The organism is Acrocarpospora catenulata (assembly GCF_018476525.1).
GTDB classification, from domain to species: Bacteria; Actinomycetota; Actinomycetes; order Streptosporangiales; family Streptosporangiaceae; genus Acrocarpospora; species Acrocarpospora catenulata.
In genome coordinates this window covers 1-57,671 of sequence record NZ_JAHCST010000028.1, presented here as the reverse complement: position 1 = coordinate 57,671, position 57,671 = coordinate 1, and the positions used below count along the sequence as shown (strand labels likewise).

49 protein-coding genes (1 of these 49 running past the window's edge) are annotated in these 57,671 nt (G+C 70.0%); 18 read left to right on the top strand and 31 right to left on the bottom strand.

The window, feature by feature from the left end:
- The 4 genes from fusA to KIP79_RS26030 all read right to left on the bottom strand — a co-directional run.
- On the bottom strand, positions 1-681 hold the start of the coding sequence (fusA, locus tag KIP79_RS26045; RefSeq protein ID WP_214107552.1) for an elongation factor G. 1,353 nt of this gene lie to the left of the window's left edge; only the first 681 of its 2,034 coding nucleotides appear in the window; it begins with the start codon at positions 679-681; the stop codon falls past the left edge of the window.
- 353 nt (positions 682-1,034) lie between these two features.
- Positions 1,035-3,815: an ATP-binding protein gene (locus KIP79_RS26040; protein ID WP_250213843.1), complete on the bottom strand. Its 2,781-nt coding sequence runs from the start codon at positions 3,813-3,815 to the stop codon at positions 1,035-1,037.
- Between the two features lie 52 nt (positions 3,816-3,867).
- Positions 3,868-4,638 carry a sugar phosphate isomerase/epimerase family protein gene (locus KIP79_RS26035; protein ID WP_214107551.1) on the bottom strand — a complete coding sequence of 257 codons (771 nt, stop codon included), beginning with the start codon at positions 4,636-4,638 and terminating at the stop codon, positions 3,868-3,870.
- A 21-nt stretch (positions 4,639-4,659) separates the two neighbouring features.
- Entirely contained in the window at positions 4,660-5,694 is a 1,035-nt protein-coding gene (locus KIP79_RS26030; RefSeq protein WP_214107550.1) for a LacI family DNA-binding transcriptional regulator, read from the bottom strand.
- 293 nt (positions 5,695-5,987) lie between these two features.
- Between KIP79_RS26030 and KIP79_RS26025 the strand changes: the two genes are divergently transcribed.
- The 3 genes from KIP79_RS26025 (at position 5,988) to KIP79_RS26015 (ending at position 8,073) form a co-directional block, all read left to right on the top strand.
- Positions 5,988-6,587, top strand: coding sequence for a LysE family transporter (locus KIP79_RS26025; protein ID WP_214107549.1), 600 nt, complete (start codon positions 5,988-5,990; stop codon positions 6,585-6,587).
- A gap of 182 nt (positions 6,588-6,769) precedes the next feature.
- Complete coding sequence (locus tag KIP79_RS26020; protein ID WP_214107548.1) at positions 6,770-7,429, top strand: DUF4240 domain-containing protein; 660 nt, start codon at positions 6,770-6,772, stop codon at positions 7,427-7,429.
- Positions 7,430-7,854: 425 nt separating this feature from the next.
- The gene (locus KIP79_RS26015; RefSeq protein ID WP_214107547.1) at positions 7,855-8,073 is read left to right on the top strand and encodes a hypothetical protein; all 219 of its coding nucleotides are present in this window, start codon (positions 7,855-7,857) and stop codon (positions 8,071-8,073) included.
- A gap of 90 nt (positions 8,074-8,163) precedes the next feature.
- On the opposite strand, the gene KIP79_RS26010 is transcribed toward KIP79_RS26015, so the two are convergent.
- The gene (locus KIP79_RS26010; RefSeq protein WP_214107546.1) at positions 8,164-8,886 is read right to left on the bottom strand and encodes an RloB family protein; all 723 of its coding nucleotides are present in this window, start codon (positions 8,884-8,886) and stop codon (positions 8,164-8,166) included.
- Between the two features lie 110 nt (positions 8,887-8,996).
- Positions 8,997-10,271, bottom strand: a complete 1,275-nt coding sequence (locus tag KIP79_RS26005; RefSeq protein WP_214107545.1) for an AAA family ATPase — start codon at positions 10,269-10,271, stop codon at positions 8,997-8,999.
- A gap of 418 nt (positions 10,272-10,689) precedes the next feature.
- Here KIP79_RS26005 and KIP79_RS26000 point away from each other — a divergent pair, with 418 nt between their 5' ends.
- Both KIP79_RS26000 and KIP79_RS25995 read left to right on the top strand, forming a co-directional pair.
- Positions 10,690-11,268 carry a hypothetical protein gene (locus KIP79_RS26000; protein ID WP_214107544.1) on the top strand — a complete coding sequence of 193 codons (579 nt, stop codon included), beginning with the start codon at positions 10,690-10,692 and terminating at the stop codon, positions 11,266-11,268.
- 155 nt (positions 11,269-11,423) lie between these two features.
- The gene (locus KIP79_RS25995) at positions 11,424-12,827 is read left to right on the top strand and encodes a PepSY-associated TM helix domain-containing protein (protein ID WP_214107543.1); all 1,404 of its coding nucleotides are present in this window, start codon (positions 11,424-11,426) and stop codon (positions 12,825-12,827) included.
- A 190-nt stretch (positions 12,828-13,017) separates the two neighbouring features.
- On the opposite strand, the gene KIP79_RS25990 is transcribed toward KIP79_RS25995, so the two are convergent.
- Together KIP79_RS25990 and KIP79_RS25985 are read right to left on the bottom strand one after the other, a co-directional pair.
- The gene (locus KIP79_RS25990; RefSeq protein WP_214107542.1) at positions 13,018-13,539 is read right to left on the bottom strand and encodes a DUF6036 family nucleotidyltransferase; all 522 of its coding nucleotides are present in this window, start codon (positions 13,537-13,539) and stop codon (positions 13,018-13,020) included.
- Complete coding sequence (locus KIP79_RS25985; protein ID WP_214107541.1) at positions 13,536-13,901, bottom strand: hypothetical protein; 366 nt, start codon at positions 13,899-13,901, stop codon at positions 13,536-13,538. Before KIP79_RS25985 ends, KIP79_RS25990 begins: the two co-directional genes overlap by 4 nt.
- 389 nt (positions 13,902-14,290) lie before the next feature.
- Between KIP79_RS25985 and KIP79_RS25980 the strand changes: the two genes are divergently transcribed.
- Positions 14,291-14,812, top strand: a complete 522-nt coding sequence (locus KIP79_RS25980; RefSeq protein ID WP_214107540.1) for a hypothetical protein — start codon at positions 14,291-14,293, stop codon at positions 14,810-14,812.
- A 63-nt stretch (positions 14,813-14,875) separates the two neighbouring features.
- On the opposite strand, the gene KIP79_RS25975 is transcribed toward KIP79_RS25980, so the two are convergent.
- Together KIP79_RS25975 and dxs are read right to left on the bottom strand one after the other, a co-directional pair.
- Positions 14,876-16,342 (bottom strand): amino acid permease, encoded by a 1,467-nt coding sequence (locus KIP79_RS25975; RefSeq protein ID WP_214107539.1) that lies wholly within the window; start codon positions 16,340-16,342, stop codon positions 14,876-14,878.
- A gap of 79 nt (positions 16,343-16,421) precedes the next feature.
- Entirely contained in the window at positions 16,422-18,314 is a 1,893-nt protein-coding gene (gene dxs / locus KIP79_RS25970) for a 1-deoxy-D-xylulose-5-phosphate synthase (protein ID WP_214107538.1), read from the bottom strand.
- A 132-nt stretch (positions 18,315-18,446) separates the two neighbouring features.
- On the opposite strand from dxs, the gene KIP79_RS25965 reads away from it, so the two are divergent.
- Entirely contained in the window at positions 18,447-19,199 is a 753-nt protein-coding gene (locus KIP79_RS25965; protein WP_214107537.1) for a neutral zinc metallopeptidase, read from the top strand.
- Here KIP79_RS25965 and KIP79_RS25960 read toward each other — a convergent pair.
- The 4 genes from KIP79_RS25960 to KIP79_RS25945 are packed head-to-tail and all read right to left on the bottom strand — an operon-like array spanning position 19,171 to position 25,917.
- A complete protein-coding gene (locus KIP79_RS25960) occupies positions 19,171-21,321 on the bottom strand; it encodes a hypothetical protein (protein ID WP_214107536.1) in 2,151 nt (716 codons plus the stop codon). The two genes, KIP79_RS25965 and KIP79_RS25960, sit on opposite strands and share 29 nt — an antisense overlap.
- Positions 21,322-21,336: 15 nt before the next feature.
- Positions 21,337-23,457 carry a hypothetical protein gene (locus KIP79_RS25955; RefSeq protein ID WP_214107535.1) on the bottom strand — a complete coding sequence of 707 codons (2,121 nt, stop codon included), beginning with the start codon at positions 23,455-23,457 and terminating at the stop codon, positions 21,337-21,339.
- On the bottom strand, positions 23,454-24,458 hold the full coding sequence (locus tag KIP79_RS25950; RefSeq protein WP_214107534.1) for a hypothetical protein: 1,005 nt from the start codon (positions 24,456-24,458) through the stop codon (positions 23,454-23,456). Before KIP79_RS25950 ends, KIP79_RS25955 begins: the two co-directional genes overlap by 4 nt.
- Positions 24,459-24,492: 34 nt before the next feature.
- Positions 24,493-25,917, bottom strand: coding sequence for a hypothetical protein (locus tag KIP79_RS25945; RefSeq protein ID WP_214107533.1), 1,425 nt, complete (start codon positions 25,915-25,917; stop codon positions 24,493-24,495).
- A 229-nt stretch (positions 25,918-26,146) separates the two neighbouring features.
- On the opposite strand from KIP79_RS25945, the gene KIP79_RS25940 reads away from it, so the two are divergent.
- From KIP79_RS25940 to KIP79_RS25930, 3 genes are all read left to right on the top strand, one after another.
- A complete protein-coding gene (locus KIP79_RS25940; protein WP_308169892.1) occupies positions 26,147-27,640 on the top strand; it encodes a DUF4407 domain-containing protein in 1,494 nt (497 codons plus the stop codon).
- A 27-nt stretch (positions 27,641-27,667) separates the two neighbouring features.
- A complete protein-coding gene (locus tag KIP79_RS25935) occupies positions 27,668-29,203 on the top strand; it encodes a serine/threonine-protein kinase (RefSeq protein ID WP_214107531.1) in 1,536 nt (511 codons plus the stop codon).
- Between the two features lie 75 nt (positions 29,204-29,278).
- Positions 29,279-30,115, top strand: coding sequence for a neutral zinc metallopeptidase (locus KIP79_RS25930; protein WP_214107530.1), 837 nt, complete (start codon positions 29,279-29,281; stop codon positions 30,113-30,115).
- A 109-nt stretch (positions 30,116-30,224) separates the two neighbouring features.
- Here KIP79_RS25930 and KIP79_RS25925 read toward each other — a convergent pair whose 3' ends face one another.
- The 6 genes from KIP79_RS25925 to KIP79_RS25900 all read right to left on the bottom strand — a co-directional run bounded on the left by KIP79_RS25925 (position 30,225) and on the right by KIP79_RS25900 (position 38,608).
- Positions 30,225-31,433 (bottom strand): ROK family transcriptional regulator, encoded by a 1,209-nt coding sequence (locus KIP79_RS25925; RefSeq protein WP_214107529.1) that lies wholly within the window; start codon positions 31,431-31,433, stop codon positions 30,225-30,227.
- 84 nt (positions 31,434-31,517) lie between these two features.
- A complete protein-coding gene (locus KIP79_RS25920) occupies positions 31,518-32,765 on the bottom strand; it encodes a sugar ABC transporter permease (protein ID WP_214107528.1) in 1,248 nt (415 codons plus the stop codon).
- On the bottom strand, positions 32,762-33,538 hold the full coding sequence (locus KIP79_RS25915; protein WP_214107527.1) for an ATP-binding cassette domain-containing protein: 777 nt from the start codon (positions 33,536-33,538) through the stop codon (positions 32,762-32,764). Before KIP79_RS25915 ends, KIP79_RS25920 begins: the two co-directional genes overlap by 4 nt.
- Positions 33,539-33,618: 80 nt before the next feature.
- Positions 33,619-34,737, bottom strand: coding sequence for a sugar ABC transporter substrate-binding protein (locus KIP79_RS25910; protein ID WP_214107526.1), 1,119 nt, complete (start codon positions 34,735-34,737; stop codon positions 33,619-33,621).
- 248 nt (positions 34,738-34,985) lie between these two features.
- Entirely contained in the window at positions 34,986-37,775 is a 2,790-nt protein-coding gene (locus KIP79_RS25905) for an aconitate hydratase (protein ID WP_214107525.1), read from the bottom strand.
- Positions 37,776-37,888: 113 nt separating this feature from the next.
- Positions 37,889-38,608 carry a metal-dependent hydrolase gene (locus KIP79_RS25900; protein ID WP_214107524.1) on the bottom strand — a complete coding sequence of 240 codons (720 nt, stop codon included), beginning with the start codon at positions 38,606-38,608 and terminating at the stop codon, positions 37,889-37,891.
- Positions 38,609-38,892: 284 nt separating this feature from the next.
- Between KIP79_RS25900 and KIP79_RS25895 the strand changes: the two genes are divergently transcribed.
- From KIP79_RS25895 to KIP79_RS25875, 5 genes are all read left to right on the top strand, one after another.
- Positions 38,893-39,555: a DUF6796 family protein gene (locus tag KIP79_RS25895; protein ID WP_214107523.1), complete on the top strand. Its 663-nt coding sequence runs from the start codon at positions 38,893-38,895 to the stop codon at positions 39,553-39,555.
- Between the two features lie 7 nt (positions 39,556-39,562).
- On the top strand, positions 39,563-41,644 hold the full coding sequence (locus KIP79_RS25890) for a sensor histidine kinase (RefSeq protein ID WP_214107522.1): 2,082 nt from the start codon (positions 39,563-39,565) through the stop codon (positions 41,642-41,644).
- Positions 41,641-42,282, top strand: coding sequence for a response regulator (locus KIP79_RS25885; RefSeq protein ID WP_214107521.1), 642 nt, complete (start codon positions 41,641-41,643; stop codon positions 42,280-42,282). Before KIP79_RS25890 ends, KIP79_RS25885 begins: the two co-directional genes overlap by 4 nt.
- A gap of 209 nt (positions 42,283-42,491) precedes the next feature.
- The gene (locus KIP79_RS25880) at positions 42,492-43,208 is read left to right on the top strand and encodes a PadR family transcriptional regulator (protein WP_214107520.1); all 717 of its coding nucleotides are present in this window, start codon (positions 42,492-42,494) and stop codon (positions 43,206-43,208) included.
- A gap of 4 nt (positions 43,209-43,212) precedes the next feature.
- A complete protein-coding gene (locus KIP79_RS25875) occupies positions 43,213-43,743 on the top strand; it encodes a DUF1707 SHOCT-like domain-containing protein (RefSeq protein ID WP_214107519.1) in 531 nt (176 codons plus the stop codon).
- 18 nt (positions 43,744-43,761) lie between these two features.
- Here the strand turns inward: KIP79_RS25875 and KIP79_RS25870 are convergent, their stop codons facing one another.
- From KIP79_RS25870 to KIP79_RS25855, 4 genes are all read right to left on the bottom strand, one after another.
- Positions 43,762-43,926: a hypothetical protein gene (locus KIP79_RS25870; RefSeq protein WP_214107518.1), complete on the bottom strand. Its 165-nt coding sequence runs from the start codon at positions 43,924-43,926 to the stop codon at positions 43,762-43,764.
- A 113-nt stretch (positions 43,927-44,039) separates the two neighbouring features.
- The gene (locus KIP79_RS25865) at positions 44,040-46,526 is read right to left on the bottom strand and encodes a polynucleotide kinase-phosphatase (protein ID WP_214107517.1); all 2,487 of its coding nucleotides are present in this window, start codon (positions 46,524-46,526) and stop codon (positions 44,040-44,042) included.
- Complete coding sequence (locus tag KIP79_RS25860) at positions 46,519-47,919, bottom strand: 3' terminal RNA ribose 2'-O-methyltransferase Hen1 (RefSeq protein WP_214107516.1); 1,401 nt, start codon at positions 47,917-47,919, stop codon at positions 46,519-46,521. Before KIP79_RS25860 ends, KIP79_RS25865 begins: the two co-directional genes overlap by 8 nt.
- A gap of 39 nt (positions 47,920-47,958) precedes the next feature.
- Positions 47,959-48,870, bottom strand: coding sequence for an LLM class F420-dependent oxidoreductase (locus KIP79_RS25855; RefSeq protein WP_214107515.1), 912 nt, complete (start codon positions 48,868-48,870; stop codon positions 47,959-47,961).
- A gap of 152 nt (positions 48,871-49,022) precedes the next feature.
- Here KIP79_RS25855 and KIP79_RS25850 point away from each other — a divergent pair, with 152 nt between their 5' ends.
- Entirely contained in the window at positions 49,023-49,973 is a 951-nt protein-coding gene (locus KIP79_RS25850) for a glycoside hydrolase family 18 protein (protein WP_214107514.1), read from the top strand.
- Here KIP79_RS25850 and KIP79_RS25845 read toward each other — a convergent pair.
- The 3 genes from KIP79_RS25845 to KIP79_RS25835 all read right to left on the bottom strand — a co-directional run bounded on the left by KIP79_RS25845 (position 49,970) and on the right by KIP79_RS25835 (position 53,723).
- On the bottom strand, positions 49,970-50,335 hold the full coding sequence (locus KIP79_RS25845) for a hypothetical protein (protein ID WP_214107513.1): 366 nt from the start codon (positions 50,333-50,335) through the stop codon (positions 49,970-49,972). The genes KIP79_RS25850 and KIP79_RS25845 overlap by 4 nt on opposite strands.
- 87 nt (positions 50,336-50,422) lie before the next feature.
- Entirely contained in the window at positions 50,423-51,658 is a 1,236-nt protein-coding gene (locus KIP79_RS25840) for a class I SAM-dependent RNA methyltransferase (protein WP_214107512.1), read from the bottom strand.
- A gap of 7 nt (positions 51,659-51,665) precedes the next feature.
- Positions 51,666-53,723 carry an APC family permease gene (locus KIP79_RS25835; protein ID WP_214107511.1) on the bottom strand — a complete coding sequence of 686 codons (2,058 nt, stop codon included), beginning with the start codon at positions 53,721-53,723 and terminating at the stop codon, positions 51,666-51,668.
- A 99-nt stretch (positions 53,724-53,822) separates the two neighbouring features.
- Here KIP79_RS25835 and KIP79_RS25830 point away from each other — a divergent pair, with 99 nt between their 5' ends.
- Both KIP79_RS25830 and KIP79_RS25825 read left to right on the top strand, forming a co-directional pair.
- A complete protein-coding gene (locus KIP79_RS25830; RefSeq protein ID WP_214107510.1) occupies positions 53,823-54,491 on the top strand; it encodes a potassium channel family protein in 669 nt (222 codons plus the stop codon).
- The gene (locus tag KIP79_RS25825; protein ID WP_214107594.1) at positions 54,491-55,150 is read left to right on the top strand and encodes a potassium channel family protein; all 660 of its coding nucleotides are present in this window, start codon (positions 54,491-54,493) and stop codon (positions 55,148-55,150) included. The genes KIP79_RS25830 and KIP79_RS25825 overlap by 1 nt, the downstream gene beginning before the upstream one ends.
- A gap of 10 nt (positions 55,151-55,160) precedes the next feature.
- On the opposite strand, the gene KIP79_RS25820 is transcribed toward KIP79_RS25825, so the two are convergent.
- The 4 genes from KIP79_RS25820 to dut form a co-directional block, all read right to left on the bottom strand.
- Positions 55,161-55,859 carry a DUF3159 domain-containing protein gene (locus KIP79_RS25820; protein WP_308169891.1) on the bottom strand — a complete coding sequence of 233 codons (699 nt, stop codon included), beginning with the start codon at positions 55,857-55,859 and terminating at the stop codon, positions 55,161-55,163.
- Between the two features lie 35 nt (positions 55,860-55,894).
- On the bottom strand, positions 55,895-56,281 hold the full coding sequence (locus tag KIP79_RS25815; RefSeq protein ID WP_214107509.1) for an OB-fold nucleic acid binding domain-containing protein: 387 nt from the start codon (positions 56,279-56,281) through the stop codon (positions 55,895-55,897).
- 48 nt (positions 56,282-56,329) lie between these two features.
- Complete coding sequence (locus KIP79_RS25810) at positions 56,330-56,995, bottom strand: DUF3710 domain-containing protein (protein ID WP_214107508.1); 666 nt, start codon at positions 56,993-56,995, stop codon at positions 56,330-56,332.
- Between the two features lie 125 nt (positions 56,996-57,120).
- Positions 57,121-57,558 carry a dUTP diphosphatase gene (gene dut / locus KIP79_RS25805; RefSeq protein WP_214107507.1) on the bottom strand — a complete coding sequence of 146 codons (438 nt, stop codon included), beginning with the start codon at positions 57,556-57,558 and terminating at the stop codon, positions 57,121-57,123.
- Positions 57,559-57,671 lie beyond the last annotated feature (113 nt).

Below are 57,671 nucleotides of genomic sequence, written 5' to 3'. Positions count from 1 at the left end.
GCAGAACTCCTCCAACGCGTTCGCGTGCCGTTCGGCGACCGCCTCCTCCAGTAGGCGGCGACGCCGCTGGGCCTCGCTCCACAGGATGTGCGGCACCTGGCCCTCGCGGACCGTGTCGCGGCCGTCGGCCCAGATCAGCGACCGCATCCGCACCAGGTCAACCACGCCGGCGAACCCGCCCGCGTGCCCGATCGGCAGCTGGACCACCAACGGAGTCGGGTGCAGTCGCGCGCGGATCGCGTCGGCCACCGCGTCGAGGTCGGCGCCGACCCGATCCAGTTTGTTGACGAAGGCGATCCGGGGTGTTCCGTACCGGTCGGCCTGCCGCCAGACCGCCTCGCTCTGCGGTTCGACCCCGGCGACACCGTCGAACACCACGACCGCGCCGTCGAGGACCCGGAGCGAACGTGTCACCTCGGCGGCGAAGTCGACGTGACCCGGGGTGTCGATCAGGTTGATCCGGTGGCCGTCCCAGACACAGCTCACCGCCGCGGCGAAGATGGTGATCCCACGATCGCGCTCCTGGGAGTCGAAGTCGGTGACGGTGGTCCCGTCGTGCACCTCACCGCGCTTGTGCGTGGTGCCGGTGAGATAGAGGATCCGCTCGGTGACGGTGGTCTTGCCGGCATCGACGTGGGCAAGAATGCCGAGATTGCGGACAGGGAACGTGTGGTTGCGCATGGCCCATGGCCCTTCAGGACGATCCAGCTGGGGACAGCGCGATTCCCGGACAAGACAGGCACGTGAAAATCCGACGCGGCAGCACCGCGTCAGCAGAACATTGCCCCGCCGACCGTTTCGACGCGGAGCAGGAAGGTCAGATGTCCGCCGGGGTCTCCGGTGTCAGCCGCGCAGCCGGCACCGGGCGGGCGAAGACACCAGGATCACCTCATACCGTGACGGGGGAATGACCGCAGCGATGCTGTGCCGCACAGTCGGCTCCTCTCCCTCGTCAATGACACGCTCGTCGGCGCGCCGTTCGCGGCGAGTGTACTGAGATCAGTACGCCCGAGAGAACCGGTTTTTCGGAGCAGTCATGGTTGCGTGGAGGGCGGTATCGGATTGGCCGGCCTCACCCGCCAACTCGGGAAGGGCCGCCTCAGCCCGCTCGCATTCTCCCTTGACCAGGAGGTGGAGGGCATCGGGGAACGCGATGACGGCCAGCTGAGCCTCGCGTATTCGAGCGCCCGTCCGGCGTGACTCTGGGCCGTGGCCCAGTCGTTGCGCCCGAGCGCGACCATGCCCAGCGCGTAGTGGCCGAGGGTCTGGTAGCCGAGCAGGCCGTCGCGGACGGAGGTCTCCAGCAGTTCCTGCCCGATCGCCTCCAGTTCCTCGCGGCGATCGGCCACGAATGCCACCCAGTAGCGCGCGTTGAGCGCCAGGCACAGTAAGCGGGGGTCGCCGAGGCCGCGGGCGATCTCGACGGCCTCGGTGCTCGCGCTTTCCGTGAGCTCGTCGTCGTGGCCCACCAACTCCTGGGTGAGCGTGGCGAGCAGCCGGCACCGCAGCTCGCCGCTCGCGACGGGCAGGCACCCGCGGATGGCCGCCACGAGGTCGATGTCGACCTCGTTGTCGGTCTGCCCCATCCAGATCACGGGCGCGTCGTTGGCCACCGCGGCGCGGGCGAGCGCGACCGGGTCGCCGAGCCGCCGGGCGATCGCCAGCGCACCCTTGCGTGTCGCCGTCGCCCGCACCAGGTCACCCGCGCTCGCCTGCGCGGAGGTCAGGCGACACAGCAAATCCAACCGGAGGTCGTCGGCGGGTTCCGTCCCGAGGTCGAGGGCGTCTAGGGCGCCCTCCAGCAGCACCGCCGCCTCCCGGTGGGCGTACACGCCGGACGCCTGGGTCGCCGCTCTCCGCGCGTACTCGGCGGCGTCGCGGGCCGTGGCGGCGGTGGCGGCGGCCAGCGCGTGGTAGCCGAGCGCGCCGACGTCGCCCGGCCGCAGCCGCTCCAGCGCGGCGAGCACCTTCGCGTGCAGCCTGGTACGGCGCAGCCTGGTGATGTCCTCGTAGAGGGTCTCGCGGACCAGGACGTGCGTGAAGCGGACCTGCCCGGGTCTGGGTTCGGTGAGCAGCCCGGTGAGCACGCCCGCCTCCAGGCCGTCCAGCACCGTCTCCTCGTCAACATCCTGGATGGCGATCAGCACGTCCACGTCGGCGTCCCGTCCCATGACCGCGGCGTTGCGCAGGGTTGTCTGGGCCGTCGCGGGGAGGCGGGCGATACGCCTGCGGATGAGATCGCGGACGCCGGGCGGCAGCGAATGAGCCGCCGAGGCCCCCTCGGTCGCGAGCAACCTGGCTGTCTCGGCCACGAACAGCGGATTGCCCCCGGTGCGTTCGGTGACCGTACGGGCGATGGCCGCGTCCACCTCCATACCGGACCGTTCCGCCAGCAGGCGGCGGACATCGTCCTCACCGAGCCCCCGGAGGGTCACGTTCTCGGCCGCCTGGACGGCCAGGGCGGCCCCCGCCGCCACCAGGTGGTCGCCCGTCTCGGAGGGCCGGTGCGTCAAGACCACCAGGACGGGGATGTCGGCCAGCCTCGCCGCAAGGTGACGCAGCAACTGGAGAGTGGCGTCGTCGGCGCGGTGTACATCCTCAAGCACCAGCAGCAGCGGCCCCGGCACGCCCTCCAGGTAGTCCCCCACAGCCTGCGCCAGCCAGAACTCACCGACTGGCGCGGCGTCGTGGCCCAGCAGGGGCGCCAGCCGTACCTCGATCTCGGGGTCCGGGGGGTGCACGGCGAACAGGTCGCGGAGGATCTCACTCCACGCCCACGCGGGCGGCACACCGCCGAGCGTTTCCGGACACCGGCCGACCGTGACCTGCCAGCCCTCGTCACCGAGGTGGCGCAGCAGGGCGTCGGCCAGGGTGCTCTTGCCCGCGCCGGGATCCCCACCGAGCCAGACCACCCGGAACCCGCGCCTGGCCTGCTCGGCGGCGGAGACCAGGCGGGCCAACTCCGCCGCACGGCCGATCATCCCGGACGGCGGTGCGGGTTGAGACGCCGGCTCGGCAGGAATGGCGGAAACAGCGGCGACCACGGGCACGTCAAGGACGACGTTGTGAGCGAGGATGTCGACCTCGAGCTTTCTCAGCGCAGGTCCGGGATCCGTACCCAGCTCATCGGCGAGCATCGCCCGGGTCCTGCGCAGCGCCGCCAGCGCCTCCGACTGCCGCCCCCCTTGGTAGTAGGCCAGAGCCAGGAGCCGCACCGCGTTCTCCCGAAGCGGGTGGGCGGCGACATGCCGCTCCAGCTCGGGAACGACCTCCACATGACGACCGACGGCAAGCGCCGCTTCCGCGCGGTATTCGACCGCGTCGACCCGCAACCCCTCCAGTTTGGACGCCTCGAGAACCGCCCACTCCTCCTCGGCGAACTCGGCGAGGGCGGGACCTCCCCACAGCGACAAGGCATCGTCGATCGTGCGCAGCGCCTTGGCCGGCTGTCCCTCATGGAGAAGGTTCGCCGCGGCACCAACGAGCTTGGCGAACCGCCACCCGTCGACGGCGTCGTCGTCAAGCCGCAGCAGGTAGCCAGGCGGAGCGCTCGCCAGGACCGTGGCCGGGGTCCGTGGGGCCCTGCCTGGCTCCAGGACTCGGCGGAGGTTGGATACGTACACCTGCAGCGCGCCCAGCGCCTTCGGCGGCGGCTGACCCCGCCACAGATCGTCGATCAACCTGTCGGCGGAGACCACGTGCCCGCCGGCGCACACCAATCTGGAGATCACTGCCCGCTGGAGCGGCGGGCCCAGATCGACCGGCTGCCCCTCGACCTCGCCCCGGAGCTGCCCGAGAACCCACAAACGCGCCATTTCGAGAGAAGCATAGGCTTCGCCCCCCTCAATGGCACATATGTGATGGGAGCTAGGAGCCCCAGCCGTAGCGGGCCACCCAGGCGACCGCGCCGGGCAGTACCCGTTCGACCGGCTCGACCTGGGGATACCAGGTGCGCTCCCACTCCAGGGAGACCCAGCCGCCGAACCCGCGCAGTTGCTCGCCGCACTCCTCCAGCGGCACCGCGCCCGACCCGAGCCGGCGCGGGGTCGGGTTGGCCGCCGAGGCCGCGTCCTTGATCTGCACGTACGCCAGATGGTCGCCGAGCGCCTTGACCGTGTCGGTGGGGGGCTCGCCGTTGCGCCACGGGTGGAGCACGTCCCAGATGGCGGCGGCCTCCGGGCGGTCGGCGGCGTCCAGCAGGGTGGCCACGCCGGCGCCGGTGGGGAGCGCGTCATGGGTCTCCACCAGTACCCGCAGCCTGCGCTCCCGGCAGAAATCGGCTACCGCGCGGAGCCGCCGGGCGCCGGCGGCGATGTCGTCGCCGCCGGGGAAGACCCGGACCGCGGGTGCGCCCAGGTCGGCGGCGAGTTCCAGGTCGGCCTGGAGCGCCTCGATCACCGGGGTGTCCCGGCCCGTCTGGGCGATTCTGATGTATCCGGCGAGAGTCGCGATGCTCAGGTCGGCGTCGCTCACCGCGCGGCGCACCGCCGTACGCTCCAGGAGCGAGAGACCGGCGTGCACGCCGGTGTCCGGGTGCAATCGGAGTTCCAACCCGTCGCAGCCGTGGCCGGACGCGACGACGATCGCGGCCGGGAGCTTCTCCCCCGGCATGCCCAGCGTGCTGACCGCCAGCCTCACGGCGCCCCCCTTACTCTCCGCTTACGATCCACCACCAGCGCTCGTCCCAAACGGAATTTCGGTCCGCAGGTCTCGCACACTATCCCGTACCACGATTTGTCCGGCCACGACTACTACCCGGGATTCACCGATCGATGACAGCGCCAACTCCACCGCGTGCGCGCCCATCGCGGCCAGCGGGAGCCGTACCGTGGTCAGCGCGGGCACCAGGTCCCGCAGCGTCGGAATGTCGTCGAAGCCCGCCACCGACACGTCCTCGGGCACTCGGACGCCGCGCTCCCTGAAGGCCGCGAGCGCCCCCACCGCCATCACGTCGTTGACCGCGAACACGCAGGTCACGCCGGGCTCCACGGCGGCGGCCGCGGCGTAGCCGCCGTCCCGGTCGAAGCGGCCGTAGACGATCTGCGGGTCCGGCAGGCCCAGCTCGGTCAGCGCGCCGCAGAATCCGTCCCTGCGGTCCACGGCGGTGATCAGGTTCGGCGGCCCGGCCAGCACCGCGAACCGCGTGTGGCCCAGCGCGGCCAGTTCCCTGGCCAGCGCGGCGGCTCCGGCCCGGTTGCCCGGTGCCACCGTGTCCACGCCCAGCAGATCCTGCCCCACACAGGCCACTCGCCCGCCGGTCTCCCGGTACCGGTCCAACTCGGCCCGCAGCCGCCCGGTCACCACCGGATCGGCCACCCGCGACCCGGCCAGCAGCACCGCCTTGGCCCGCTGCGCGTTGAGCGTGGCCACGTACGCGATCTCCCGCTCCGGGTCGCGGTGCGTGGTCCCCACCATCACCACATGCCCCTCCGCGTCCGCCGTCCGCATCGCCCCATCCGCGATCGCCGCGAAGTACGGATCGACGAGATCGTGCACCACCAGCCCGATCACATTGCTGGCCCCCCTCGCCAGCGTCTGCGCGGCCACATTGGTCCGGTAACCCAACTCGGCGGCGGCCTTCTCCACCCGCGCCCGCATCGCCGCCCCCACCTGCCGGGTACTCCCGTTGAGCACCCGGGACGCGGTCGCCAGCGACACCCCCGCCTGCCGCGCCACATCTTCCAAGGTCACCATGCACCCTCCCGGAAAGCGATTTCCAGTATGCGCGACCACCACAGCACCCCAACGCTATTCGCCGGCCCACCAACCCGACCCACGCTCACATACAGCGCGACTGACCTGAGACCAACCCGAACCGACACAACGTGTGAGATGGCCACACCGGAGGCGCCGATCGATCTCCCCCAGAACGTCGGTCTCCCCGCCCTCCCTCAACCCCCGAGCAGATCGCCGCCCTGACCGTGGACGTGGCCGCCCGCCGCATCCGGCTTGGCGCTACCCTCCGGATGGGACAAAACGGAGGTTAGGTGCGCGAACTGCTGTTAGGACTAGGCCTCGGCCTGGGCGCCGGAATCGCGCCAGGAGCCCTCCTCAGCCTGGTGATCACAGCCAGCCTGCGCGGAGGCTTCCCGGCAGGCCTGCGAATCGCCTGCGTCCCCCTCCTCTCCGACCTCCCGATCGTCCTACTGACGGTGGCCGCAGTCGGCACACTCCCGGAGACGTTCCTGCAGGTGCTCTCACTCACCGGCGGCGCGTACGTGGTGTTCCTAGGGGCCCAAGGGCTGTGGGAGGCCCGAAAGGCAGAACCCCCCGAGCCCGGTGTCGGAACCCCCGCACCGGTACTCAAGGGTGTCCTGGTCAACATGCTCAACCCCCACCCCTGGCTCTTCTGGGCAACCGTGGGCGCACCGGTACTCGTCGCCGCCTGGACCACCGCACCGGTACGCGCGATAGCCTTCGCCACCGGCTTCTACCTGGTCCTGGTCGGCTCCAAGGTGGTCCTGGCCGGACTGATCGGAGCAGGCAGACACCGGATCGGCGTAACCGGCTACCGCATACTGCTGGCAGGAAGCGCTGTGCTCCTCACGGGAGCGGGAGTGGCACTCATCGTCGCGGGACTCTCCTGACGTCCCCACGGTTTCTCGGTACGAGCATGCCTCTACATCGGAAATCCACGCAGATGGACGAGAGACAAGCGCGCCTGGAGCTACAAACTGACCAGGTGACCCAGGATCAGCCGCTCGAACCATCCTCCCTTTTCAGCGTAATGCCGGGCCGAGATGCCGGATATGCACCATGATCACATCTTGTGGACATTGACGGCTTCTGGGAACTGATCGAGCGCTCTGCCCGCGAGACCGACAATCGGGCAGCCCGGGTAGCGTGGCTCGAGAATCACCTCTCCGGCCTGTCCGTCGAGGAGATCGTGGACTACGAGGTCTGGTTCACCATCTGCGCCAACCGCGCCTTCTCCTGGGACATGTTCGCGGTGTACTGGGCCATTACGAACCGGGTATCGTCCGATGGCTTCGAGTACTTCGTGAACTGGCTGATCAGCCTTGGCCGCGATGCCTTCGAGAAGGTCGCCACCTGCCCTGACCTGATTTTCGAGGTGCCAGAAGCTCGGCGTGTCTACAACCTGATCCTGAATTTCTGCCTCTTCCGGACGAGTTGGGGCAGAGCTGGCAAGTTCCGCCTTCAGCGCGTCACGTACACCCGGCGGGAGCTGTGGTCACGCGAGGACGCCCCCGAGTTCGAGCCGCTCGCCTACGTGACCTTCGTTCCGTACATGCGGGTCACCGGCCTCGACGTGGACGGCCTGGGCGATGCCCGCCGAGCACGAGGAGTTCACAGCAAATTCCCCATCGTGACCACGTGGCCCGATGGCGAGGAATGGGATTTCGGCAACGACGCAGAGTTCATCCGCCGACTCCCACAGGTCGCCCGCCATTGCAGCCTTACAGCCTGAGGCCAGACAACCCGGAACGATCACAAGCGGCGACTTCGACTCCCCCGTCATCGACGGGCCCGGCGCGTGGTCGCTTCGCAGGCGCAGCAGCCCGCATCGCGGTACATCGCGTTGTGAACACGAGACGGACAGGTGTCCGACGCGTTGGTAGCCGCCAAGAGGCAAGGCGAGCAGGTCTGGGTAGGCCGATCCTCCCATCGGTAGGATCGCGGTATGGGTGAGGTTCGGCAGTTAGCCCGCGATCGGCTGAGAGACCTGGTGGCGGAGCTTCGGGAGTTCCACGGCCCGGTCACTGAAGAGGAGTTGGCAGCGGCGCGGGCTGAGTGGCCGAGCTCGTGAAGCGCCGGCAGCGGGTGCGTCCGCGCGAGCATGGGGCGCTCGTCCCTCGACAACGAGGGCCTGTCGCGGCGGCGACGGACAGGGCGATGTCCGTCCGGTTGCATGCCGCGCATCTGGCCTTGACAGCGGGCCATGAGCGCGTGCAGATCGTCCACGTTGACAAGATCGGCCGACAACTTCGAGTTCACAGCAAATTCCCCATCGTGACCACGTGGCCCGATGGCGAGGAATGGGATTTCGGCAACGACGCAGAGTTCATCCGCCGCCTCCCACATGTCGCCCGCCATTGCGGCCTTACAGCCTGAGCCAGACAACCCGGAACGCTCACAAGCGGCGGCTGCCTCGTTTGTCGGGTTACGGGGAGGTCAGGTGGTCCGGCAAAAACGGGAAGGAGGCTAATTCCGTGTCTGTGGGCCTACCGCTATTGCGGGCTCTCTTACGACGATGCCCAACCTGACGAGCAGGCGCCATACGTCAGTGGAGGGATCACGTTGCAGAACTGGGCAGTCCGGCGTGTGACCGGAGCGAGCCGCCCACTCTTGGTGAGATTGACGCGCGACATCCTCGCCGACCGGTTCCGTCTGCGCCTGGCCGGGCTTGCAGAGCCCGTGGGTGCAGGAGGCGACCAAGCTACGGGCGTGCGCCACCGCCTTGTCCTCCCGGCCCTTCAGGGCATCACGCCGAGCGCCCTTGATGCTCTTGTCACCTCTCTTGTCGTAGTCCTTGAAGGCGTCCGCCCCCTTGGCCTGCCGTAGTTTCTCGACCACGAGTTTGCTGCTGCCGCTCTGCGCGCCTCCGAATGACTGGAAGTGCAGCAGTAGCCACAGGTCGAATGACGGGTGTGAGAACGCAAGCTCGATTCCGGACTCGGCCGCGTCCTTGACTGCCTGCGGGATGTCATCCCACTGGTCACGATCGAAGAGCGCCCACGCCTCGTCCTCGCCGGCGGCCTTCCGCGCGGCTTCGACGACCCCTGAAGGCGTCCACCCGTTTCTGCGGTAGACCGGCTGGATGCGGAAAGGCTGTCTGGCCCGGCCATCGCCGTCCCCGAACCGCTCATTCAGATACTGCAGATAGTCGGGTTCCGTGGATTCACCCTCGCAGGCCACGTACAGCACCCGTACCTCACGAGAGTGCAGGCTGGACCTTGGCGCTAACGGCCGTTCGTCCTCCAGACGCCCGCGTCTTTTCCGCCTTCCCTGTTCCTGCTCTTTCCCCGTCCGTCTGCTCACGCCGTCGCCTTCGCCTCTTGCCTGGACAGCTCACGGGCGATCTCCCCTGCGGTCACCCGTGGTACCCCACCGTAGCGGCCACGTAGATAACCGCGTTCGAGGTTCTCCTCCTTACGCGGCTTAGCTTCCGTAAGCGGATACAGTTCGGTTTCTCCTGTGCGCCGCTTGGCTGTTATCCACACCTGATCACGGTTGAGCGGACGGTCAAGCACCTCATTGCCCAGCAAGGTTGCGTCGTGCGTGGTGAAAATCAACTGCGCACCGCGTGGATTGGACGCGGGATCTTGGAAGACACGTACGACCTCGGCCGCGAGTGTAGGGTGCAGGCTCGAATCCAATTCGTCCACCAGCAGGACCGATCCCCGGTCCAGCATGGTGAGCATGGGTCCCAGAAAGGCAAACCAGGCGTGCGTTCCTAGAGACTCTTCGGTGCGGAAATCCAGCGGTGTCTCTCCATCATCCGCCGTACGGTGCCACAGCCTGATATCACCGGTCTCGGGGTCCGTGTCAAGACGGGTGATTCCCAGGTCAGCCGATTGCAGCAACTGCACGATCCGCTGATGATAAGACCCCGCATTATCTGGGCGTGTCAGAAGTTCCGTGGTCCAGCCCACCCGACCACCTAGATCTCTTTCCGGTGTCACCAGCCACAGGTTGTTCAGGAACCATCTGTGTACTACCGACAACTGAGGATCGTTGAGGGTCGCACCGACGGACAGGAACAGGGCATTCGGGCGGGTCAGCTTCACTAGGGGTTCTCGTTCTCCTTTGAACCCCTCTCCCCTGAAGATGAATTCCCCACCTTCCGACTCCGGGCGGACCGCCTCTCGGTCAAACCAGACATTCCGGCGGCCATGCGGATATGCGTGCAGCCACTCCGCCTCCACCCGCTCGTCCGACAACTCAAAACCATAGGTGTAGCGGACGGGATCCCGGCCCAGTACAAGGTCCACTTCAAACAGGCTCGTCTCCTCGCGGGACGTGGAATCGAGCTTGAACGGCCGCCGGGGAACCATCCCTGGCGCCTTGGCCCAGTCCGCGAAAGAATCCCGCACCGCGTCGCGCATGAACTGGAACCCGCTGAGCAGGTTGGACTTCCCCGATGCGTTTGCTCCGAACACACCCAGTACGGGTTGCACCGAAACATCCCGCCCCCGGTGACTGAGACCAGTCCTGCGTCCCGTGCCCTCATCGAATTCAGTTGCGATCAGCGACAGCTCGTGCTCGTCACGGATGGACCGATGGTTTGCCAGCCGGAAACGGATCAGCACCGTGGTCCCCTCCTACCGAGACACGAGTCTCTGCCCTGTCATCTGCCTCTTCGTGCAGAGAGCCTGCACGAAACAGCCTATGACGCTACTCCTACAGATGCCAGCATGAGGCTCCCTAGCTTGCTGATGGAGCAATGGGATCGCCAGGGAAGGGTGTACCGGGATCGCCCAGTCACGATCGGTAGCAACAGCCAGAGGCCGTACCGGTCATACACGGCAGCGAGTGGCTGTCCTTCGGGCTTTCCTGCCGCGGACGCTGCCCGTATGTTTCATGATTTCCTTCAGCTCTCCCGCCACCGTGACAAGCGGGTCGAAGCCGGTCAGGCCTCGTCCAAGAGGAACGGGCGGGGCTTTAGCGTTAGATGTCCGGGCAAGTCAAGGATGGATCGTGTTTGGGTGCTCTGGCACTATTGCGCCCGTGTATGTCGGCCGATCGTCCCTGCGCGTGTTACGGGCCGCGGTGTTCGCGGCTGTGTGCGTGCTGATCTCGGCTGTTCTGCACGTCCTGGCTGGGGGTGCGCCCGTACGCGTGGGGTACCTGGCCGCCGCGATGATGCTGACCTGGCTGGGGGCGTATCTGCTGGCCGGGCGGCAGCGGGGGATGGATGTCCTGCTGGCAGCCTGCTTCGGTGCGCAGTACGGCATGCACCATCTGTTCACCGTTGGCGCTGAGACCAGCGCGTCCTCGCCGTGGGCCGATGAGCACGGCGACGGCACCGGGGTGGGGATGGTGCTCATCCATGTCGCGATGGCGATCCTGTCCACCTGGATGCTGGAGCGCGGCGAGTCGGCCCTGGCGTTGATCGTGTATCTCGCGGTCGCGCCGGTGCGCGGTTTGCGGGGGCTGCTGCGCAGCCTTGTGGGTGCGCTGGTTGACATCGTTCCGCCCACGTTCGGCGGACCGGTGCGGGATCGTCCCGCACCGCCTCTCAGACGATCCGGTTTCGTCGTGGTGGTCACGCGGCGTGGTCCGCCGCCAGCCGTCTCCGTTCTCTGATCAGGGCTGCCGCCTTCTTTGTGGTGGCACCGGCTTGTCATGCCGTACGCCCTTTGCCGCCTTGAGCCCCCTATGCGGGGATCGGCGGTCGAACCCCCCTTAGTGACGTGACGCGTACCTGTTGATGTGCGTGTTCACCGTGAACGGAGAACCCCATGACCTCCACGACTGACGCTCACCGTGTCGTCGATCCGGCCCAGCCTCCCCACCCCAGACGCGCGGCCTGGTCGGCGCTGCGTCCGCTGGTGCTGCGCCTGCACTTCTACGCCGGAATCCTCATCGCCCCCTTCCTGCTCGTGGCCGCGGCCACGGGCCTGCTGTACGCCGCCTCCTTCCAGATCGAGCAGGTCGTCTACCGGCACGAACTGACCGCGCCGGTGGGCCAGACCAGCCTCCCCCTGAACGAGCAGGTCGCCGCGGCCCGCCAAGCCCAGCCTCAGGGAACGGTCTCCGTGGTACGGCCCGCGGCCGAGCCCGGCGACACCACCCAGGTCCTTCTGGACCAGCCAGGCCTGGCCGAGAGCACGAAGATGGCGGTCTTCGTCGACCCTTCGACGGGCCAGGTGCGCGGCGTGCTGGAAAGCTACGGCAGCTCCGGCGCGTTGCCGGTGCGCGCCTGGATCTCCGACCTGCACCGTCGCCTCCACCTGGGCGAGCCTGGGCGGATCTACAGCGAGCTGGCCGCCAGCTGGCTGTGGGTGGTCGCCCTCGGCGGGCTCCTGCTCTGGCTGACCAGGCGTCGCCGCAACGGCCGCCGTCTGCGCGGCCTGCTCACTCCCGACCGCTCCGCCACCGGGCTGCGCAGGACACTGTCCTGGCACGGCTCGGTCGGCCTGTGGGCCCTGCTCGGCCTGCTGTTCCTGTCCGCCACCGGCCTGACCTGGTCGAAGTACGCCGGAGCCAACGTCGACGAGCTACGCACCGCCCTCGGCTGGGCAACCCCGTCGATCAGCTCCTCCGCCGGTGACCACGCCGGCCATTCCCCGGCGGGCCAGCAGACCGGCGGCACCTCCGACGTGGGGATCGACCAGGTCGTGCAGGCGGCCGCCGGCAAGGGACTGTCCGGCCCGCTGGAGATCGTATGGTCGGCCGAACCCGGAGGCGCGTACGTGGTCAAGGAGATCGACAAGACCGCGCCCACACGCCTGGACCAGGTAGCGGTCGACCCGGCGACCGGGCAGGTGGTGGACGAGCTGCGGTTCGCCGACTATCCCCTGGCCGCCAAGCTCACCCGCTGGGGCATCGACGCTCACATGGGCTTGCTGTTCGGCCTGGCCAACCAGATCGTCCTGGCCGCGCTCGCGGTCGGGATCATCACGCTGATCGTGCTGGGCTACCGGATGTGGTGGCGCCGCCGCCCGACCCGCGGCTTCGGCACGCCCTACCCCCGCGGAGGCTGGCGAGCAGTGCACTGGGGCATCCTCGCGCCACTCGCTCTGCTGGCCCTCGCGGTGGGCTACTTCATCCCGCTGATGGGGATCTCCCTGGCCGCCTTCCTGGTGATCGACGCTCTACTCGGGCTCCGCTCCAGAATGGCCAGCCAGAAGTCCGCTGAATAACTCGTGAGCTCTCCCGGTCGGGCAGCAACCCGACCGGGAGAACCTTGGCATCGCAGGGTGAGAGCCAGGGCTGAATGTGCGTTGCTCGACACCGTGGCGTTGGGGGGCCATCTGGTTCCCTGCCGGGACCGTGTTCTTGGCTGCGAACCACATGCATGACGGCGATGAGGCGATCCCCACGCAAAGCCGACTACGAGAAGAGATCGCTCAGCACTGCCGTCGCGCGAGGAGATACGTCTTCGCTGGGAAAGAAGCGACGACAGAGAGCGAGAGCGTCGGCGAGCGTGGTGGTACCGGTAAGAGATGCGAGATGGCGTAGGTCATCGATATCGCGCGTGCGGGCCGCGATGGCCTTCATGGCAAAAATGTGCTCGGGGGAGGCTGCCATCACGCGAAGCCCGGGATGATCGAAAACTCGCCTTTTCCCAGGGTCATCCTGCCCGGAGATGTAGACGCTGGCCTGCTCGTTGAGCCACCAAGGCGGAAGATCCAGAGCTTTGGCGACCTCGCGGGACTCTTCGAGGACGACGCCGTGAGGCACGAAAAGGGCGTCGACATCTCTGGTGACCCGAACGGCATCGTAGGCCAGGGCCATCGCGGCGCCGCCAACGATGAAAAGGTCGGCGACAATGCCTCGCCGGACGAGACGGTCACCAAGAGCCGTGAAGGCTCGCTCGAGCTCGGCTCTGCCGAGGAGGCCGTCGTCTGTCACGCGGCTTGGAGATCGTGAGCGGACAGGTAGACACCATGCTTGCGGAAGGCGGCCGGAGCCCAAACAAGTGCCTCAGCTCGCTGGGAAGGCAACTCGGCGGGGAACCAGGGGCGCTCCAATACGTGGGACGCGGTCCAGAGCGGGGGCGCGAGGTCGTGCTGCGCGGCAAGGTGCTCGGTGAGCGCGGCAAGCAGGGCATCCCATCGCTCGTCGCCAACCGGACAGGGTTCCGCCGCCAGGAGGGTGAGCTGATCTACGGCTTGCTCCCAGCGATACTCCTCCAAGAACTCCCAGACCAGCTTCCAGCGGATCTTGTCATTGTCGGTTGCTCTGAGCTTGACCGCGAGTTCGGCCACGGACATTGGGCGGTAGACCACCTCACAAGTCTATGTGCAGATCCTCGGCGTACAGAGTCGACTAAAGATCGTGGTGGGTTCCATGGCACTGCCATGACATTGGCTTCTCTCAGCACCCGTGATTGCCGACTGCACGGCGCCAAGGGGTGAGGAGAGCCACCTTCGAGGAGCGGTTGTATCCAAACCTACGGCCTCGTGGGACTCCGCCTCCTCGCAAAAGGGTTCTCCTCATCCGCCGATCAACTCCGTAGCTGATCACGAAATTTGCGGGCAACAGCAGTTGATCGCACGGTTCCATGTCGTGCCCCGCAGTTCCATGTTGTGTCCCGTCGTGTCACGCCCTTGGTGATGAGGTGCCGCCGTCCGGAAGGTGCCCGAATCACGAGGAAAGCACGATGAACACTAAAGAACAGCGGCCCAAGGGTCGCTTGAAGCGCGGCCTTATGAAGGCGCTTGCCATAGTCACGGCGCCCGCCGTCGGTGTCGTTCTGATGGCGGGGCCGGCCTCCGCCGCGCCGCTGTGCAACTACACCGCTGACTACAACGCGTGCATCACCATCAGCAAGACCAGCAGCGGAAAGTACCTGCTCCACCTTGGCATCGACATGCGCAAGTTGAGCAAGCAGGAAGCCCAGACGATCATCAATGCCAGCCGCTACGTCTTCCAAGCCGAGCTGTGGGGATCCGACGGCGGAGGGGTATTGGATGACTTCCAGGCGTATATGCCCGTCCAAACCCGTATGTGGGCTCCGGCGGAGGGCGGACTCAGCGCCGAGTTCGACTCTTACCCCTCCGCGTCCGCGCTCAACGAAGACCCGGGGGGCGGAGACGAGCTCTACGCGAAGATCATTTTCACGGATCCCCGAACCGGGGCGAAGCGCACCTTCAAGACGCCCGAATTCTTCGGCTTCTTCTAGGGCGTCCGATCCGAACCGGGCCGCCGCGTCGTACGACCCGCACAACAGCCGCGCCGCGATCCGTCAGGCTTGCGGGGAGGTCAGGGTGCCCACGCGGCTGTGGCGGGTGCCGTACAGGTAATAGACGGTGATGCCGAGCAGCATCCAGGCGGCGAAGCGGAGCCAGGTTTCGACTGCCAGGTTGAGCATCAGGTAGAGGCAGGCCAGGACCGAGGCCACGGGGAGCCACGGGACCAGTGGGGTGCGGAACGAGCGGGGGAGGTCGGGGCGGGTGCGGCGGAGGATCACCACGCCGATGGAGACGACCACGAACGCGAAGAGGGTGCCGATGTTCACCATTTCGGCGAGGGCGCGCAGCGGGATGAAACCGGCGAGGATCGCGGTGACGACGCCGATGATGAGCGTGATGCGGGCGGGGGTGGCGTAGCGGGGGGAGACCACGGCCAGGCTGCGGGGGAGCAGGCCGTCGCGGCTCATCGCGAAGAAGACGCGGCTCTGGCCGAGCATCAGGATGAGGATGACCGTGGTGAGGCCGGAGATGCCGCCGATGCTGATCAGTCCGGCCAGCCAGGGCTGGCCCACCGCTTTGAAGGCGTCGGCCAGGGGGGCTGTCTCGCTCAACTGGGTGTAGTGCTGCATGCCGACCACGACCAGGGAGACCAGGACATACAGCACGGTGCAGACGCTGAGGGAGGCGATGATGCCGATGGGCAGGTCGCGCTGCGGGCGGCGGGTCTCCTCGGCGGCGGTGGCCACCACGTCGAAGCCGATGTAGGCGAAGAAGACCACGGCCGCCGCCGCGAAGATCCCGGTCAGCCCGTACGCGGTGGGCGTGATCCCGAACAGGACCTGGATGAGCGGCGCGGCCAGCCCGCCCGTCCCGGCGGTGGGCTGCGCGGGCGGCACGAACGGCCGGTAGTTGGCGCCGTTCACGAAGAACAGGCCGGCCACGATGACCAGCAGGATCACCGCCAGCTTGATGGTCACCATGACCAGGTTGAACCGGGCGGAGAGCTTGATCCCGGTGACCAGCAGCCAGGTCAGCAGCAGCACGATGAGCACGGCCAGGTAGTTGAAGGTCCAGCCGCCCGCGCTGAGCCCCGGCAGGTTCACCCCGGCGGCCGACAGCGCGGAGGCCGCGTACCCCGACCAGCCGACCGCCACCACGGCGGCGCCCAGGGCCAGCTCCAGCATCAGGTCCCACCCGATCACCCAGGCCGGGAACTCGCCGATGGTGGCGTAGGCGAAGGTGTAGGCCGAGCCCGCCACCGGGAGGGTGGAGGCGAACTCGGCGTAGCAGAGCGCGGCCAGCCCGCAGACCACCGCCGCCACCACGAACGCCACGGCCACCGACGGCCCGGCGTAGTTGCGGGCCACGACGCCGGTCAGCGTGAAGATGCCGGTGCCGACGATGACGCCGATGCCGAACACGGTCAGGTCGAGGGCGCTGAGCGTGCGGCGCAGGCGGTGCTCGCCACCCTGGGCGTCCGCCAGCGACTGCTCGACCGACTTGGTACGGAAGATGGTCATTCCGGCCCTCCCCTGCTCCCGCCCGCTGCCAGGAGACTTCCCGGCACCGGGCGGAGAACACGAGCGGAACGGAAAAGGCTCAGGCGGTGGGCTGGTCCTCCAGGGACGCGCCGCGCTTGGCGATGGCCTCGGTGATCTGACGAGCCAGGTCCTGCCCGGTGAGCCCGAATTCGGTCAGCAGCTTGCCGCGCTTGGCGTGGTCGAGGAAGCGCTGCGGAATGCCGAAGGTGCGGACCGGCACGTCCACGTCGGCGTCGCGGAGCAGCCGGGCCACCGCGTCGCCGGTGGCGCCCACCCGGCCGTTGTCCTCCGCCACCACGACCAGCTTGCTCCGGGCCGCCGCGCCGACCAGCGCGGGGTCAAGCGGCAGCGCCCAGCGCGGGTCCACCACGGTGACCGCGATGCCCTGCGCGTCCAGCAGCACGGCCGCCTCCAGGCAGATCTCGGCCAGCGGGCCCACCGCCACCACTAAAACGTCCGGCTCGGTGGCGGCGCGGAGCACGTCCATCCGCCCGAGGTGGCCGACCGGCTCGAACTCGCGGACCACGGCGCCCTTGGGGAAGCGCACCACCGAGGGTCCGTCGGTGATGTCCAGGCACTCGTTGAGCAGTTCGCGCAGGCGCGAGGCGTCCCGCGGCACCGCCACCGACAGGCCGGGGACGACCTGGAGGATCGACAGGTCCCACATGCCGTTGTGGCTGGCCCCGTCGTCGCCGGTGACGCCCGCCCGGTCGAGTACGACCGTGACCGGGAGCCGGTGCAGCGCGACGTCCATCAGCAGCTGGTCGAAGGCCCGGTTGAGGAAGGTCGAGTAGACCGCGACCACCGGGTGCAGGCCCTCCATGGCCAGGCCGGCGGCCGAGGTGAGCGCGTGCTGCTCGGCGATGCCGACGTCGAAGATGCGGTCGGGGTAGGCGTCGGCGAAGTCGGCCAGGCCGGTCGGGTGGAGCATGGCGGCGGTGATGGCCACCACGTCGGGCCGCTCGGCGCCGACGCGCACCATCTCCTCGCTGAACACGTTGGTCCAGCCGTACGGCTTCGGCGCCTCCTCACCGGTGACGACGTCGAAGGGCTGCGGCGCGTGGAAGCAGTCCTCCTCGTGCTCCTCGGCGGGGGTGTAGCCCTGGCCCTTCTTGGTCAGCACGTGCACGATGACCGGGCCGCCGAACGCCTTGGCCTTGCGGAGCGCGGACTCCACGGCGGGCTCGTCGTGGCCGTCGATGGGGCCGACGTACTTGAGGCCGAGGTCCTCGAACATCGCCTGGGGGGCGATGATGTCCTTGATGCCCTTCTTGATGCCGTGCAGCGTGTCGTACAGCACCGGGACGTTGCCGAAGCGGTCCTTCACGAACTCCAGGACCTGCTCGTAGTTCTGGGTGACCCGGAGCTTGGCCAGGTGGGTGGCCAGGCCGCCGATGGTCGGCGAGTAGGAGCGGCCGTTGTCGTTGACCACGATGACCAGCGGCAGGTCCTTGTTGGCGGCGATGTTGTTCAGCGCCTCCCAGGCCATGCCGCCGGTGAGCGCGCCGTCGCCGATCACCGACACGACGGTCCGGTCCCGCTCCCCGCGCAGCTTGACGGCCTTGGCCAGGCCGTCGCCGTAGGAGAGCGCGGTCGAGGCGTGCGAGTTCTCCACCAGGTCGTGCTCGGACTCGGCCTGGCTGGGGTAGCCGGAGATGCCACCCTCCTGGCGGAGGGTGCCGAACTGGTGGGCCCGTCCGGTGAGCATCTTGTGCACGTACGACTGATGACCCGTGTCGAAGACGATGCGGTCCCGCGGGGAGTCGAAGACCCGGTGCAGGGCGATGCTCAGCTCCACCACGCCCAGGTTGGGGCCGAGGTGACCACCTGCCCCAGAGCCCGCCACCGAGGCGACGAGCAGGTCACGGATCTCCGCCGCGAGGGCGGGCAACTGCTTCGGATCAAGTCGTTTGAGGTCGTGCGGTCCGTCGATGGTCTGCAGAAGCCCCACTGCTCACCCTCCGGTTCGGCGTCGAACACGCCTGAGTCTAGTTCGCCGCTGCTGTAACGCCTCAGCAACCTGGGGGGCAATCGTTTTGCCGCTGATTGGCTTGTCCCCTACGCTCCTGATTTTGTGCGAATTTTGACTTTACTGATCGCGGGCTTGATCGGTGCCGCCGTCCTCCCGGGTACGGCTCACGCCGCGCCGGTCCCCACGGGTAAGGCCGCGCTCACCAAGAATCCCCTCTACAAGACCGGCGAGTTCGACTGGACCGAGTGCAAGGAACTCGACCGGCGCCCCGACAACCTCGACACCTACCGGATCTACCTGGATCACCTGCTCGACTGCCTCAACCGGTCCTGGGGCGAGGAGTTCAAGCAGGCCGGGCTGCCGTTCAGCAAGCCGACGGTGCGCTACATCACCAAGAGCGTGGCCACCGGGTGCGGGAAGTACCCCATCAACTACGCGGCCGGGCTCTACTGCCCCGCCAACAAGACGATGTGGGTGGCCATCAGCAAGTGGCAGCTGGCCGACCCCACCGAGTTCACCCTGTTCAACGTCATCGCCCACGAGTACGGCCACTACGCCCAGCATCGGGCGGGCATCCTCGGGCAGGCCATGCGCATGCAGAAGAAGGCGAGCAAGGCCAAGCAGTACGCCATCCAGCGCCAGGTCGAGCTCCAGGCCGAGTGTTTCGCCTCGGCGTTCATCGGCAGCGTCTGGCACTCCCTCGGCCGTGACCAGTTCGACTACGAGGACCTGATGGACATGACCATCGGCGACGTTCTCCACGGCAAGACCAAGAACATCCACTACTGGATGAAGCGCGGCTGGAACGGCAACGGCCCCAAGGCCTGCAACACCTTCATCGCTCCGGCCCGCCTGCTGACCTGACCTCTCCGATGGCCGGGCCGGTCGTGACGATGTCCGTCGCGACCGGTTCCCGGCCATCCCCGTTCGGCCCCATGCCGGAGGCGGTGTCGGAGAGGGTGCGAAAAAACACCAGCAGGGTTGCCACCATGGTCAGAACGCCGAAAAGGATCAATACCCAGAACCAGAGCTCCAAGCTCCGGGGGTTTTTGGAGCTCCGGCGCCGCGTCCCGGCGACCGGCAGTTCGTTCAGCGGGACCTCCCGCCTCGGCGAAGGTGACGAGGGGACGCTCCTGTCCCGGAGATGCGGGACCTCCGCCGGCTCGTCGGTCGCCACGGGAACGTCCCGATCGATGCGCAGGTCCCGGCGGATGCGGTCGACGTCCTTGCCCGAGTACCGGGCATCCCGGAGAGCGGGGAGCACGCTCGCGCTCAGGAACGCCTCCCCCCAGTCAGGGCCGAACAGCCCGGCCGCCGCGGCCAGCAGCAGCGCCTCCTCCGGCTGGAGGGAGAGCGGCACGATCTTCGCGAACGCCATGCGGTCGGGGCGGGGGCCGTACGCGGCCACGAGCAGCTCGCGGAGCCTGCGAACCCGGCGTTCCCCCCGGGGGTAGGCGAAGGCGATGGCCTCCGTCAGATGACCGTGCTCCTGGAGCGCCGCCGCCAGGTTCCCGTCCTGGTCACGCCTCCCGCGCTGGTCCAGCTCGTCCAGCGCCGTCTCCACCACGTACCGGTCATACGGCTTCTCCGCCGCCGCCCGCACCAGATCGTCGACACCGAGCCTGCGCACCAGCTCAGGCAGGCGGGGCCCGCCCAGCCGTCCGGCCAGATAGAGGCGGACGTACGGGTCGGGGGTCTCCAGCCGGGTGAGCGCGGAGAGCAGGTCGATCGGCATCTTCTCCAGCTGGGCGGCGATGTGCGCCAGCCCTTCCCGGGTCAGCACCGGGCCGTAGGCGATCCGCAGGACCACCCCGCGCAGGGAGTCCCGGAGGTCGCCGTGGAGCTCCGCGGACCCGGCCAGCAGCCGCCGCGCCTGGACGATCTCCCGGTAGGCGGCCTGTTCCTCCGGGCCGAACTCCCCCTCCCTGTCCGCGATGACCATCTCCAGGTACCCCATCGAGCGGGTCAGCCAGGTCAGGTCCCCGCTCTCCAGATGGTCGCCGCAGACCCGCAGCGCGCCCTCGATCGCGGCCGGCGCGTGGAAGACGGCCACCTGCCCCTCGTCGGCCGGGTCTTGGGGGGTCACCCCGAAGCGGGAGAGCCGGACGAGCGCCGCCCGTCGGGCCTCGGGGGTGAAACCGCGCAGTTCGAGGTCGGCCGCCAGCAAGGTGACCACCTCGGGCAGGTGGTCCCGGTACTCGACCAGCTTCTCGTAGTACGCCTGCCCATCCTGCGGCACCGCCACCTCGCTCCCCCAGGCCACCTGGTGGGCCGCGGCGGGCACCGTGCTGGTGAAGGAGAGCCGGATGTCGTGGTCGGCGGTGCCGGAGGTCCAGGTGGAGGCGCTCAGCCGGGAGCGCATGCCGTACGGGAGGAGGGCGGCCACCACGTCCAGGAAGCGGAGGCGCTCCAGCGGGGTCAGGGACTCGCCGCCCACCAGGCAGACCTGGGCCTCGGAGAGCAGCGTGGCGGCCACCCCCGCGGCCACGTCGTCGACCCGGCCGGCCAGGTCGGCGGGGTCCAGGACCGGTACGTCGATCTTCAGCGGGTCGCCGCGCTCCGGGGCCGCCTCGTCGAACACCAGGTCGGCGTCGTCGAGCGCGTGGTACAGGCCCTCGTACGACACGCGCTGCTCCTCCAGCTGGCCGTAGGGCACGCTGAAGTAGTGCGTGGCGGCGATCTTGCGGCCGAACTGGTCGGTCTGGTCGGACCAGCGGCGGATGATCAGCAGCAGCCGGGTGTGTTCCCGGCCGCCCGCCCAGCCGATGGTGATCTGGGGCAGTTCCTTGGGGGTGCCGGTGACGTAACGGTTCCGGATGTCGGTGAAGCTCTTGCGGGTGAGGCCACCGCGGCTACAGGCCAGCAGGCCGTACCCGCCGCTGCTGCCGGGAACCTTCCCCTCGACCGCCCATTCGACGTGGAGCCGTACCCGCGCGGGCCGCGCGACGGCGCCGGGCTCGGAGCTTTCGGGCGTCGGGTCGGACATCGCTGTCTCATTCCACTAGTTCGGAGGGAGAATTCCGCCGGCAGGGGGCGCGGAGGTGGCCACGGCAGAGAAGGATCGAGGGGAGCCGACGCCGGGATCCTGCAGCGACGTGCCCTTGCTCAGCACGCTGAGCACCCAGATCACGACCCCCACCAGGAAGACCACCACCAGGACGATCAGCAACGTGGTGACCACCGCGTCCAGCGAGACCCTCGTGAAGAGGCGTCTCCTCGACCTCTTCTCCGGCTGGAGGTTCTGGTAGACCTCCTCGGGTGACGGCTGCCTCGATGGGGGGTTCTCCTGGCCGAAGCTCGGTGGTTTCCCGACGGATTCGATCTGGCGCCCGGCCGGGATCGGTTCCTTCGCCCGCTGCGACTTGACGAGCATTTCCTTGCCGATCCGGTCGATCTCCCTCTTGGAGACGCCGGAGCCTCTCAGGAACGGGATCACCGGGTCCAGGAACGCCGCTCCCCAGCCCTGGCCGTACCAGGTGGCGGCGGCGGCGAACAGCAGGGCGTCCTGGGGGGCGGGCGGGAACGGCACGATCTTCGCGAAGGTGGGCTTGTCGCGGTTCGACCCGTACGCCACCTCGATCAGCCGCCTCAGCTTGGCGAGCCGCTGGTCCGCGTCCGGGAAGTGGAAGACGACCGGGACCACGAGATGGCCGTATGACTGAAGCGCCGCCGCCAGGGCGCCGTCCTGCTGCCGCTGTCCCTGGCGGACGAGTCCGTCGAGGGCCGCCTCGATCACGAGATGGTCGTAGGGCTCCTGCGCCGCCGCCCGGGCCAGTTCGTCGACGGACAGCCGTTCCACCGCCTGGGCCTGCCGGTAGTCCTCCAGCCGGGTGGCCAGATAGAGGCACACGTACGGGTCGGGGGTGTCCATCCTGGCCATCGCCTGGATGAGGTCCGGCCGCACCACGTCCACGTGGTCGAGGACATGGAGCAGGCCCTCCAGGGTGAGCACCGAGCCGTACGCGATCCGCAGCACCACCGAGCAGAGCCGGTCCCAGACATCGTTCTTCAGGCCAGGACGCGGGGACAGCAGGCGATAGTCCCGGACGATCTCCCGATAGCGGGCCTGCTCGTCGGGGTCGAATCTGCCCTTGCGGTCGGCGACGGCCAGCTCCAGATGGCCGAGGACGCGGGAGAGACTCTCGATGTCCTGGTTCCTGACCAGCTCGTCGCACTGCCGCAGCGCGTCCCCGATGGCGCCCGGGGTGTGGAGTCCACCCGCCCACGGGTCGTAGGTCCCGGTCGTCAGGGCGACCCCGAACCCCGCGAGCAGGCCCACCGCCCCCCGCGCGGTGTCCGACGAGAAGCTGCGCAACTCCGAGTCGCGGGCCAGCCAGGCCACCACGTCCGTGAGCCGGTCGCCGTGCTCGATGAGCAGCTCGTAGTACGCCTTGCCCTCGTACGGAACGGTCACCGGATCGCCCCAGGTGACCTGCTGGGCCTTGGGGGGCACGGTGCTGGCGAAGGAGAGCCTGATGCCGTGGTCGGTGATGCCCGAGGTCCAGGTGGAGGCGCTCAGTTTGGTCCGCAGGCCGTACGGGAGGAGCGCGGTCACCACGTCCAGGAAGCGGAGCCGCTGCAGCGGGGGGAGGCTTTCCGCGCCGACCACGACGAGCTGCCGGTTGCTGAGGAGGGTGGCGGCGACCCGGATCGCGGCGTCGTTGACCCGCTTGGCGAGGGTGCCGGGGTCCAGGACCGGCACGTGGATGTCCAGCGGGTCGCAGCTCTCCGGATTGGCCAGGTCGATCACCAGGCGTTCGGCGTCGAGTTCCGCGTCGAGCGCGGCGTACAGTCCCTCGTAGGAGATGCGCTGCTCGGCCAGGTCGGAGTAGAGCACGCTGAAGTAGTGCGTCTGGGCGATCCGGCGTCCGAAGCTGTCGGCCTGGTCGGACCAGCGGCGGATGATCAGCAGCAGCCGGGTGTACTCCTTGCCGCCCACCCAGCCGATGGTGATCTGCGGGAGCTCCTTGGGTGTGCCGGTGACGTACCGGCTCCGGATCTCGGTGAAGTCGTGCGGGGTGAGGCCACCGCGGCTACAGGCGAGCAGGCCGTAGTCCTTGTTGCTGCCGGGGGTCTTGCCCTCGACCGCCCACTCGACCTGGAGCCGCACGTGTCCGTTCATCGCCCGCTCCTGGCCTCTTGCCGTTCGGCGAGCAGCCGTTCGGCGAGCCAGATGACCGGCTCGCAGACGTTGATGGGCCGGGCCTGGCCGCGAATCCGGTATTGCGCGCCTTTCTCGCTGTCCTGATCCCGCCCGGCTTCCGGAGAGAGCCGAACCATGTTCTGGAAATCGCGCGGATCGAAGACGGCCGTACCGGGCTTGAGATAAAAGCCGATCGACGAGGTGACGAAGAACTTCAGGCGGTCCTTATGGAAAAAGCGTTCCAGGGCGTTCAGCACCCGGCGGGCGCTCCCCCTGGCGGAAATCTCACAGAGCTCGCGGAAGAGTGTTGGCGCGTCCGCGTCTTCCACGGTGGGAAATTCGTGAGGGTCACTCGGATCCTGGGTCAGGACGTTGAGCTTGGTCGCCGTCTTCAAGACCCTCAGATCATCAAATTTGGTGATACAGACGGCGAGATAGTGCGGCAACCGGCCGCTGGTTTCGTTCTCTTTGGCGAGCATCTGGCTGGCCAACTGGAGCAAGGCGCCGTGCAGGTAGTCGAAGGCGTCCCCCGCGATGTACTCCTGCGTCGGGTCGAAGAGGTAGATGATCCCGCGACTCTCCTCAAGGCTCTGCAGCAGCGAGGCGTGCTGGGCCGCCCCGCCCGCGTAGACCTGACCGGGGGGATCGATCATGTTCAGGCCGATCTTGGGCGCGCGGGTGTCCCGGGACCGCCCGCGCCAGCCGCCGAAACGCCGGTCCTGCTGTGGCGAACTGCCGACCAGCAGCCAGCGGAACTTCTCGATGTCGATGGTGGCCAGCGGGAACTCCTGGCGGTCCAGGGCCGCGGACTTCTCCAGGAGCACGCTGGTGGCGTTGGCGTCGGCGCCGACCAGTTTCCAGGGACCGTCCCTCTCGATGAGGGCGAGACTGAGTGCGGCCAGCATGGTGGTCTTGCCCGAGCCCGGGGCGCCCCACATGGCAATGCTGTGCTCGGGACGTTCGAACGTCGGATTGGACATCTCCGTGTCGCTCCAGTCGGTCGGATCGGGTCGGTCAGTCGATGAGCGGGAAGTTGACGGCCTGGTCCCGGGCGGACAGGCCCAGGCCGGCGCGGAGCGCCGGGAAGTCGACGAAGTCCAGGTGGGCCATGGCGGCCCGCCCCAGCCGGGTCCACTCCCGGCCGGCCTGCTCGGGCGGACGGTCGTGGATCACCCCCAGCCTGGCCCCCCTCCGCCGCTCGAACCGCCGGACCAGCTGCTCCCAGTCGTGCTGGTTGGGGCAGGGCAGGATGTGCGAGCTGGCCGCCGGCGGATGCGGGTTGCGCCCGCCGATGATCAGCAGCACGGTGTCCTCGTCCCGCTCGGGGCCGAGCCGCGCGAGGACCGCCGCGAGCATGTCCTCCAGCTGGGCGCCGTCGGGGTAGCCCCAGGGTGCCGGGCCGGCCCGGTCGAGCCCCACCAGCTCCTCCCGCGCCTGGCCGGGGGCGACCTTCCAGGCCGGGATCAGCACCCCCTCCTCCTTGACCTGGAAGTCGTAGGAGTGCGCCGCGTACGTCACCAGCGAGACCTTGAGCCGCCCGGGCAACGAGGCGGCCACCTTGTCCACCATCTGACCCGCCTGATCGATCCGGGTTCTGACCTGGTCGGAGTGGCCGCAGATCTCGATGGCGCAGATCAGGTGGACGGCGGCCGGCGCCTCCTGGAGGGATTCCGGAATCGAGGCGACCAGATCCGCCCAGTCGCGTTCGTCGGCCACCAGACCGGGCAGGCCGTGGAAGCGCACCAGACCGGGCGCGCGCAGCTCGGCGGTGGCCTCGTGACGGCCAGGGGGGAGCCGGACGCGGTGCACCGAGACCAGCTGCGGATGACGGCCCTGCCAGGCCACCACCGCGAAGGCGACGCCGCGCCGGTCGGTGGTGGCGACCTGGAAGGAGACCGGTGTCCGCTCACCGCGCTTGGCGCCGCTGGGGAAGAGCTGGTGCCCGGTCAGCTCCAGCCGTCCGGTGTCCGGCTTGGTCTTCAGCACCACCAGGTCGTACAGCCGGGTGATGGGTTCCTCGGCCATGGTTTCGCTGATCAGCTCGTCCACCCGGGCGCCGGGCACGGTGAGGGCGAGCGCGTCCGGCCGGGCCGTGCGGAGGATGGCCATCGCCTGGTCGGTGTTGACGGTCGGCGAGAAGGAGGAGATCAGGATGACCGTGCCATCGGTGAGCACCCCGGCGGCGCGCAGCACCGCGTCCCGGACGGCCTCCTGGTCGTCGGGCCCGGCCGGCTCACCCCACCGCTCGCCGATCAGTTCGTGCCAGGACTGGATCGGCTGGACCCAGCACCGTGGGGTGCCCGCCCCGTCCAGGCTCAGCTGGAACCTGGCGATGCCGTCGGCGGCGACCTCCGCCACGGTCAGCGGCCCGGTGGCCGCCATCGCCCTGATCGATTCGGAGAGCGCTTTGCGTAACAGATCCTCCCCAGAACCGGTCAAAGCACCCACCGACTAGCTTTGGTTACAAATCGCCCATTTCGTGAAATAGATTGCCTCAAGCCCCACCCGCAACAACACGAAAAGCCGAACCAGGTTGGACGCGCTCCCCCGAGCGAATATCTACAATGACTGTAATAGCTGACGATGATCGGCTACATACTACGTTTTTCCATCATGATACGATGCCTCAGCTTTCGGGAAATCCATAACGATAAAGGAACCGGTCGGGATGCGGCTGAGCAACCAGAACGGACACTCTGTAATGGATGGGATTAAAAGGGTCCTAGTCGCCCTGTCCGGGGCCCGTCCCGAAGTCCTCGAGCACTGCAAGACCGAGCAGGGCAAATTTGAGGGAATCGGCGGCGCGGTGCTCACCACCGGTGTGCTCGCGTCCGTTTCGATGACTTTCGCGCTTTGGAGCGCGCTGGGCGTTCCCCTTTTCCTGGCCATTCCGGTCAGCCTGGCCTGGGGGGCGGCCATCCTCAGCCTGGACCGGTGGCTGGTCAGCACCATGCGCGCGGACGCGGCGCGCAAGTGGGTCATCGCGCTCCCCCGCATCCTGATGGCGGTCCTGCTCGGCCTGGTGATCTCCACGCCGCTGGTGCTCCAGATCTTCGACCGGGAGATCGAGGCCCGGATCGTGCAGATCAAGCAGGACACCGCCAACGAGTTCGCCCGGCGGCAGCAGCAGGACACCATCGGCCAGGAGGTCAGCGCCCTCCGCAAGCAGGTCGAGAACCTCAACAGCGTGATCCTCTCCAACGGCGACGTGCCGCTGGACCCGGCCACCGACCAGACCGTCAAGGCCCTCACCAAACAGGTCAAGGACCAGCAGGCGCTGGCCGACAAGCACTACAAGGAATGGCAGTGCCAGCTGTACGGCGGCGCCGGCTGCACCAAGAAGGGGGACGGCCCGCTCGCCCAGGCCAGTGAGAAGGCCTACCGGACGGCGCAGAACCGGGTGGACCAGCTCAACCGGGAGATCAAGAACCGCAGGGACGAACTGGTCCGCACCGGGGAGGCCAACAAGGAGACCCGGGTCACCCAGGCCAGGGCCGACCTGCCCAAGGTCCAGGCCGAACTGGACGCGGCTGTCGCCAGGCAGGCCGACCTGCAACGCCTGGCCGACGCCGAGACCCGGGCCGAGGGCGGCCTGTTGCTCCGGCTCCAGGCGCTCAACGACGTCTCCGGCCAGGACTTCACCATGCGCACCGCGCACATCCTGCTCTTCCTGCTCTTCCTGCTGATCGAATGCCTGCCGGTGACGGTCAAGCTGATGATGCGGCCGGGCAACTACGAGAGGATCCTGGCGCTGGCCGAGCAGCGGGAGCTCCGGGACGCCAAGCAGAGCTTCGCCGGGCGGCCGGGGACGACCGGCGCCGGCGGGTCCACCATCTGGGAGCTCTGGAACCTGCCGGACGCCGCGGAACCCACCGGCCGGACGGCGCCGTCCGGCCCGCCCAGCGGTCCCATTCCGGCGCAGCGCCCCACGATGGTCGAACGCCCCACGATGGTCGAACGCCCCAACGTGATCGAGGAGCCCGCGGCGGTCGAGCGGTCCACGGCGGTGGACGCGCGGCCGGAGCCCGCGGACGTCACCCAGGGGTACCGGTCGGTGGACGACGAGGCGCTGCGCGCGATGCGGGACGACCGCCAGCTCGACCGGGCCTCGATCCCCGTGGAGGACCGTACCAGCGGGTTCGAGTTGTTCCCCAAAGACTGATCCCCTCGAAAGCCTGAGCGCACATTCATGATCTTCAAAGAGCACGGTCCGCCGGTGGGCGGCGGCCGGTACCGGCCGCTGACCCCGCTCGGGCGGGGCGGGATGGGCATCGTCTGGCTGGCCGACGACCTGGTGCTGGAGCGCAGGGTGGCGCTCAAGATCCTCCGCCCCGAGCACACCGCGGAGGACCTGACCGTACGGCGGGCGCGCGCGTTGCGGGAGGCCGACGTGCTGGGCCGGATCAAGCACCCGTCGATCGTCGAGATCTTCGACATGTTCCTGGAGGACGGCCACCCCTGCATCGTCATGGCGTACATCGAGGGGGACTCGCTCCAGGACCTGCTGGACGACGGGCGGCGGCCAGGGGACCGGGAGCTGGCCTCGATCGCGCTGGGGGTGCTGGGCGCGCTGGACGCCGCGCACCGGGCCGACGTGCTGCACCGGGACGTGAAGCCGGCCAACATCATGGTCACCGACACCGGCAAGGTCTTCCTGCTCGACTTCGGGATCGCGCACATCATCGGCGAGAACAAGCTGACCTCGACCAACATGTTCATCGGGACCCTGGAGCTGCTGGCGCCGGAGCGGCTGGAGGGCCATGAGCCCGGTCCGGCCTCGGATCTGTGGGCGCTCGGGGTGACGCTCTACACCATGGTGGCGGGGTACTCGCCGTTCCGGCGGAACGACAACGGGCCCGCCACGATGATGGCCATCCTGAAGGACGTACCGCCCGCGCTGCCGCCGGGGCCGCTGGCGGGCACGATCGCCCGGCTGCTGGTCAAGGATCCGGCCCGCCGCCTGAACGCCCGGGACCTGGCGGCCGAACTCCGCGCGATCACCGATCCTGCACCCAGCCGGCCACCCCGAGAGACCCCCAGGCCCCGGGAGACCCCGCGTGAGAACCCCCCGCCGAAGGTGAGCACGCCGCCCCCGGGTGTCACTGTCCGGGTGGATCTGGCCAGTCTGCGGCCCGCCGAGGCCGCCCAGGTGATCGCCGGGATGAGCAGGGAGGCCGCCGCCGCGCTGGTGGACCGGCTGCCGGTGGAGGCCGCCAGGGAGCTGCTGGTCGCGGCCGCCCCCCGGGTGGCCGGCGGGGTGCTGCTGGCCCTGACGCCGAACCGGGCGGGCCCGCTGCTGGCCCGGCTGCCGGCCAAGTCGGCCGGACGGGTGCTGGACGTGCTGGCTGAGGAGCCGGACCGGGCGGCCGAGGTGCTGTCGATATTGTCGCCGGTCCGGGCCGCCAGGGGGCTGAGTTACGCCACCGACCGCCCGGCGGCGGCGCTGCTGGCCCTGCTGCCCGCGCCGGAGGCGGCCCGCATCCTGCGGCAGGTCGACCGCAGGGCCGCCGGGGAGATCGTCACGGCCCTGGCCGGCGACCGCGGGGCCGGGCCGGTGATCGGCGCGATGCCCGTCGAGGACGCCTGTGACGTGCTGCGGCTGGTGCCCCCGCCGATCGTGGCCTCGATCATCCAGGCCGCCGGTGACGGGCGCGCGGGCGAGCTGCTCGCCGGGCTCGGGCAGCCGATCCGGCGGCATGTGGACCGGTACCTGTTCCAGTCCTGAGCCGGACACTTCTGACACCTCAGTAACTTCCTCAACTTTACGTGTAAATAGGACCTGCAATAAGGTCTCTGAACCATGCGAACCCCCCTTATCGCACGTCTCGTTCTCCTGGCTGTCACGCTCGGCTTGAGCGCCGCCTTAGCCCTGCCGGTCTCCGCGCAGGCAAGCACCGCCCAGGTGGCCGCGGCCCCCACCGCAGGGGCCGTCGTGAGCGCGCAGGCGGGATTCCCCACTGTCCTGACCAAGAACAAGATCTACCGCTCCGGCTCGGTGGGCACCATCGACTGCTCCCCGACCGAGCCCCGGGCGGGCAGCGCGGCAGCCGCCAAGACCTACATGCTGCAGGTCTACCGCTGTGTCAACCAGATGTGGGCCCGCAAGTTCAAGGCGGTGGGCTGGACCTACCGGGTGCCGAAGATCGTTATCAGGACCTCCGGCCCCAAGACGCCCTGCGGGCGGCTCACCAAGACCTACTGGGGGCACTACTGCCCGCACAACCAGACCATCTACATCCTGTTGACGTCCGAGCAGATCAAGCAGCCGTTCCCGCTGGTGCTGGCCAAGACCATGGCGCACGAGATCGCGCACCACGTGCAGCAGCGGTCCGGGATGCTCACGCCGTACTACAACCTGGCCTACAGGGCCCGCACCAAGACGGCGAAGAACCTGCTCAGCCACCGGGTGGAGCAGCAGGCCGAGTGCTTCGCCGGGGTGTTCCTGAGCGGGGCCCAGGACTCGCTGCCGGTGGACTTCGAGGAGTGGGAGCACATCAACAACTGGGCGGTCAAGAACGCCGACGACGCCCTGCACGGCAAGGGCCGCAACCAGGTGTTCTGGCTGGAGCGCGGGTTCCAGTCGGGCTCCCCCGCCGCCTGCAACACCTGGGTGGTGAGCAACGCCCGGGTCGCCTGACGGCATAGTCGGACACGGGCGGGTCAGGGCTTACCTGATCCGCCCGACGATCTCCGTTTTCCCCGCAAGGTGTGCCGCTCCGCTCTGATCGTTTCCGGAGGGAGCGGTCCTAGCCGCTCAGCCGGGCGGCCAGGACCTCCAGAGGGTCGGCGAGCACCTGGGTGAAGGCCAGCTCGGCGGCCCCCACGATGGTGGCGTCGTCGCCCAGCGCCGAGGTGCGCAGGCGCAGCGCCTCGCGGGAGGCGGAGAGCGCGCAGGTGTTGAGGCGGCTGCGGACCTGGGCGGCGGAGCCGAGGTAGATCTCCCGGAGGGTGCCGCCGAAGATCACCACCTCGGGGTTGAAGATGTTGACCAGGTTGGCCACCCCGTAGCCGAGCCAGTCCCCCACCCGGTGCAGCGCGTCCTGGGCGATGATGTCGCCCTTGTCGGCGGCCTCCACCACCAGGCGGATGCCGTCCCTGCCGCGCTCGGCGGCGAACCGGCCCGCGTGCTCCAGCAGGGCGCGCTCGCCGACCTCGGCCTCCAGGCAGCCGCGGGCGCCGCAGCCGCACGGCTGACCGCCCGGGTTGACCACGGTGTGACCGACTTCGCCGCCGTACCCGGCGGCCCCGCCGAGCAGTTGGTTGTTGACGATGATGCCGCCGCCGATGCCGACGTCCCCGTGCAGGTAGATCAGGTCGCGGCAGCCCACCCCGAGGCCCCGGGTGTGCTCGGCCAGGGCACCCAGGTTGGCGTCGTTGCCGACCGCGACCGGCAGGCCCAGGGCGAGCTCGGCGGACAGGGCCTCACCGAAGGGCGCGTCCCGCAGGCCGATGTTGGGGCCGAACCGGACCACCCCGTCCGATTTGCGGACCGCGCCGCAGACGGCCGCGGCGGCGCCGACGCAGACCGTGTCGGAGTGGACCTTCCGCTGCATCTGGGCGGCGAAGCCGGCCAGGATGCCGACCACCTCGGCCATGTCGAACCGGCCGCGCGGCCGGACCGTCTCGCGCCGGTCCAGGATCACCCCGCCGAGCCCGATCCTGGCCGCCACCACCCGGTCCACGCCCACGTCGAAGGCGAGCACGTAGACCCGGGCGGACTCGGGCCGGACCACCAGGGACGGGCGACCGGCGCGGCCGGTGTCCCGAGGCAGCTCCTCGCGGACCAGGCCGGCCGCGGTGAGGTCGGCCGTGAGCGCCATGATGGTGCTCCGGTTGAGCCCCATCCGGTTGGTCAGCTCCGCGCGGGAGGTCGGGCCCCCCAGATGCACGTGCCGGAGCAGCGTGCCCAGGTTGTGTCGGCGGATCTCCTCCTGGGAGGGACCGGCGCGCAACATTCGTTCTGCCTCTGGTGCCTTCGGGGGGTGTGCCTTGGGAGGGTCCACCGGTGGTTCGGGTGTCGCACTCACCCTATCGACGGCCTATCGGCGGCCGGAGGCGGATGCCCGCTTACGGGACAGCGCGTCCACGCCCGCGGACAGCAGCAGCACCGCGCCGGTCACCACGTACTTGACGCTGGCGCTGTAGCCCATCAGGCCCATGCCGTTGATGACCACCGCGACCACCGCGCCGCCGAGGATGGCGTCCAGCACCCGGCCCTTGCCGCCGAACAGGCTGGTGCCGCCGATCACGGCCGCGCCGACCGCGAACAGCAGCACGGTGCTGCCGCCGGTGTTGGGGTCCACCGAGTTGGCCCGGGAGGCCGCCACGATGCCGCCGATGGAGGCCATGAACGAGCAGATCACGAAGGCTGAGATACGGATCCTGTCCACGTTGATACCGGCCCGGCGGGCCGCCTCGGCGTTGCCGCCGACCGCGTAGACGTGCCGCCCGTACGCGGTACGGCGGAGCACGAAGGTCCACAGGATGAGCAGCGCCACGATCAGCGGCACCACGATCGGCACCCCGGTGAGCGAGATGATCGCCGGGTTGCGGCTGCGCTCCAGGTTGAGCACGTACACGGCCAGGCCGGAGAGCACGGCGAGCGCGCCGACCCGGACCGCGATGACCGCCAGCGAGTCGGCCACCAGGCCGCGGGCGGCGCGCCGGTGGGCCTGGATCAGCTGGAGTCCGGCGTAAACCACCACGCCGATGACCGCCAGCAGCCAGCCGAGCAGCGGCGAGAGGTTGCCGTTGGCGATGGCCAGGATGGTCTCGTCGCGGATCGAGATGTTGGTGCCCTCGTCCAGCAGGATCAGCGCCACGCCCTGGAAGGCCAGGAAGGCGGCGAGGGTGACCACGAAGGAGGGGATGCCCAGCTTGGCCACCAGCGAGCCGAGCGCCAGGCCGATGACCACGCCGGTGAGCATGGCGGCCAGCACCGACAGGTACCAGGGCCAGCCCTCGTTGGTGAGCAGCACGGCCATCACCGCCGCGCAGACGCCGCTGGCGAACCCGGCGGACAGGTCGATCTCGCCCAGCAGCAGCACGAAGACCAGGCCCATCGCGATCACGGTGACGCCGGCGCCCTGGGTGAACAGGTTGGCGAAGTTGATCGGCGACAGGAAGGAGGGGCTCAGCGACGCGAAGACCACGCAGAGGACGACCAGCCCGATGACCGCGGGCAGCGCGCCGAGGTCGCCCCCGCGCACCCGCTCGAAGTAGTCCCTGACCTGGGAACTGATGGGGGGCGCGGTGGCGGTGCGCACCGGGCCGGTTGTCGTCGTCATGCGCTTGCTCCGTTGCCGGTCGGCAGGCCGAGCTCCCCGCTGCGCCCCGCCGTGATGAGTTCCACGATCTGGGAGTGGGTGACCTCGGTGGTCTTGACCTGGGCGGCCATCCGGCCGAGGTAGAGCGCCGCGATCCGGTCGGACACGGCGAAGACATCATTCATGTTGTGCGAGATGAGCACAACGGCCAGGCCGTTGTCGGCCAGCCGCCGGACCAGCTCCAGCACCTGGGCGGTCTGCGCCACGCCGAGCGCGGCGGTGGGCTCGTCCAGGATGACGACCTTGCTGTTCCAGAGCACGGCCTTGGCGATGGCGACGGTCTGGCGCTGGCCGCCGGAGAGGCTGGACACGTGCTGGCGGAGCGACTTGACGGTGCGGACCGACAGGCCCGACAGGGTCTTGGCGGCCATCTCCTCCATGGTGGCCTCGTCCAGCACCAGGCCGCTCCTGCGCTCCCGGCCGAGGAACATGTTCTGCACGATGTCGAGGTTGTCGCAGAGCGCGAGGTCCTGGTAGACGATCTCGACGCCCATGGCGGCGGCGTCCCTGGGCCCGCTGACGTGGACCTTCTCGCCCTCGAAGAAGTACTCCCCCGAGTCGATCGGGTGGATTCCGCCGATGCACTTCACCAGCGTGGACTTACCGGCGCCGTTGTCGCCGACAAGCGCGGTCACCTCTCCGGGATACACCGAAAAGGCGACGTCGTGAAGGACCTGCACGGGGCCGAAGCTCTTGTCGATTCCGCGCAGTTCCAGGACGGGTGCCTGGGACACGATTACCTCTCCTGGTTTCCACAAGGGGTACGGCTTGCGCCGGAAGGGAGCTGGCGCAAGCCGTACCAATCGGAATGAAACTAGCTGATTCCGGCCTCGGTGCACTTCTCGGCGAAGTCAGCGGTGCAGAGCTCGTCCTTGCTGACGAAGCCATCCGCCACGACGTCCTTGACGCTGTCGAAGAAGATGGCCTTGGGGACCAGGAGCACGGCGGGGACGTCCGCGCCGGTCTCGGTGTCCTTCACGGTGCCGCTGGCCGGGGGCTTCTGGCCCTGGGCGAGCCCGATGGCCAGCGCCGCCGTGGCGTCGGCCTCCTGCTTGACCGCCTTGTAGACCGTCATGCACTGGTCACCGGCGAGGATGTTCTGCAGGCCCTGCACGGTGGCGTCCTGGCCGGTCACCGGGACCTTGCCGTTGAGCTTGTTCTTCTTGAGCACCGAGATGGCGGCGTTGCCGAGACCGTCGTTGGCGGCCAGCACACCGGCGATCTTCGGCTCCTTGGTGAGCTGCTGCTCGAAGATGGTGCCGGCCTGGGCGTTGTCCCAGTCAGGAACGGCGTCGGCCGGGCCCGCGATGTACTCGCCGGAGTCGTACTTCGGCTTGAGCACGCTCTCGTAGCCCTCCTTGAAGAGGGTGGCGTTGTTGTCGGTCGGCGAGCCGTGCAGCTCGGCCACCACGGGCTTGTCCGCCTTCAGGTCAGTGAGGCACTTGACCAGGCCCTCGCCCTGCAGCTTGCCGACCGCGGTGTTGTCGAAGCTGACGTAGTAGTCGGCGTTGCCGCCGAGGGTCAGCCGGTCGTAGTCGATGGTCGCGATGCCCTGCGCCTTGGCCTTGTCCAGGACCGCCTTGCCGGTGCCGGAGTCCAGGTTGACGATGGCCAGCACGGTGACGCCGCTGGTCATCATCTGGTCGGCGATGGTCTGGAAGGCGGTCTTGTCGCCCTGCGCGTTCTGGATGTCGTACTCGACCCCGGCGGCCTTGAACGCCTCTTCCAGGTACTTGCGGTCGGCGGTCTCCCAGCGGGCGGACGACTTGCTGTCCGGGAGGATGACACCGATCTTGCCAGGCTTGGCAGCGGCGGACGACTCGGCGGGTGCGGCGCTGCTGGAGGCGCCCGTGTCACCGCTGTCGCCCCCGCACGCGGTGAGGCCGAGGGAAAGTGCCGCGACCGCGGCGATGCTGAGAATCCCCTTGCGCATGATGCGTGGGTCCTTTCTCTGGCTGGGGGTCTATGGGGGGTGGGAGCTCATCACCGGATTGGTGAATGTTGTTTGAGACAACGTACGCCCGGAGGGTGAGGGGAGGTAGACACAGGACGGTAACGTTTGTTGTCCGCGGTAACAATGAAGAAACGCCCCCGTCACCCGCCGGCCCCTCCCCGTTTTCCCCTCCGGGAAACAGAAAACCGCCCGCCGGGACGTCCCGGCGGGCGGTTTTCCGAGGTTGTTCAGCTCTTGGCGAGCAGGGAACGCAGCACGTACTGCATGATGCCGCCGTGCCGGTAGTAGTCGGCCTCGCCGGGGGTGTCGATGCGGACCACGGCCTCGAAGCTCTTGCCGTCCGCGGTGACCGTGACCGTGGCCGGGGTGTCGCCCTCGTTGAGCGCGGTCACGCCGGTGATGCCGAAGGTCTCCTCCCCGGTCAGGCCGAGCGAGGCGGCCGACTCGCCCTCCGGGAACTGGAGCGGGAGCACACCCATGCCGATCAGGTTGGAACGGTGGATGCGCTCGTAGGACTCGGCGATCACGGCGCGCACGCCGAGCAGCGCGGTGCCCTTGGCGGCCCAGTCGCGCGAGGAGCCGGAACCGTACTCCTTACCGGCCAGCACCACCAGCGGGACGCCTGCGGCCTGGTAGTGCTGCGAGGCGTCGTAGATGAACGCCTGCGGCCCGCCCTCGACGGTGAAGTCGCGGGTGTAGCCGCCCTCCACGCCGTCCAGCAGCAGGTTGCGGAGGCGGATGTTGGCGAAGGTGCCGCGGATCATCACCTCGTGGTTGCCGCGCCGGGAGCCGTAGGAGTTGAAGTCCCTGACCTCCACGCCGTTGGCCCGCAGGTAGTCGGCGGCCGGGGTGCCCACCTTGATCGACCCGGCCGGGGAGATGTGGTCGGTGGTGACCGAGTCGCCCAGCTTGGCCAGCACCCGGGCGCCGGCGATGTCGGTGACCGGCTCCGGCTTGGCGGGCATGCCGTCGAAGTAGGGGGCCTTCCGCACGTACGTGGAGGAGGGGTCCCACTCGAAGGTGTTGCCGGTCGGGATGGGCAGCGACTGCCAGTTCTCGTCGCCCTTGAACACGTCGGCGTAGTCGCGCAGGAACATGTCCTGGCCGATGGAGTCGGCGACCACCTGGGCGACCTCCTCCGGCTCCGGCCAGATGTCCTTCAGGTAGACGTCCTGCCCGTCGGCGCCCGTGCCCAGCGGCTCGTTGTTCAGGTCGACGTCCATCGACCCGGCCAGCGCGTACGCCACCACCAGCGGCGGGGAGGCCAGGTAGTTCATCTTGACGTCGGGGTTGATGCGGCCCTCGAAGTTACGGTTGCCGGAGAGCACGGCGGTGACCGCCAGGTCGTTCTCCTGGATGGCGGCGGAGATCTCCTCAGGCAGCGGTCCCGAGTTGCCGATGCAGGTGGTGCAGCCGTAACCGACCAGGTTGAAGCCGATCTTGTCCAGGTACGGCTGGAGCCCGGAGCGCTCGAAGTAGCCGGTGACCACCTGGGAGCCGGGGGCCAGCGAGGTCTTCACCCACGGCTTGCGGGTCAGGCCCTTCTCCACCGCGTTGCGGGCCAGCAGGGCGGCGCCGAGCATCACGTACGGATTGGAGGTGTTGGTGCAGGAGGTGATGGCGGCGATGGTGACCACGCCGTGGTCGATCTCGAAGGAGGTGCCGTCGGCCAGGGTGACCGGGACCCGCCGGTGCGGGCGCCCGCCGTCCAGGGCGGGGGCGTGCGGGGCGTCGGCCGCGCCGTCGTGCGAGATGGCCGGGGAGTCGGAGGCCGGGAAGGACTCATCGGACGCCTCGTCCACCGGGCCGAGGTCGGCGGGGGCGAAGTCGCGGACGGCCGCCCGCCAGGCGCGCTTGGCGTCGGTGAGCGCGATCCGGTCCTGCGGGCGCTTGGGCCCGGCGATGGAGGGCACCACGGTGCCCAGGTCCAGCTCCAGGTACTCGGAGAAGACCGGCTCGGGGCCGGACGGGTCCAGCCAGAGGCCCTGCTCCTTGGCGTACGCCTCGACCAGGGCGACCTGCTCGGCGGAGCGGCCGGTGAGCGTGAGGTAGTCGATGGTCTGGCCGTCGATGGGGAAGATGGCGCAGGTGGAGCCGAACTCGGGGCTCATGTTGCCGATGGTGGCCCGGTTGGCCAGCGGCACGCTCGCCACGCCCTCGCCGTAGAACTCCACGAACTTGCCGACCACGCCGTGCTTGCGGAGCATCTCGGTGATGGTCAGCACCAGGTCGGTGGCGGTGGCCCCGGCGGGCAGCCGCCCGGTCAGCTTGAAGCCGACCACCCGCGGGATCAGCATGGAGATCGGCTGGCCGAGCATGGCGGCCTCGGCCTCGATGCCGCCGACGCCCCAGCCGAGCACGCCGATGCCGTTCTCCATGGTGGTGTGCGAGTCGGTGCCCACGCAGGTGTCGGGGTAGGCCTTGCCGTCGCGGATCATCACCACCCGGGCCAGGTGCTCGATGTTCACCTGGTGCACGATGCCGGTGCCGGGCGGGACCACCTTGAACTCGTCGAAGGCGGTCTGGCCCCAGCGCAGGAACTGGTAGCGCTCGCGGTTGCGCTCGTACTCCCGGTCGACGTTGCGGGCGAAGGCGTCGGGGGAGCCGAAGTAGTCGACGATCACCGAGTGGTCGATGACCATCTCGGCGGGGGCCAGCGGGTTGATCTTCGCCGGGTCGCCGCCCAGGTCGCGCACGGCCTCCCGCATGGTGGCCAGGTCGACCACGCACGGCACACCGGTGAAGTCCTGCATGATCACGCGGGCCGGGGTGAACTGGATCTCCACGCTGGGCGTGGCGTTCGGGTCCCACTGGCCGAGCGCGGTGATGTGCTCGGCGGTGATTTTCGCCCCGTCCTCGGTGCGGAGCAGGTTCTCCAGCAGGATCTTCAGGCTGTACGGGAGGCGCTGTGACCCCTCGACGGCGGCCAGCCGGTAGATCTCGTACGACGCGTCGCCGACCCGCAGCGTGTCACGGCTGCCGAAGCTGTTCGCGGACACGATGCTGTTCGCGGACATCGGAGTCTCGCCTCCCCAGTGAAGGTTTCTCGTTCTACCTTCATCCTCGCGCACCGGCCGGGATGGCCGGTCAGGTCTGCCCGTGGCTCCGAGGATGTCTCGACATCAAGATATCAGGCGGGCATCAGCCGTAAGAACAGCAGGGCGACCACGGCCACCGAGAGCACCGGCGCCAGGATGTTGAGCTCGAACTTCTTCCCGGTCTTGAACCCGATGTCGTACGGCAGGAGCCACTTGCCCGGGATCGGCCAGAGCACCGGGCACCCGCGCTCGGTCAGGCAGTCCCCCACCACGTGCACGAAACACCCGATGCCGATGGCCAGCCCGAGCCAGGCATACTGCACCCCGAGGGTCAGGAAGGTCGCGAACAGCCCGGCGGTGAGCGCGACGTTGACCATCGCCGACGCGAGCCTCTTCCCGGGCACGCCGATGCCGATCGCGCGGATCGCCAGCCCGATGGACAACACCACCAGAACATCCTTGGCGATCGGATAGTTCTCCGCGAGGAAGTGCGCCCCGAACCCCATGACCACCGCGAACAGCAGCGAATGGGTCGCGTTCCGGTGCCCGCCGCTGACCCAGTTGACCGCCTTGCTCAGCGCCCAGGTGACCGGCCCGAAGGTCTGCGCGATGGTCGCGCTCGGGTGGTCCAGATCGGGCAGCATGGCCGCTCCGGCGCAGATCAGCGCCCCTGCCACCAGCTCCGACGGCGTCAGCACCGACCCGACCACCCCGGCCAGTTCCGGCGAGACGGCGGAAGGCAGCGCGGCCAGCGCTGGAGCGATCCCAAGCCAGACCAGAGCGCCGCTCAGCGCGTGCGAGTGCCCCATCATGCGTCAATCACAGCCCGTGATGGTACGGCAAGCGACTGACATTCCCGGGTTACCACACCGACAGTCCTGACATTTCCTGTTTTGTCGCCACCCGTGGGTGTCCCGGGTGAAGGACGTGACACAGCTCCCGGGTAACTGGGACAACGGGCGGCGCAGACTCCTCGCAGTTCGATGCTCTGTCCGACGCGCGGTCGATGCGCAGTTCGGACTCGCAGTTCGATGCTCTGTCCGATACGCGGTCGATGCGCGGTTCGGACTCGCGGTTCGATTCGAGAGGAGTCGTCATGTCGGCCGTGGTCGTCGAGACCGTTACCCCCGCTCCCCCGGTCTCCCGCTGGGCGGTGGCCGTGCTGCCGCCGGCCGGGGCGGTCTGCCAGTTCGCGGAGTTCCTGATCGAACCGTCCAGTGACAGCCCGGCCGCGCGGGTGGCGTACTGGACGGCCAATCCCAGCCGGATCGGGGTGTCGATGGCGATCGGCATGCTGGCCATCCCGCTGCTCATCGGCGGGTTCGTGGCGCTGGCCCGGCTGACCGCGGAACGTTCCCGGATCCTGGCCTGGACGGCCTTCGGGCTGCTCGCCGCCTCGATGGCGGGGCTGGGCATGGTGCACGGGGTCGAACTGGCCGGGTACGCGCTGGCCATCGGGGGCGACCCCGCCGCGGGGCTGAAGGTGCTCCAGCTGGAGGAGATCGGCATTCCGGGCGTGGTCGGCATGGCCATGTTCCTGGGCGGCGCGCTGCTCGGGGTGCTGGTGCTGGCGGCGGCCATGTGGCGGTCGCCGTACCTGCCCAGGGTGGTGCCGGTGCTGGTGGTGGCGTTCGTGGTCACCGACATGGTGATCGACCAGCCGATCGCCGGGCACGCGATCGGGGTCCTCTGGGCGGCCGTGCTGGCGGTGGCCGTCCTCCGGGGTTATGTTCGGGCGCCGCGCCAGGCCGCACAATGAGCCCACGATGAGCGATCCCAGAACGTCCGAGCGCCCGGCGTCCGAACGTCCGGCGTCCGAGCAAACGGCGTCCGAGCGCCCGGCGTCGGAGCACACGGCGTCCGGGCGCGGAACGTCCGCACCCCGCCCGTTCGCGGTTCTGGCCGCGACGGGCGGGGTGTCCGTGCTGCTCACCCTGGCCACGCTGGTGCTGGCCTGGGTCAACGGCTCCGATCTGGCCCACTTCCTGGCCGGGAACCAGGCCAACACCTGGCTCGCCGGCCTGGCCTTCAGCGCGCTCGGCCTGCTGATCCGGCGGGCCCAGCCGGTCAACCGCCTCGGGCCGCTGTTCACCGTCGCGGGACTGTTCGCCGCGCTCTGCGCCGGCTGCGACGAGTACGCCGAGCTCGCCCTGCGTACCCACCCCGGGCTGCCGGGCGCCGACTGGGCGGCCCTGGGGGCGGGCGTGCTCTGGGGTCCGGCGTTCCTGTTCATGGTGGCCGGCGTGCCGCTGCTCTACCCGGCCGGCCGGTTGCGCTCACCGCACTGGCGCTGGCCGGCCCGGATCGCGCTCGCGTCCTCGGCCGTCGCGCTGCTGGCGATGGTCACCACCGAGTACGTGGTCGACGACGTCTTCCCGGAGGCGAGCAACCCGCTCGACCTGCCCTTCCCCGACGACACGCAGGTCGCGGCGGCCGAGGCGGCGATGCTGCTGACGCTGCTGATCGGCCTGGCGGCGGTGGCCGACATCGCGCTGCGGCTGCGCCGCGCCCCGGCGGCCGAACGCGGCCAGCACGCCTGGTTCGTGGCCGCGCTGGCGATCACCCTGCCGGTCGCCTTCAGCGACCTGCCCGACCTGGTGGGCTTCCTCTGCCACGTGCTGGCGTTCGCCGCGATCGGCGTGGGCATCGTCCGGCACCACCTGTTCGACATCGAGGTGGCGCTCTCCCGGGCGCTGGTGTACGCGCTGCTCACCGGGGGCGCGCTGGCCGCCTACCTCGGGGCGGCGGCCCTGCTCGGGGTGGCCACCAGCGTCGGCCCCGCCCTGGTGGCCGCGGTGGCCGCGCTGGCCCTGGCGGCCGGCCGGGGGCGGGTGCAGCGCGCCGTGGACCGGTTGCTCTATGGCGAACGCGACCCGCTGGACGTGCTCACCACCCTGGGTGACCGCCTGGAGCAGGCCATCGACGCCGACGCCGTGCTTCCCGCCGTGGTGGAGACCGTACGGCAGACGCTGCGTCTGCCGTACGCGGCGGTGGTGCTGGAGAGCGGGGAGCCCGCGTGCGCGTCCGGGGAGCCGGGCGGCGAGGTGGCGCGCTTCCCGCTGGCGCACGCCGGGGAGCGCATCGGGGAGCTGGTGGTGGCGCCCCGGGCGGGTGAGCGCACGCTGGGCGCGGCCGACCGCCGGATTCTGGCCGCCTTCGCGCGGCAGGCGGGGGTGGCCGCGCACGGCGTGCGGGTGACCAGGGAGCTGCGCCGGTCCCGGGAACGTATCGTGACCGCCCGGGAGGAGGAGCGGCGGCGGCTCCGCCGCGACCTGCACGACGGTCTCGGCCCGGCGCTGGCCGGAATCACCCTCGGCCTGGAGACGGCGGGCCGGGTGGCCTCCCGGGAGGGATGTTCGGCGACCGCGCTGCTGGCGAGCCTGCGGGCGGAGAGCGCGGAGTCGGTGGAGCACATCCGGCGGGTGGTGGCGGGCCTGCGGCCGGCCGCGCTGGACGAGATCGGGCTGGTCGCCGCGCTGGCCCGGCACGCCGACCTGCTCTCGGCGGGCCCGTTCACGGTACGGGTGACGGCCCCGGCGCACCTGCCGGTGTTGCCCGCCGCCGTGGAGGTGGCGGCCTACCGGATCGCCTCCGAGGCGATGACCAACGCGGCCCGGCATGCCAAGGCCCTGACCTGTGAGGTGATCGTGGAACTGGGAGAGGGCACGCTGCTGCTCACCGTGGCCGACGACGGGGAGGGGCGTCTTGCCGGGTCGCCCGGGGTCGGTCTCGGGTCGATGCGGGAGCGGGCCGAGGAACTCGGCGGGAGTTGCGTGATCATCTTCCGGGAGGGCGCGGGGGTCACGGTGCGGACCACGCTGCCGCTGGCGATGGCGGTGACCCCGTGATCCGGGTGCTGGTCGCCGACGACCACCCGGTGTATCGGAGGGGGCTGGTCGGCGTGCTGGCCGAGGAGGGGGACGTGGAGGTGGTCGGCGAGGCGGCCGACGGCGACGCTGCCCTCCGGCTGGCCGCCGAGCTGCGTCCTGACGTGGTGCTGATGGACCTGCACATGCCCGGGGTGAACGGGGTGGAGGCGACCAGGAGGCTGGCGCCGGAGTGCCGGGTGCTGGTGCTCACCATGTTCGACGACGACGAGTCCGTGCTGGCGGCGACCCGGGCCGGGGCGCGGGGCTACCTGGTCAAAGGGGCTTCCGGGGAGCGGATCATGAGCGCGGTGCGCGCGGTGGCCGCCGGTGACGCGGTCTTCGGCGCCGACGTGGCGGGCCGGGTCCTGGACGTGCTCGCCGCCGACCGTCGCGGCGCCCGCGCCGGCCGCCCGTTCCCGGCGCTCACCGACCGCGAACGCGAGGTCCTCGACCTGATCGCCGCCGGCCGCTCCAACCCGGAGATCGCCCGCCGCCTCTTCCTCTCCGACAAGACGGTCCGCAACCACGTCTCCGCCATCTTCGCGAAACTCCAGGTCGCCGACCGCGCCCAGGCCATAGTCCGAGCAAGAGAAGCCGGTCTCGGTCTCGACGGCTAAAAAAGAGATACGGAGCTGTTCCGCTCCAAGAGCACCCCCCAGCCCTCTCAGAGCAGAACAACTCCGTCTGAAGGGGATAACGGACAGGTCTCGGGGACTGTTCCCGGCTTTTCCACGAAATTTAGTGATGTGCGTCACCTTGTCCATGAGAACACTAACGATATATCGTAGAAGCATCGAGAGTGATCGTCGATAGATGGGGGAACCTCATGACTTCCACGCACAGCATGGGTGGGGCCTGGTCCCACCCGCACGAGATTCACCGGGAGATCCGGCGGCACATGAAGGAGGCGGCGCGCATGATGGCGGCGGCCTGGCAGGAAGGCGGGGAACGGCACCGGGAAGGTGGCCCGCAGGAGCACCGGCACCGGGGGCACCGGCACGGCTGGGGCGGATTCGGGCCTGGGGGTCCTTTCGGTCCCGGTGGGTTCCCGTTCGGCGGCCGGGGCGGCTTCGGGCGGGCCCGGAAGGCCAAGCGCGGGGACGTGCGGGCGGCCATCCTGGCTCTGCTCGCGGAGGAACCGCGGAACGGTTACCAGATCATCCAGGAGATCGCCGAGCGCAGCCAGGGCGGCTGGAAGCCCAGCCCGGGCGCGGTCTACCCGGCGCTCCAGCAGCTCACCGACGAGGGCCTGGTCCGCGCCGACGAGTCCGACGGCCGCAAGGTCTTCCACCTCACCGAGGCGGGCCGGGCCTACATCGCCGACCACGACGACGAGGTGCGCGCCCCCTGGGAGGACATGACCCCGGACTTCGGCGACAACGTGCACGAGCTGTTCGACCTGTCCCGGCAGGCCGCCTCCGCCCTGTTCCAGATCGCCCAGACGGGCACCGACGGCCAGCTCCGGCAGGCCAAGCAGATCCTGGCGGAGACTCGCCGCAAGCTCTACCAGGTCCTGGCCGACGGCGACCCCGGCGAGGAGTGACCCGATGACCGACGAGCGGTTCACGACCAGAGGCGAACTCCGGATCGGCGACCGGGAGCGCGACGAGGTGACCCGCGCCCTGCACGAGGCGTTCGCGCAGGGCCGGATCACCCGGGAGGAGCTCGACGAGCGGCTGGAGACCACGCTGCACGCCCGCACCGCCAGGGACCTGAGCGGCGTGCTGGCCGACCTGGTCGCACCCGACGACCCGGCCCATCCGATGTACCGGGCCCCCGCCGAGCACCGGGGCCCCGGCGGCTACCCGTTCCGGGGCGACCTGGCGACCTGGGGACACCACTACTACGCCGCCCAGTGGCACCAGCGTTTCGACGCGGAGCGCCGGGCCCGCTGGGAGGCCAGGCGGCGGGGGCGGCACGGTCCCCCGCCGTTCGTCCCGGTGATCCTGATCGTCGCGCTGGTCGCCTCGATCGCCTCGGGCATGTTCTGGCCGTTGCTGATCCTGGTGAAGATCGCTTTTTTCGTCGGCCTGGCAAGCCTGATCTTCAGCCTGGCCCGCCGCCATCGCCGGACCTAGCCGATACCTGGCCGGCATTCAGTCGATGCGCACCCGGCTCTTGTGGCAGATCGCGCAGAGTTGCACCCGGATCCGCCCGATCCGCTCGGCATCCTCCCACCGGTGACGGAAGTGCGGCCACCTCCGTCGCCGGGGGCGTTGCCCCCCGCCACTGGCCTTGCCCATGAGTGATCGCACGCTCACGCTCTGTCGCCTGTCCCGATACTAGTCCCGATTCGGGCAGAGTCTCGCGCCGAACTTGTCGTTCACTTGGACGTCTACCGGCGGGTAAACGGACCCGCATGATCACAGGTTGGTCACAGCCGGGGGTCCACAGGCTCCGATTCCATGGCCAGGACGGCGAACACCGGCTCGTGCACCCGCCACAGCGGCTCGCCCTCGGCCAACCGCGCCAGCGCCTCCAGGCCGAGCGCGTGCTCGCGCAGCGCCAGCGAGCGCTTCTTGCCGAGGAAGCGCCGCCGCAGCACGTCCAGCGACTCGGTGTAGTCGGGGCCGTAGATGATCCGCAGGTACTCCCGCCCGCGGACCTTCACCCCGGGCTGCACCCGGCGCCCGATCGCCTCCCCGTCCGGGGGCGCGACGGGCTTGACCACCATGCCCTCGCCGCCGGCGGCGGTGAGCTCGGCCCACCAGGACACGGCCGCCGCCCGCGACTGCGCCGAGTCGAGCGTGACGAAGACGTGCCTGGTCGGCGTCACCAGCGGCCCGCCCAGCAGGCTCAGCACCCGCAGGTGCCAGTCGTGCCCTTCCTGTACGGCCCAGGCCCGCCCTTCCGCCGCCAGCACCTGGAACGGCGCGAAGCGCACCCCGGCCAGCCCGGAAACCGGCCAGCAGTACCGCGCATAAGCGTCCCGGAACAGGGCAGCGTTCTCCCGGCGGCGCCGGGCACGGTCCAAAGCCAAGCCCACATCCAGACCACGCCCGGCCGCCGCCTCCAGGGCCGCCTCCACGGCCGGGAGCGCCGCCATTGCCGCCGCGCCCACCGCCGCGTACTGGCCGCGGATCAGCCCCTCGGCCTTGGCCGACCAGGGCAGCAGTTCCCCGTCCAGGACCACCCAGTCGGTGCCGAGCTCGTCCCAGAGCGGTTCGGCCGCCGCGCGCAGGCCGTCCACGAGCTCGCCGGTCAGCGTGTCGAAGAACGGCCGCCCGGTCCGGGTGTAGACCATGCCGGTGCTCCCGTCGGTCACCCCGAACCTGCGCGCCGCCGCCTCGGGAGTGCGGGCCAGTACGGCGATCGCCCGCGACCCCATGTGCTTCTCCTCGCAGACCACCCGGTCCACCCCGGCCTGGGCGAACTCCTCGAACGCCTCTTCCGGGTGCTCCAGGTAGCCGTCCAGCCGGGAGGTCTCCGGCGGGGCCATCGTCGGCGGCAGGTAGACCAGCCAGCGCGGGTCCACCGCGAACCTGCTCATGATCTCCAGCGCGGCGGCGCCGTTCTCCTCGCGGACCCGTACGGTGCCGCCGAACCGGGTCTCCACGAAGCGGTTGCCCTGCACGTCGCCGATGTCCAGGGCGGCCGGCTCGCGGCGGCGAGGGGCGGCCAGCGGGCGGGAGGGCTCATACCAGACCCGCTCGGCGGGGACCGAGACCAGCTCGCGTTCCGGGTAGCGGAGCGCGGTCAGGCTGCCACCGAAGACCACGCCGGTGTCCAGGCAGATGGTGTTGTTGACCCACTCCGGCTCGGTGGTCGGGGTGTGGCCGTAGACGACCATGGCGCGGCCCCGGTAGTCCTCGGCCCAGGGGTAACGCACGGGCAGGCCGTACTCGTCGGTCTCGCCGGTGGTGTCGCCGTACAGGGCGAAGGCGCGGACGCGGCCGGAGGCGCGGCCGTGGTAGGGCTCCTTGAGACCGGCGTGGGCGACCACCAGGTTGCCGCCGTCCAGCTGGTAGTGGCTGATCAGGCCGGCCATGAAGGACTTGGCGGCGGCGACGAAGGCGGGGTCGGCGGCGCCCAGCTGGGTGAGCGACTCCTCCAGGCCGTGCGCCAGCCGGACCTTTCTGCCGTCCAGGGCGCGGACCAGCTTCTGCTCGTGGTTGCCGCAGACGCACAGTGCGGCGCCCGCCGCCACCATGCCCATCACCCGGCGGAGCACGCCGGGAGTGTCCGGGCCGCGGTCCACCAGGTCGCCGACGAACACGGCGGTCCGGCCCTGCGGGTGCACGCCGTCCACGTAGCCGAGCCGGTCGAGCAGGGTCTCCAGCTCGGCGGCGCAGCCGTGCACGTCGCCGATGATGTCGAACGGGCCCGTCAGGTCGGTCCGGTCCGTCCAGGCGCGTTCGAAGCCCACGGTGGCCTGGTCGATCTCGTCGCCGCGGAGCACGTGCACGCGGCGGAAGCCGTCCCTGGACATTTTGCTCAGCGAGCGGCGCAGCTCCTTGCGCTGGCGCGGGATGACGTGCGGGCCGAAGTCGCGGTCCGGGCGGGTGGCGTTGCGGGCCGTCGCCACCTCCTCGGGGACGTCCAGCACGATCGCGTCGGTCAGCACGTCGTGCGCCCTGGCCAGCTCGACCAGCTTCAGGCGGTCCTGGTAGCGGACGCTGGTGGCGTCCACCACGGTGAGCAGGCCGCGGCGGAGCCGGACGCCGACGATGTGGTGGAGCAGGTCGAAGGCGTCCGGGGTGGCGGCCTGGTCGTTCTCGTCGTCGGCGACCAGGCCGCGGCAGAAGTCGGAGGAGACGATCTGGCTGGGCCGGAAGTGCTTGCGGGCGAAGGTGGACTTGCCGCTGCCGGAGATGCCGACCAGCACGACCAGCGAAAGCTCGGGCACGGTGATGTCAGGCATCGGGTCCTCCCGCGGTGAAGATCGCCATCTGGGTGGGCGGGCCGAGGTCCGGGTCCTCCTCGCCGACCGGGCGGAAGGCGACGCGGTAGCCGTACTTCTCGGCCACGGCGGCGGCCCAGGCGCGGAACTCGGCGCGGGTCCACTCGAAGCGGTGGTCGGGGTGGCGCAGGCCGGCCAGGAACGGGTAGCGCGGGTTGTACTCGGCGTTCGGGGTGGTGACCAGCACGTGCTCCGGGCGGGCGGCGTCGAAGACCACCCGTTCCAGGGCGGGCAGCCGGGGCGGGTCGAGGTGCTCGATCACCTCCATCAGCACGGCCGCCTCGTATCCGGCGAAGCGGGCGTCGGTGTAGGTCAGGGAGCTCTGGAACAGCTCCAGCCGGGCCCGCCTGGCCTCCGGCATGTGGTCAAGCTTAAGCCTGCGGGCGGCCAGGGCGAGGGCGTGCGGGGAGACGTCCACGCCGGCGATCTTGTGCAGGCCCGGCCGGGTCAGCAGCGCGCCGACCAGCTGTCCTGAGCCGCAGCCGAGGTCGATCACAGTACGGGTGCCCAGTTCGTCCAGGGCGGCCAGCACGGCCTCTCGGCGGAGCACATTGAGCGGGACGGCGCGCTCGGTGACCTCCTCCTCGACGGGGGGTTCCAGGGTCTCCTCGGTGTCGTCGCCGACCTCGGCCAGGCGGGCGAAGGCGACCCGGGTCAGGGACTGGCGGCGGGCGAGGAACCGGCGGGTGATCAGGTTCCGCTCGGGGTGCGCGGCCAGCCAGCCGGTGCCCGCGCGGAGCAGCTTCTCCACCTCGTCCCCGGCCACCCAGTAGTGCTTGGCGTCGTCCAGGACGGGGAGCAGCACGTACAGGTGGTTGAGCGCGTCGGCCAGGCGCACCTGGCCGCGGAGCGTGAGCCGTACGTAGCGGGACTCGCCCCACTCGGGGAACCCGGCGTCCAGCGGTACGGCCGCCGCCGCCACCTGCCAGCCGAGCGGTTCGAAGATGCGCCGGGCCAGGTCGGCGCCGCCCGTGCAGGGCAGGGCGGGCAGGAAGATCTCCAGGGGGATGGGCCGGGCGGCCAGCTCGGGGCGGGCGGCGCACCGGCCCGCCCTGGCCGTGCGGAACACGTCGGCCAGGGCCACCGCCAGCAGTGAGGAGGCCGCGTACGGGCGGTCGTTGACGTACTGGCTCAGCGAGAAGTCGGGCGAGGCGGCCCCGCGTGAGCGCACCAGCCTGACCGGGTCCACGTCGAGCATGAGCGCGGCGGTGCAGCGCTCCTCGCCCGCTTCGGGGTAGAAGACCTGGGCCCGGCCGAAGGACTGGTCGAACTCCTGCACCCGGTCCGGGTGTTTGTGCAACAGGAATCCCAGATCGGTGGCCGGGCGCTCGGTGGTCGAGATGGTGAGCAACACCCGGCAAGTGTGCCGTACGGTGATCTATCGGGCGAGCGGTTAAACGTGCGGCAGGATCTCCTGGGCGATCAGCTCCAGGTGGTCGACGTCGTGCAGGTCCATGACCTGGAGGTACATGCGTTCGGCGCCGAGCTCGCGGAACCGGCCGATCCGGTCCAGCACCTCGGCGGGGGTCCCGGCCAGGCCGCCCGCGCGCAGCTCCGCCACCCCCTGGCCGATCGCCTCGGCCCGGCGGGCGATCTCGGCCTCGTCCGCGCCGACACAGACGGTCTGCGCCGCCGACAGCACGATCGACCGCCCGGCCTGCTCGCAGGCCGCCCGGACCCGGTCGAAGGCCGCCCCGGTCTCCTCAAGGCTCCGGAACGGGACGTTGTACTCGGCCGCGTAGGTGGCCGCCAGCCGGGGCGTACGGCGGGCCCCGGCGCCGCCGATGATGATCGGCAGCGGGCGCTGCACCGGCTTGGGCAGCGCGGGCGAGTCGCTCACCTGGTAGTGCGTGCCCTGGTAGGAGAACGGCTTGTCGGCGCTCCACAGGCCCGTGATGATGTCGAGCTGCTCCTCCAGCATCGCGAAACGCTCCCCGATCGGCGGGAACGGGATGCCGTAGGAGGCGTGCTCGGCCTCGAACCAGCCGACGCCCAGACCCAGCTCGACCCGGCCACCGCTCATCTGGTCGGCCTGGGCGACGCTGACCGCCAGCGGCCCGGGCAGCCGGAAGGTCGCCGGGGTGACCAGGGTGCCCAGCCGGATGCGTGAGGTCTCCCTGGCCAGCCCGGCCAGCGTCAGCCAGGCGTCGGTGGAGCCGGGGCCTGGATCACCGGGGCCGATGCGCTGCAGGTGGTCGGAGCGGAAGAACGCGTCGAAACCCAGCCGCTCGGTGGCCTGGGCGACGGCCAGCAGCTCGTCGTAAGTGGCGCCCTGCTGCGGCTCGGTGAAGATCCTCAACTTCATCTGGCCATTATCCCGGTAATCGGCCCTCCGGCCTGGGCGGGGGTTGCTAGGGTGCAACTTCCGTGTGCGGAATGTAGTCAACAGGCGACGCTGGGTGGTGGACAGTGGAGACGGCACGGCATGCCCGACCGGCGGGAACCCCGCCCCGATCCGTGCTCGTGCTGGCTTCGGCCGCGCTGGTCGCCGGGACCGCCGCCGCGCTCTGGGCGCTGCCCGGCCAGCCGCTGGCGCCGGTCGCGGTGGCGGTGCCGCCCATCACGGCGCGGCCCGCGGTGGTGGTCGCCAGCCCCCTCACCAGTCCGGCCGGGTACGTGGCGTTCGTGGACGCGGTGCGGGATCCCGGATTCGATCTCCCCGGCACGGCGCGGCGGACCGGGGTCACCGCGTACACGCTGGGGCATCTCAGTGCGGGGCGGAACGGGTGCACGCCCACCTGGGGCGGGCGGGAACCGGCGGCGCTGGTGTCACAGGTGGGGCGGCTGCGCGCGGGCGGCGGGGACGCGGGGCTGGCCTTCGGCGGGCCCAACGGCGACGAACTCTCCGCCACCTGCGCCGACCGGGACCGGCTGCTCGCCGCCTACCAGCGGGTGATCGCCGCCTACCGCCCGGTCACCCTGGACTTCGAGGTGCGCGACTCGGCCGACCCGGCGGTCACCGCGCGGCGGGCGGCCGTCATCGCCCGGCTCCAGCGGGAGGCCAGGCAGCAGGGGCGGCCGCTCACGATCACCTTTACCCTGCCCGTCACGGGCACCGGGCTGAGCTCCGACGACCAGGCGATGCTGCACCGCACCCGGGCGGCCGGGGCGGAGATCGGCACGGTCAACCTGCTGATCCCGTTCCAGCCCGGCTCGCCGCGGAACATCCACCGGCTACTGCTGGCCGCCCGGGCCACCCACCAGCAGCTGGCCTGGGTGCTGGAGACCACCGAGCAGGCCGGGTGGCGGCACATGGGGGTGACCCCGCTGCTGGTGGCGGCGCAGGACCTCGGCCTGGCGGAGGCCCGGCGGCTGGCCCGGTTCCGGGCCCACACCCAGCTGGCCTGGATCTCGGTCCGCGGCGCCACCCCGACCGACGAGGTCGCCCGGGTGCTCACCCGGGGTTAGTTGATCAATTCGGTCGCGGCGGTCTCGGCGCGCAGGCGCAGGATGTACTCCGCCACCTCCACGGGCACCAGGGCGGCCACCCGCTCTCCCTGATCGTCACGGAGCATGGTCACCGCGCCCCGCTCGCGGGCCTCCCCCACGATGGTGGGCAGGTGCAGGGTGGCCTGGTCGAGATCGAGCTCGCCCATCAGGTGCACGATGCGCTCGTCGTCCTGACGGGTGAGCGGAGCGCGCCGGGTCGCGGCGGTCTGCGCCGCCACCCGCCGGTACAACTCCTCGCGGACCCCCTCGGACTCTCGCCCCCACCGCCGAGCCCGAGCGGCCCGATCCACGCGATCCCACATCCGCTCGTGTGCGTTCATGCAGCCATTGTCTACCACCATGCTGGAACACCAGGCCACTGAGCTGCGGCGATGATCCCTAACGGGGGTACGCGACCTTCCGGACTTTCACGAATCTGTGACCAGAAGCGCGACACATTCGACATGGTGTGTCATCGGATACTGGTCGAAAGCCCGCAAATCACTCAAACGGTAGCCAAATTCGGCGAACCACTTGATATCTCGGGAAAGTGTGGCCGGATCGCAGGAGACGTACACCACCCGGCTCGGGGTGAGGGCGGCGACGCGGCCGACCACCGGGCGGCCCAGACCGGACCGGGGCGGGTCGCAGACCACCAGGTCGGCCTGGTCGACGCCGAGCCGGTCCAGGGCCTCCTCCACCCTGCCCCGCTCGATCCTGGCCTGCGGAAGGTCGCGCAGGTTGTACCGGGCGTCCTGGACGGCGGGAGCCTCGGACTCGATGCCGAGCACCGCGCCGGACGTGCCCACCGCCTCGGCCAGCGCGGCGGCGAACAGACCGGCCCCGCAGTACAGGTCCAGCGCCCACTCCCCCGGCTTGGGCCGCGCGTAGTCAATGACCGCCTCCAGCAGGGTGGCCGCCGCGCCCGGGTGCACCTGCCAGAAGCCGCTCGCCGAGACCCGGAAGTCCCGCTCGCCCACCCGCTCGGTGAGCGTGCCCCGGCCCTGGAGCACGCGGGTGCCCCGGCGCCCCTCGTCCAGCATGACCGAGACGTCCAGGTCGGGGACCCGGACGTGCCGGTGCGGCTTGGGCGTGGCGATCGCCGCGCACTCGCCACCGGAGGCGGCGATGAACTCCACGGCCGCCGCGCCCGGCCACTCCTCGGCGCCTTCGCGCAGCTCCTCGATGGCCGGATGGGCGATCAGGCAGCTCCCGATGGGCTCCACGTCGTGCGAACGGTGGCGGCGCAGGCCCAGGCGGCCGTCCCGGTCGGCGGCGAACCGCACCCGGGTGCGCCAGCCGAGACCGCCGGGGGCGCCCGGCACCTCCTCCACCTCGACCTCCCGGGTGATCCCGGCCAGCCGCTGGAGCTGTTCGGCCACCACCTCGGCCTTCAGGCGGCGCTGGGCGGGCAGCGCGGCGTGCTGCCAGTCGCAGCCGCCGCACCGGCCGGGGCCGCTGAACGGGCAGGGCGGGGTCACCCGGTCCGGCGAGGGCTCCAGGATCTCCACGGCGTCCGCGCGCAGGAACCGGGCGTTCTCCTCGGTGACCTCGGCAAGCACCCGCTCCCCTGGCAGCGCGTGCCGGACGAAGACCACCCGGCCGTCATGCCGGGCCACACACCAGCCGCCGTTCGCGACCGGCCCCACCGTCAGTTCGAGCATCCCCCCATCATGCCTTGATATGAGGACTGGCTTGCCCTTCCCCGGCGTCGCTCGGCCCGTACGGGCGGCGCACCAGCCCCGGCGCGTACCGCTCGGGACGGCCCTGGAGACGGCCGGCCGACTCCAGCTGCCAGGGCACGCTGGTGACCATCACCCCGGGCTTGAACAGCAGCCGCCCCTTCAGCCGGAGCGCGCTCTGGTTGTGCAGCAGGTGCTCCCACCACCGGCCCACCACGTACTCCGGGATGTAGACGGTCACCACGTCCCGGGGCGAGCGGCGGCGCAGCGACTTCACGTACTCCAGGATCGGCCGGGTGATCTCCCGGTACGGCGAGTCGAGGATCTTCAGCGGCACCGGGATGCCCCGCCGGTCCCACTCCTCCCGCAGCCGGGCCGACTCCTCCTGGTCCACCCCGACGCTGACCGCCTCCAGCGTGGACGGCCGGGTGGCCCGCGCGTACGACAGCGCCCGCAATGTGGGCTTGTGCACCTTGGAGACCAGCACGATGGCGTGGTTGCGGGCCGGCAGCATGGACAGGTCGCCGTCGCCCTCGGGCGCCGCCAGCTCGGCGGCCACCGAGTCGTAGTGGTGCCGGATGCCCTTCATCATCAGGAAGAGCACCGGCATCGCGATGCAGACGATGTAGGCGCCGTGGGTGAACTTGGTGAACAGCACCACCAGCAGCACCAGGCCGGTCATCACCCCGCCGAAGCCGTTGATGACCCGGGAGCGCTGCATGTGCAGGCGTTTGGCCCGGTCGGTCTCGGTGCGCAGCAGCCGGGTCCAGTGCCGGACCATGCCGGTCTGGCTGAGGGTGAAGGACACGAACACGCCGACGATGTACAGGTTGAGCAGGCGGCTCACGTCCGCGTCGAAGGCCCAGATGAGCAGGCCGGCCCCGGCGGCCAGGATGACGATGCCGTTGCTGAAGGCCAGCCGGTCGCCCCGGGTGTGCAGCTGGCGCGGCAGGTACCGGTCCTGGGCCAGGATGGAGCCGAGCACCGGGAAGCCGTTGAAGGCGGTGTTGGCGGCCAGGAACAGGATGAGCGCGGTCACCGCGGAGACCACCAGGAACAGCACGGTGTCGGGGCCGAACACGGCCGAGGCCACCTGCGAGATGATCGGATCCTGGTAGTAGCCGGGCCCCACCGGCGTCCCGTCGGGCCGCAGCAGGTCGCGCGCGGCCACGGCCGGGTCGGCCACCGTGACCCCGGACTTCAGCCCCAGGTAGATGATGCCGCCGAACATGGTGACCGCGATCAGCCCCATCATCAGCAGCGTGGTGGCGGCGTTCCTGCTCTTCGGCTTCTTGAACGCGGGCACCCCGTTGCTGATCGCCTCCACCCCGGTCAGCGCGGCACAGCCGGTGGCGAAGGCCCGCAGGATCAGGAAGGCCATCGCGAACCCGGCCAGGTCCACCTGCTCGGGCCGCACGTCGAAGCCGTAGGTGGGGGCGCGCAGCGGCTCGCCCAGCAGCAGCAGCCGGAACAGGCCCCAGCCGATCATGAAGAGGACCGCGCCCATGAACAGGTAGGTGGGGATGGCGAAGGCGATGCCGGACTCGCGGATGCCGCGCAGGTTCATCATGGTGAGCAGCACCACGATGACGATCGCCAGCCCGGTCTTGTGCTGCCCCACGAACGGGATGGCGGCCCCCACGTAGTCCACCCCGTTGGCCACCGAGACGGCCACCGTCAGCACGTAGTCCACCAGCAGCGCGCTGGCCACGGTGAGCCCCGCGTTGGGCCCCAGGTTGGTGGTGGCCACCTCGTAGTCGCCGCCCCCACTGGGGTAGGCGTGCACGTTCTGCCGATACGAGGCGACCACGGTCAGCATGATCACGATGACCGCCCCCGCCACCCACGGGCTGAAGGTGTAGGCGGCGACCCCGGCGATGGACAGGATGACGAGGATCTCCTGCGGCGCGTACGCCACGGAAGAGAGCGCGTCACTGGCGAAGACGGGCAGCGCGATACGCTTGGGGAGCAGCTGTCCGTGCAGCTCGGTGCTCCGCAAGGCGCGCCCGACCAGGAGGCGCTTGGTAAGATCCGTCACCTTTGACACGTCTCACGATGGTAGCCCTCCGCGCACAGACCAACGCACGCGGCGGTGCCTCAGTCGCGCCATACTGTCCCCACAGACGTCTCGACACCGGCGGGGAGCATGCACATCGTGATCATGGGGTGCGGGCGGGTGGGCTCGACGCTCGCGCACATCCTGGAAGACAACGGACACTCGGTCGCGATCATCGACCGGGATCCGCAGGCCTTCCGCCGCCTGCGCTCCGGCTTCCGGGGCCGCCGGGTGACGGGCATCGGCTTCGACCGGGACGTCCTGGAGGAGGCGGGCATCGAGTCCGCCCAGGCCTACGTGGCGGTCAGCAGCGGCGACAACTCCAACATCATCTCGGCCCGGGTGGCCAGGGAGACCTTCGGCGTGGACAACGTGGTGGCGCGGATCTACGACCCCCGCCGCGCCGAGGTCTACCAGCGGCTGGGTATCCCGACCGTGGCCACCGTGCGGTGGACCGCCGACCAGATCCTGCGCCGGGTGCTCCCGGAGGGCGCCGAGCCGCTCTGGCGGGACCCGACGGGCACCGTGGTGCTGGCCGAGGTGACCTACAACCCGGCCTGGATCGGAACCAGGGCCCGCCAGGTGGAGCTGGCCACCGGGGCCAGGGTGGCCTTCGTCAACCGGATGGGCGAGGCCCTGGTGCCCAAGGACGACACGGTGGTCCAGGAGGGCGACATCCTGCACCTGACGGCCGCGGAGAACGAGATGGACCGGATCAACAAGGTGCTCTCCGGCGCCCCGTCCGAAGAGGAGAAATGATGCGCGTCACCATCGCGGGGGCGGGCGCCGTCGGGCGGTCGATCGCGGCCGAGCTCCTGGAGAACGGCCATCAGGTCCTGCTCATCGACATCGACCCCAGGGCCATCAAGATCGACAGTGTGCCCCGGGCGGAGTGGCTGCTGGCCGACGCCTGCGAGATCACCGCGCTGGACGAGGCCGGTCTGAACGCCTGCCACGTGGTGATCGCCGCCTCCGGCGACGACAAGGTCAACCTGGTCGTCTCGCTGCTGGCCAAGACCGAGTACGGGGTGCCCAGGGTGGTGGCCCGGATCAACCACCCCAAGAACGAGTGGCTGTTCAACGAGTCCTGGGGCGTGGACGTGGCGGTCTCCACCCCGCGCCTGATCAGCGCCCTGGTGGAGGAGGCGGTCAGCGTCGGCGACCTGGTCCGCCTGATGACCTTCCGGCAGGGCCAGGCCAACCTGGTGGAGCTCACCCTGCCGGAGGACGCCCCGGTGGTCGGCCAGCGGGCCGGCTCGGTGCCGTGGCCGGCCGACTCGGCCCTGGTGGCGATCCTGCGCGAGGGGCGGGTGCTGGTGCCGACCGCCGACGACCCGCTGGAGGCCGGCGACGAACTGCTCTTCGTGGCCAGCCAGGAGGTGGAGGAGGAGCTCGGCCAGCTCCTCGCCCCGCACTGAGAACGGCGGGTTACGTGGTCGTCGGCTGGATGGCGGTGCGCCCGCGGGCCAGGATCCAGCCGACCGTGGCCAGCGCGGCCAGGTAGACCGGCCAGCCCAGCGCCACCTTGGCGATGCCCAGCCAGAACACCTGCCCGGCGTAGTAGAGCGGGATCTGCACGGCCAGCTTGATCAGGCCGGGCATAGCCATGATCCACGAGACCTTGACGCACAGCTTCACGATGCCCTTGTCCCGGTGCCAGGCCAGCGGGTCGTCCGGGTTGGTGGCGCCGAGCATGAAGCCCATGAACGGCCAGCGCACCAGGATCGAGAAGATCATGATCACCTCGACCACGGCGATCCACAGCATGCCGGGCAGGAAGGCGTCCTCGGCCTTGCCGCTGCGCAGCGCGAAGAAGGCGCCGATGCCGATGCCGAACAGGCTGTTGAGCACGAACTGCGGGGTGGACCGCTGCACGATCCGGAGCAGCAGCAGGACCGCGGCGATGCCGCCGCTCAGGATCAGCGAGAGCTTCAGCTGCTCGGTGATGATCCAGGCGAGGGTGAACACGATCGTGGGCACGGCCGCCTCGACGGTGCCCCGCCGCCCGCCGAACGCCTTGGCCAGCTGTGCCCGGACCACCGACTCCACCGTGTCGTACGCCTGGGTGGGCGGTCCGGCGGTGGTGCCGGGCGCGGCGGTGGGCAGGGCCTCGTCGGCGGTACTCACTCGTCGTTCACCGTTTTCTCGTTGGTAGGGGCCGGTCAGCTCGCCGGGCGCAACTCGTACCGCGGGTTGAACATGACCTTACGGCCGTCCTGGAAGCTGACCAGGCCCTCGGCCCGGACCAGGCGGCCCGGCTCGATGCCCGCGATCCTGCGGCGGCCGAGCCAGACCAGGTCGATCACGTCGGACCCGTCGTACAGCTCGGCCTCCAGGGCGGGCGCGCCGCCGCGTGGACGGAGCGTCACGGTACGCAGCGTACCGGCGACCCGGAAGCGTTGCCGCTCACCACACGCCGCGATCGGGGTCGCGCCGTGGCAGGCGAGATCCTCACGCAGTTCGGCAGCCTCAAGCTCGGCCTGGCCGGCGGTCAGCCGCCGGAAGAAGCCGCGTAGTCCGCCCTTTTTAGGGGACTCCTGAGTCGTCATGATGCACCAGCGTAGGCGATGTCCGGCTCCGACTTCCATTGACGGATTTCACCGGGTTTCGGTGATCTCCGGCCCTCGCTCGAACGGGTTGAAGTACTCCGGCTCCGGCTCGGCCATCGCCTGCCGGGCCTCGGCGGGCAGCCGGAGCGGGATGGGCTCCTTGGGGGCCATCGGCTCCTCGCCGCGGACCACCACGATGTCCCTGATGACAGCCTCCAGGCTCGCCGCCGCGGCGGGGTCCACCGCGGCCCGGCCGCTGAGCACCGCGCGCAGGAACCAGCGCGGGCCGTCCACGCCCAGGTAGCGGACCGGCTGGGCGGGCTCGCCCCCCTGCGGCACCTTGGCCGCCAGCTCGGGGCCGAACGGGCCCTCCCGCTCCTCCGCGGTGCCACCGGCGGTGGCCACCTCGCGGAGCAGCTCGGTCCTGACCTCGTCCCAGATGCCGCTGCGCTTGGGCGCGGCGAACGCGTGCACCTGGAGCGCGCTCTCCTCCACCAGCACCAGCGCGCCGATGATCTGGTCCCCGGCGACCTGGAGCTGCACCTCGAACCCGGCCCCAATGGGCAGGTGCAGGCCGCCCAGGTCGACCCGCTCGGTGGCGGGGTAGGCGTCGCCGGCGTCCCACGGCCCGTGCTCGCGGACCGCGACCGCCACGTCCTGTTCTGGCGGGGCCGCCGCAGCCGTCTCGGCAGCGCCGCGTCGACGTCGGAACACGTTCGTCACACTCCTCTTGCCTCTTGCTTGAGCCTACTCAATAAGAAACCCGTCCCATGAACAGCCACAAGTCACCGACCAGGAGACTCACCGCTGTGGCCGTCCAGATCACGCCTTTCTTATTGCTACCTACCGGTGGACCCGAAGCCGTCCGTGCCACGCGCCGAGCCCGGCAGGCGGGTCACTTCGTGGAAGGCGGCCTTCTCCACCCGCTGGATGACCAGCTGGGCCACCCGGTCGCCGCGCTGGATCCGCACGGCGTTCTTGGTATCGGTGTTGAGCAGGGTGACCCTGATCTCGCCCCGGTAGCCGGCGTCCACCGTGCCCGGCGCGTTCACCAGGGTGACGCCGTGCCGGGCGGCCAGGCCGGAACGCGGGTGCACGAAGGCGGCGAAGCCGTCCGGCAGCGCGATCGCCACCCCGGTGCCCACCATGGCCCGCTCCCCCGGGAGCAGGTCGACGTCGGCAGCCGCGTACAGATCGGCCCCGGCGTCGCCGGGGTGGGCGTAGGACGGCAACGGGAGCTCGGGGTCGAGCCGGTGGATGAGCACCTCGACAGTCACGACTGGCAACCCTACCGGCTGGGCGGCTCCGGCACGGCGTCTCCCGATCCTGGTGGGGAGGGTGTCGCCGATGGGGGCGGCTGGGCCCCGGGGGGATGGGTGGCGGGGGGCAG

What these genes read in the sequence shown, in the direction of transcription:
- KIP79_RS26040 (WP_250213843.1), bottom strand. Translation starts at nt 3,815, where the DNA reads ATGGCGCGTTTGTGGGTTCTCGGGCAGCTCCGGGGCGAGGTCGAGGGG.
- KIP79_RS26030 (WP_214107550.1), bottom strand. Translation starts at nt 5,694, where the DNA reads ATGGTGACCTTGGAAGATGTGGCGCGGCAGGCGGGGGTGTCGCTGGCG.
- KIP79_RS26015 (WP_214107547.1), top strand. Translation starts at nt 7,855, where the DNA reads ATGTCCGTCCGGTTGCATGCCGCGCATCTGGCCTTGACAGCGGGCCAT.
- KIP79_RS25995 (WP_214107543.1), top strand. Translation starts at nt 11,424, where the DNA reads ATGACCTCCACGACTGACGCTCACCGTGTCGTCGATCCGGCCCAGCCT.
- KIP79_RS25985 (WP_214107541.1), bottom strand. Translation starts at nt 13,901, where the DNA reads ATGTCCGTGGCCGAACTCGCGGTCAAGCTCAGAGCAACCGACAATGAC.
- KIP79_RS25980 (WP_214107540.1), top strand. Translation starts at nt 14,291, where the DNA reads ATGAACACTAAAGAACAGCGGCCCAAGGGTCGCTTGAAGCGCGGCCTT.
- KIP79_RS25975 (WP_214107539.1), bottom strand. Translation starts at nt 16,342, where the DNA reads ATGACCATCTTCCGTACCAAGTCGGTCGAGCAGTCGCTGGCGGACGCC.
- KIP79_RS25960 (WP_214107536.1), bottom strand. Translation starts at nt 21,321, where the DNA reads ATGTCCGACCCGACGCCCGAAAGCTCCGAGCCCGGCGCCGTCGCGCGG.
- KIP79_RS25955 (WP_214107535.1), bottom strand. Translation starts at nt 23,457, where the DNA reads ATGAACGGACACGTGCGGCTCCAGGTCGAGTGGGCGGTCGAGGGCAAG.
- KIP79_RS25950 (WP_214107534.1), bottom strand. Translation starts at nt 24,458, where the DNA reads ATGTCCAATCCGACGTTCGAACGTCCCGAGCACAGCATTGCCATGTGG.
- KIP79_RS25940 (WP_308169892.1), top strand. Translation starts at nt 26,147, where the DNA reads ATGCGGCTGAGCAACCAGAACGGACACTCTGTAATGGATGGGATTAAA.
- KIP79_RS25935 (WP_214107531.1), top strand. Translation starts at nt 27,668, where the DNA reads ATGATCTTCAAAGAGCACGGTCCGCCGGTGGGCGGCGGCCGGTACCGG.
- KIP79_RS25930 (WP_214107530.1), top strand. Translation starts at nt 29,279, where the DNA reads ATGCGAACCCCCCTTATCGCACGTCTCGTTCTCCTGGCTGTCACGCTC.
- KIP79_RS25925 (WP_214107529.1), bottom strand. Translation starts at nt 31,433, where the DNA reads ATGTTGCGCGCCGGTCCCTCCCAGGAGGAGATCCGCCGACACAACCTG.
- KIP79_RS25920 (WP_214107528.1), bottom strand. Translation starts at nt 32,765, where the DNA reads ATGACGACGACAACCGGCCCGGTGCGCACCGCCACCGCGCCCCCCATC.
- KIP79_RS25910 (WP_214107526.1), bottom strand. Translation starts at nt 34,737, where the DNA reads ATGCGCAAGGGGATTCTCAGCATCGCCGCGGTCGCGGCACTTTCCCTC.
- KIP79_RS25905 (WP_214107525.1), bottom strand. Translation starts at nt 37,775, where the DNA reads ATGTCCGCGAACAGCATCGTGTCCGCGAACAGCTTCGGCAGCCGTGAC.
- KIP79_RS25900 (WP_214107524.1), bottom strand. Translation starts at nt 38,608, where the DNA reads ATGATGGGGCACTCGCACGCGCTGAGCGGCGCTCTGGTCTGGCTTGGG.
- KIP79_RS25895 (WP_214107523.1), top strand. Translation starts at nt 38,893, where the DNA reads ATGTCGGCCGTGGTCGTCGAGACCGTTACCCCCGCTCCCCCGGTCTCC.
- KIP79_RS25890 (WP_214107522.1), top strand. Translation starts at nt 39,563, where the DNA reads ATGAGCGATCCCAGAACGTCCGAGCGCCCGGCGTCCGAACGTCCGGCG.
- KIP79_RS25880 (WP_214107520.1), top strand. Translation starts at nt 42,492, where the DNA reads ATGACTTCCACGCACAGCATGGGTGGGGCCTGGTCCCACCCGCACGAG.
- KIP79_RS25875 (WP_214107519.1), top strand. Translation starts at nt 43,213, where the DNA reads ATGACCGACGAGCGGTTCACGACCAGAGGCGAACTCCGGATCGGCGAC.
- KIP79_RS25865 (WP_214107517.1), bottom strand. Translation starts at nt 46,526, where the DNA reads ATGCCTGACATCACCGTGCCCGAGCTTTCGCTGGTCGTGCTGGTCGGC.
- KIP79_RS25855 (WP_214107515.1), bottom strand. Translation starts at nt 48,870, where the DNA reads ATGAAGTTGAGGATCTTCACCGAGCCGCAGCAGGGCGCCACTTACGAC.
- KIP79_RS25845 (WP_214107513.1), bottom strand. Translation starts at nt 50,335, where the DNA reads ATGAACGCACACGAGCGGATGTGGGATCGCGTGGATCGGGCCGCTCGG.
- KIP79_RS25840 (WP_214107512.1), bottom strand. Translation starts at nt 51,658, where the DNA reads ATGCTCGAACTGACGGTGGGGCCGGTCGCGAACGGCGGCTGGTGTGTG.
- KIP79_RS25830 (WP_214107510.1), top strand. Translation starts at nt 53,823, where the DNA reads ATGCACATCGTGATCATGGGGTGCGGGCGGGTGGGCTCGACGCTCGCG.
- KIP79_RS25825 (WP_214107594.1), top strand. Translation starts at nt 54,491, where the DNA reads ATGCGCGTCACCATCGCGGGGGCGGGCGCCGTCGGGCGGTCGATCGCG.
- KIP79_RS25815 (WP_214107509.1), bottom strand. Translation starts at nt 56,281, where the DNA reads ATGACGACTCAGGAGTCCCCTAAAAAGGGCGGACTACGCGGCTTCTTC.